Here is a 56,167-nt window from a genome sequence, read left to right on the forward strand (position 1 = left end):
TGAAGGAGGGGCGGGGGGCGCGGGGGCGCGGGAGGGGCGCGGGAGGGGTCAGCTCAGGCGTTCGAGGACCATTGCCATGCCCTGGCCGCCGCCGACGCACATGGTCTCCAGGCCGATCGACTTGTCGTGCCACTGCAGGGAGTTGATCAGCGTGCCGGTGATCCGGGCGCCGGTCATGCCGAACGGGTGGCCGACGGCGATGGCGCCCCCGTTGACGTTGAGCTTCTCCAGCGGGATGCCGAGCCGGCGGTACGACGGGATCACCTGGGCGGCGAAGGCCTCGTTGATCTCGACGAGGTCGAGGTCGTCGACGGTCATGCCGGCCCGCTTGAGCGCGCTGCGGGACGCCTCGACCGGGCCGATGCCCATGATCTCCGGCGACATGGCGGTCACGCCGGTCGAGACGATGCGGGCCAGCGGCGTGATGCCGAGCTCGCGCGCCTTCACGTCGCTCATGACGACCACGGCGGCGGCGCCGTCGTTGAGCGGGCAGCAGTTGCCGGCCGTGACCCGGCCGTCGGGGCGGAACACCGGCTTGAGCCCGGCGACGCCCTCCATCGTCACGCCCGGGCGGGGGCCGTCGTCGGCCGTGACCACGTCGCCGGACGGCGTCGTGACCGGCGTGATCTCGCGCGCCCAGAAGCCGCTCTTGATCGCTTCCTCGGCGAGGTTCTGCGAGCGGACGCCGAACTCGTCCATGTCCTCGCGGGTCACGCCCTCGACCTGGGCCAGGTTCTCCGCGGTCTGCCCCATCGCGATGTAGATGTCGGGCAGCAGCCCGTCCTCGCGCGGGTCGTGCCAGGTGACGCCGCCTTCGGCACTCTTGGTGGTGCGGGCGTAGGCCTCGGCGAAGACCGGGTTGTGCCAGGAGCCGCCGACGGCCGCCGCGGCGTCGGGCGGGAGGGCGTCGGAGTTGCCCCGCGCGTACCGCGAGACGCACTCGACGCCCGCCGAGATGAACACGTCGCCCTCGCCGGCCTTGATCGCGTGGAAGGCCTGGCGGGTGGTCTGCAGCGACGACGCGCAGTAGCGGGTGGTGGTGGCGCCCGGCAGGTGGTCGAACCCGAGCAGCGTGCTCACCACGCGGGCCATGTTGAAGCCCTGCTCGCCGCCGGGCAGGCCGCAGCCGAGGTACAGGTCTTCGATGTCCCGCGGGTCGAGCTGCGGGACCTTGTCGAGCGCGGCCCGGACGATGGTGGCGGTGAGGTCGTCGGGGCGGAGGTCGCGCAGCGATCCCTTGGCGGCACGGCCGATCGGGGACCGGGCGGTGGCGACGATGACAGCTTCCGGCATGCTCCGACGCTACCTTCGGGTAACGACACCGGGCGAGCAGGTGTGAGAAACCTGCACGCCGAGTGTGGCCTTGTCGTGCAGGCGACGTCCCGGGCGGCCGCCGCGCTCGGCGGCGGCTCAGGCCCGGACGGCGGCGGCCTCCTCGACGGCGGGGAGCAGCGCGTGGGCCCAGACCCGGTAGCCGTCGGCGGAGGGGTGGAAGCCGTCGTGGCACAGCGTGCCCGCGTCGGCCCGGAAGACGGCACCGGTGCGCGCGCCCAGGTCGACGACCACGGCCCCCGCCGCCGACGCCGACGCCGCCTGCATCCGGGCGATCCGGCGGCTGCGCACCCCGAGCAGCTGCCGCAGCGGCGGGGCGAACGCGCGGAGCGCGCCGAAGTCGGGGCAGGTGCCGACCACCACCGGGATGTCCGCGTCGCGCAGCCGGCGGCAGGCCGCGCCGAGGTGCTCGGCGGCGTCGCTGCCGGAGCCCAGATGGGTGACGTCGTTGGTGCCGACGAGCACCAGCGCCACGTCCGGCCGGGGCCCGACGAGCGCCCGCGCGACCTGGGTGGCCAGGTCGGACGAGCGCGAGCCGGCCACGGCCACGCTCGACAGCTCGACCCGGCGGCCGGCCGAGCCCTCGGCGAGCAGCGCCGCGAGCTGGCCGCCGACGGTGTCCGCCACCCGGTCGACGCCGACGCCGAGGGCCGTCGCGTCGCCGAGCAGCACCAGCCGCATCGGCGGCTTGCCGGTCGCGCCGATCGACGAACGCATCGCGAGGCGCATGTCGGGCTTGGCGTAGGGGCGGGTCCGCGCCGCGAGGGCCTGGGCGGCCAGCACGGCGGCGCCGCCGACGGTGCCGGCGACCAGGGTCACGGTGGCGAGGCGGGCGAGCCGCCGCACGACGCTCATGTCAGCTCCTCACTCCGCACGGCGCTCGGCTGCCGTGCGGCCTGCTGCGGCAGCCGGTGCCAGACGCGGTGGCGCAGCTGCGCCCACCGGCCGGCCGGGCCGCGGTCCTTGCCGGCGACCTGGGTCGCGCTGACCTCGGTGCCGGGACGGTGCGCCGCCTCGAACGCCGCCTGCGGCAGCGACCGGACACCCTCGCCGGAGACGAGGGCCGGCACCGCTGTCAGGGCGGGCTCGGTCAGCGCGGCCACCACCGTAGGCAACACCGCCTGGGCAGCGGCCAGGTAACCGGCACCGGACGGGTGGAACCGGTCGAAGCTGAACATCCGGTCGGGATCGGCGTAGAACAGCTCACCGAGGAGGTCTCCCAGGGAGACGGTACGCCCGCCGGCCTCGACGACCGCAATGGTCTGGGCGGTGGCCATCTGGCGACTCCAGCGCCGCGCCAGCCAGCGCAGCGGCGGCTGGATCGGCCGGATGGTGCCGAGGTCGGGGCAGGTCCCGACGACCACCTCGACGCCGGCCGCGCGCAGCGTGCGCACCGCGTCGACCAGGTGCCGCACCGCGGGGCCGACGCCGACCCGGTGGGTCACGTCGTTGCCGCCGATGGAGATCACCGCCACGTCGGGGCGGTGCCGCAGCGCCACCTCGACCTGCGGCGGGAGGCCCTTGGACTCGGCGCCGACGACCGCGAGGCAGCGCATCCAGACCGGCCGGCGCTGCTGCTCGGCCAGGCCCGCCGCGACGGCCGCGGCGAACGTCTCGCTCGGCTGCTCGGCGCCGTAGCCGGCGGCCGACGAGTCACCGAGCACCACCAGGCGGATCGGCTCGCCGTCGTACTGCGCGCCGTACGTGCCGTCGGCCCGCGGCGGCGGGCTGATCACCTGCGGAATCGTCTTCCGCGCCAGCAGTGCCTGACCCAGGATCAGCCCGTAGAACAACGCTCCGGCCCCCGCGATCCCCCCGCCACCGACCGCCGCCGCCGTGGCGATCCGCCGCACCTGCTCCGACTGAAACTTCAACGCCCCCGCCCTTCCCCCAAAGCCCCTGCGACCCCGAGGCTAGCCCCCGCTTCCCAAGTGTTCCTCGGCATTCGTCCGCTTTGCGATCGTCCTCATGCCGACCGGTGGACCCGTCAGGTTGCCCGGCCCGAACGATCGGCCAAACCTTTCCATTCTTACCGCTCGCCGCGCAGTGACGGTTGCCGCTGGATGGTGACGGGCACCATTACATTCGAGGGCCGGGACTTCGGGAGGACGGCGATCATGGCGGACGGCGCGCTCAAACGACACTTGGCGTGGACGGCGTTACTGCGGGTGTTCAAGCCCGGCACGCCGGGCATCGGGCGGCGGGTCGCCGCCATCCCACGGATGATCAAGGCAACCCTCAAGGGCCAGTACGACGGCGGCGCGCGCCTCGCCATGATCGCCGTCGCCGGGGCGTACATCGTGTCGCCGATCGACGCGGTGCCTGAGCTGTTCTTCCTCATCCTGGGCCTGGTCGACGACGTCGCCGTGGCCGGGTACTTCGCCGGCGCCCTCATGGACGAGCTGGAGCGCTTCCTGGAGTGGGAGAAACTGCGGGAGAGCGTCATTCCCGGACACGTCGTCGGGTGAGTTCGGGCCCGGCTATACGCTGGGCTCGTGCGCTACTACGACAACGTCGTCGAGTTGGTGGGCAACACCCCCCTCGTCCGGCTCCGCAACGTCACGTCCGGCATCCCCGGCACGGTCCTCGCCAAGGTCGAGTACCTGAACCCCGGCGGCAGCGTGAAGGACCGCATCGCGCTGCGCATGGTCGAGGAGGCCGAGCAGGCCGGGCTGCTCAAGCCCGGCGGCACGATCGTCGAGCCGACCTCCGGCAACACCGGCGTCGGGCTCGCCCTGGTGGCCCAGCTGCGGGGGTACCGCTGCGTCTTCGTCTGCCCCGACAAGGTGAGCGAGGACAAGCAGAACGTCCTGCGCGCCTACGGGGCCGAGGTCGTCGTGTGCCCGACCGCCGTCGCCCCCGAGGACCCCCGCTCCTACTACAACGTCTCCGACCGGCTGGCCCGCGAGATCCCCGGCGCGTGGAAGCCCGACCAGTACGCAAACCCGGCCAACCCCCGCTCCCACTACGAGACCACCGGCCCGGAGGTCTGGGAGCAGACCGAGGGCCGCGTCACGCACTTCGTCGCCGGCGTCGGCACCGGCGGCACCATCTCGGGCGTCGGGCGCTACCTCAAGGAGGTCTCCGGCGGCGCCGTCCGCATCGTCGGCGCCGACCCCGAGGGCTCGGTCTACTCCGGCGGCACCGGCCGGCCCTACCTGGTGGAGGGCGTGGGCGAGGACTTCTGGCCCACGACGTACGACCGGGAGATCTGCGACGAGATCGTGGAGGTCTCCGACAAGGAGAGCTTCGAGCTGACCCGGCGCCTGGCCCGCGAGGAGGGCCTCCTGGTCGGCGGCTCGTGCGGCATGGCGGTTGCGGCGGCCCTGCGCGTGGCGGCCACCGCCGGCCCGGACGCGGTCGTGGTCGTCCTGCTCCCGGACGGCGGCCGCGGGTACCTCTCGAAGATCTTCAACGACGACTGGATGGCCCGCTACGGCTTCCTGCGCACCGCCGCCGAGACCCCGACGGTCGCCGACGTGCTCATCGGCAAGGACGGCGGGATGCCCCAGATGGTGCACGTCCACCCCAGCGAGACGGTCCGCGACGCGATCGACTACATGCGCGAGTACGGCGTCTCCCAGCTGCCGGTCCTCAAGGCCGAGCCGCCGGTCGTCACGGGCGAGGTGGCGGGCTCGATCGCGGAGCGCGACCTGCTCGACGCGCTGTTCTCCGGCCACGCCCACCTGCACGACATCGTCGAGCGCCACATGGGCGACCCGCTGCCGATGATCGGCGGCGGCCAGCCGGTGAGCGAGGCGGTGGCGCTGCTGGAGAAGGCCGACGCGGCCGTCGTGCTCGTGGACGGCAAGCCGGCCGGCGTCATCACCCGCCAGGACCTGCTGGCCCACCTGACGTAGCACCGCGTTCCACTTCGCGGCGACGGCGACCGCTCGGCCGGCTCGGTATCGGCTCGGTATCGGCTCGATGTCGGCTCGGCTTCCTGCTCGCCGCGCGCCGCTCCCGCTTAGACGTTGGTCGATCTACCCTCAAGTCGATCTCGAAAACCGAGGGTAGATCGACCAACGTCTTTAGGGGGTCGGCGGCCGGCCGGGCACGACCACCACCGAGGCGCGACAGCCGAGCGCCCCCAGCGGGGCCGGGAGCCCGGCGGAGCAGCCACGGCGCACCGGATCAGAGCCCGACGCACCCGCACCGAGCGCAGAACACGCAAACAGCCCGCGCAGCACACGCACAGCGCGCGCACGCAGCGCACAGCACACGCACTGCCCGGGCATGCACAGCGCGCGCAGCACAGCGCGCGCAGCACAGCGCGCGCAGCACAGCACAGCACAGCACACGCAGCGCAGCACACAGAGCGAGTGCGCAGCCCGCGCAGCAGGGCGCTGGGTCAGGAGAGGTTGTGGCGGAGGGCGGCCAGCGCCTCGACGGCCGCGGGGACCGCCTCGGGCGCGTGGTGGCCGAGGTCGGTGGCCAGGACCCTCAGCTGGTCCGGGAGGGCCAGGTCGTTGTCCAGGCGCGGGACCGGGCGGCTCGGCGCCCCCTCGGCCGCCGCCGTGGCGTCCGCCAGGGTCTGCAGGGTCGCGTGGAACGCCTCGGCGCGGGAGCGGCCCGGAACGACACTGGACGCCGCCCAGCGGGACGGCGTCCAGTGTGCGACCTGGCCGACCAGCTTGCGCACGGCGGCGACCAGCTGATCGTCGGGGGTCATCGGCGCAGGTAGCTCAGCAGGCGCAGGATCTCGTAGTACAGGAAGATCAGGCCGACGAGGATGCCGAACGCGCAGTACCACGCGTACTTCTCCGGCAGGCCGTAGCGGATGCCCTGGTCGACGGCGTCGAAGTCGAGGATGAAGGTCAGCGCGCCGACCACCACGACGACGAGGCTGAAGACGATGGGCAGCCAGCCGACCTTGCCGCTGGTGCCGTAGTCGCGCAGGCCCAGGTTCACGTCGAAGAGGAAGAACAGGTAGTTGGCCAGGCTCAGGACCACCACGCCGATGAGCGCGCCGACCACCATCTTGGTGAAGCGCGGCGTGGCGCGGAGCACCTTGAACTTGTAGAGCACCGCCATGATCGCGAAGATCCCGAAGGTGCCGATGACCGCCTGGAGGGCGATGCCGGTGTAGCGGCTCTCGAACCAGCGGCTCACCAGGCCCAGCGCGACGCCCTGGAGGGCGGCGTAGGCCAGGATCACCGCGGGGTTGGTGACCCGCATGAACGAGATGACCAGGCCGAGCACGAGGCCGGCGATGACCGAGCCGATGGCGGCGATGGCCGTGATGGCGCTGCCGTCCGGCAGCAGGACCCAGGCGCCGGCACCGAAGATGCCGGTCACCGCGAGGAGCGCGACCGTGCGGACGACGACGTCGTCCATGGTCATCACGCGCGGCTGGGACGGTGCGTATCCGGTGCCGTAACCCGCCACCGTCGAGCGCTCTTGTCGCGCCGCCTCACCAAGGCGGGTGAGCACCGGGTTGGAACTCTGCACGATCGGCCTCCAGGGGCGTCGCATTCACAAGTACGACCAGCGTACCGCGAATGGGCACCGTACAGTGCAACGTGCCGGTGAGGGGTGCCCGGGGCGGGGTTCGAACCCGCACGCCTCGCGGCAGCCGCTTTTAAGGCGGCCGTGTCTGCCGTTCCACCACCCGGGCGTAGAAACGCGCTCTCACGGTAGCCCGTCCGACGAACCATCAACACCGACAAGGGGACGGCCGTTACTGTCGTCCGGGTGACCAGCGCCCCACAGACCGACGAGGCGGGGATGGCGCCGACAGCGTCGTCAACATCAACCGCTTCGCCGTTGCGCGAGCGGCGCCGATGGCCTATGGACGCCGGGGCGGTGCTGCTCTACTCGGTGGCTGCCGCCCTGCTGACCAGCGGCCTGTGGCCCGACCCGGCCCGGCGGGCGCTGGCGCTCAACCCGAACGACCAGGCGCTCGACGAGTGGTTCCTCGCCTACGCAACCCGAGCGTACCGCGGCGACTTCAGCCTGGTCACCGGGATGTTGAACGTCCCCGACGGGATCAACCTGCTGTGCAACGCGTCACTCGTCGGGCTGGGGCTGCTGTTCGGCCCGGTGACGCTCGCGTTCGGCCCGCAGTACACCTTCGTGATCGCCACGGCGGTGAACCTCGCGGCGACGGGGGCCGGCTGGTACCTGCTGTTCGCCCGGACCGCCGGCCTGCACCGGCTGGCGGCGCTGATCGGCGGGGCGTTCGCCGGGTTCGCGCCGGGGATGGTGGCGCAGTCCAACGGTCACCTGCACATGACCGCCGCCTGGCTGGTGCCGCCGATCGTGTGGTGCGTGGTGCGGCTGGCCACCGACCCGCTCGCCGGCGCCGGCCACACCATCCGCGGCGGGCTGCTGCTCGGCGGCCTGGTGACGGCCCAGTTCTTCGTCGGCGAGGAGGTGCTGTTCCTCACCGCGATCGGGCTCGCCCTGTTCTGCCTGACGTACTGGGCGATCCGCCGGCCCCCGGTGCGCCGCCTGGGAGCGGGCCTGGCCATCGCCGGCGGCCTCGCCGCGCTCCTGCTCGGCTACCCGCTGTGGCTGCAGTTCCACGGGCCGCAGTCGGCCGGCGGCGGCGTGTTCCTGCCCCGGTTCTACTCGGCCGACCTGCACGCGTTCACCGCCATCTCGCCGCTGTCGCTGGCCGGCGACGAGAGCGCCGCCCGGCTGGCGAGCGGACCGGCGGAGTACACCACCTTCTTCGGCTGGCCGGTCCTGCTGGTCGTGGCCGGCGGCACGGTCTGGCTCTGGCGCCGGCCCGCGGTCATGGCGTCGGCGGTGACGGCGCTGGCGCTGTGCCTGCTCGCGCTCGGGCCGCGGATCGTGGCCGGCCACGAGCAGACCGATCACTGGGGGCCGTTCGCGCTGCTGTCCGGCCTGCCGGTGGTCGAGTCGGCGCTGCCCACCCGGTTCGCGCTGGCGGCGATCCCGCTGCTCGCGTACCTGCTCGCCCGGGTCGTGGACGCCGCGCTCACCCAGACCGAGACGCTGCGCCTGCTCGTGCCGGTCGCGGTGGTGGCCGCCCTGGCGCCGCTGGTGCCGGGACCGCTGCCCACGCAGGAGCGGCCGGCGGTGCCGCGGTTCTTCACCGAGGGGTACTGGCGCAGCTTCGCCCCCGCCGACGGCACCATCGTGCCGGTGCCGCTGCCCGACTCGAAGGACCCGCAGGCGATGCGCTGGGCGGCCGCCACCGGCGTGGGCTTCGCCACCCCGCAGGGCTGGTTCATCGGGCCGTACGGCCGCGACGGCCGGGCCGCGGTCGGGATCTACCCACGACCGACGGCCCAGCTGCTCAAGCGGGTCGCCCAGACCGGCACCGCGCCGGAGCTCACCGACCGGGACCGGATCGCGCTGCGGCGGGACATCGCCTACTGGCGCGCGTCGTCGTTCGTGCTCGCCGACTGGCAGCCCGCCCACGCCGCCCTCAAGGCGACCCTGGACGGGCTGCTCGGACCGGGCGAACGGGTCGCCGGCGTGTGGGTCTGGCGGGCCCGCGGCGCCTGAGTCAGGCGGCCCGGCGTTCGGTGCCGGCCCCCGCCCGGACCGGGAGCGGGATCGGCTGGGTGACCTCGGTGAAGGCCTCCCGCGGCTCGTGCAGCGAGCCCAGCGCGACGACCTCGCGGCGCAGGACCAGCTGGAGCGTCCAGTCGACCAGCACCCGGATCTTCCGGTTCAGGGTCGGGATGCGGCTCAGGTGGTACGTGCGGTGCATGAACCACGCCGGGACGCCGCGCACCTTCACGCCGTAGACCCGCGCCGCGCCCTTGTAGAGGCCCAGGCCGGCGACCGAGCCGACGTGCCTGTGCTTGTAGTCGACCGGCGTGCGGCCGCGGACCACGGCGGCGATGTTGTCGGCCAGCCGCGACGCCTGACGGACCGCGTGCTGGGCGCTCGGGGAGCACAGCGCGGCCGGGTCCTCGGCGGTCAGGTCGGGCACCGCGGCGCAGTCGCCGGCGCTCCAGGCGCCCTCGACGACGGTGCTGTCCGGGTTGACGACCTGCAGCGTCGGCTTGCAGGTGATCGCGCCGCGCGAGTTGCGCGGCAGGTCGGTGTCCTCCAGCATCGGGTGCGGCTTGACGCCGGCGGTCCAGACGATGGTGTCGGCCTCGAACCGGTCGCCGTCGGAGAGCTCGACGACGCCGTCGACGCACGACTCCAGCCGCGTGCCGAGCCGGATGTCGATGTTGCGCTTCGTGAGCTGGACGACCGTGTAGGCACCCATCTCGGCGCCGACCTCGGGCAGGATGCGGTTGGCCGCCTCGACGAGGACGAAGTGGACCTCGTCGGCCGGGATCTCCGGGTAGTACCGCAGGGCGCCGCGGACCATGTCCTCCATCTCGGCGAGCGCCTCGATGCCGGCGTAGCCGCCGCCGACGAACACGAACGTCAGCGCGCGCCGGCGGGTCGCCGGGTCGGAGGTGGTGGCCGCCACGTCGAGCCGGTCGAGGACGCTGTTGCGCAGGAAGATGGCCTCGCCGATGGTCTTGAAGCCGACCGCCTGCTCGCGCAGGCCGGGGATCGGCAGCGTGCGGGACACCGAGCCGGGGGCGACGACGATGTGGTCGTACGGCACCTCGCGGGCCGGGCCGATGATCGGCTGGACGATCGCGACCTTCCGGGCGTGCTCGATGCTGGTGACCGTGCCGGACAGCACGTGGCAGCGCTTGAGCTCGCGGCGCAGCGGCACGACGGTGTGCCGCGGGGAGATGTTGCCGGCCGCCGACTCGGGCAGGAACGGCTGGTAGGTCATGTGCGGCTGGGGGTCGACGACGGTGACCTCAGCCTCGTGGAGGTGGAGCTTCTTCGACAGGCGCAGGGCGGCGTACAGGCCGACGTGCCCTGCGCCGACGATCAGGATTCGCTTCGCAGCCACGCGACCAACGCTAGCCACATCGATGGCCCGGAGGCAGTCGGGCCACAGACATGTAACGGGCGTTACCAGGGCTGTTACCGCGACCACACAGGCCGGACTCCTAGGCGCTGCGGCGCGCGATCAGCCACACGAGGAGCCCGACGGCGACCACGCCGACGAGCGACGCGACGAGGAACGCCGGGCCGACGACCAGCTTCACCGCCGCCAGCATCAGCACGCTCACGATTGCGCTCGCGGCCACGACGCCGGCGGCCCGGAGCAGCCAGCCGGCGAGCACGCCGGGCGAGAGCACCGCGTCGTACGGCAGGACGGCGGCCAGGGCGGCCAGGGAGTGCATGAGGTACAGCGTGGTCGACAGGGCGATGAGCCGGGTGACGCCGACGGGCTGGTCGTAGACGATCGTGCCGATCAGCCAGCCGAACGCGCAGAGGAAGACGGCCAGGCCGACCAGGCGCGTGCGCGGGAGGAACGCCGGCAGCACGGCGACCACGCCCGCGACGGCGATCCCGGCCAGGTTGCCGGTGACCTGGCTGGGGAAGGCCAGCACCATCGACAGCGCGGCGAAGACGGCGACGGCCAGCCGGATGAGCACCGGCCCGGCGGAGGCCCGCTCGATCACGTCCCGGGCCCGGTTGACCCGCCCCTGGAAGTACTCCGTCAACTCCTCGATCATGCGGTCACCTCCGCTTCGCTCCGGCGCCGCACGATCTCCCATCTGAGCCCATGATGAACGGCCCCTCCGCTTCGCTCCGGACCGCTCATGCGGTGATCGTCCTCCCGACGGCCACCCGGGCCACGCCGCGCAGGACCTCGTCGAGGCTGCCCGCGCCGCCCCACGCGACCACCGGCACGCCGTGCTCGCGCAGCTGGGCGATGATGTTCTGCCGCTCCAGGACCCACAGCCGCTGCGGGATGTCGGCCCACTTGGCGGCCGAGCGCTTCGGCAGCACCGGGTTGCCCAGCGTGTCGACGGCGACGACGAACCGGCCGGCCCGGGCCAGGTTGGCGAGCATCGCCGCCGAGCGGATGTCCAGCAGCGGGGTGAGGACCATGACCAGCGCGTTGCCCTGGACCATGTGCGGGCCGAACGACGACGGCGGCGGCTCGTCGGCGTTGCCCGCGGGGGCCACGTCGAGCAGCCACTCCAGGGTCGTCATGTAGTGGCGGCGGCCGCTCGCGGCGCGCAGGTGCCGGACGGTCCCGCCGTACTGCAGCAGCGCCACCCGGTCGCCCCGGTGCAGGTAGTGCTCGGCGATGCCGGCGGCGGCCCGCACGGTCGTGTCGAGCACCGACGCACGGCCCTCGATGCCGCCGGAGCGGCCGGCCTCGTGCAGGGCGTCGAGGAGCACGACGACCTCGGCGTCGCGGTCGGACAGCGTGCTGACCACGTGGATCTCGCGGGTGCGCAGCGAGACCCGCCAGTCGATGCGGCGCAACCGGTCACCGGGGCCGAAGCGGCGCACGCCGGCCAGCTCGCCGCCCTCGCCCGTGCGGCGGGAGCGGTGCCCGCCGACGTGGCCGGCGGCCCGCGGCATGGCCTCGGCGGCGTCGAAGTGCTCGATCGCCGGATACGCCTTCAGCGGCAGCTCGGGCGCGCGCACCGGCCGGCTGATGAGCAGCCCGTCGGCGGCGACCGCGTGGGCGGCGACCGGGCCGAGCGGGTGGCGGCCCCAGCGCAGCACCCGGCCCTCCAGGTCGACGCCGGCGATGGTGCCGCCCTGGACGTCGACCGCGTAGGGCCGGTCGGAGTGCTTGAGGCGGACCCACTGCGGCACCAGCAGGCGGACCACGACCAGGTCGAACCCGATCGGGTTGGGGTTGCCGACGTCGACGCGCACCTCGAGGTCGCCGCCCTCGACCAGGAACGGCTCGGCCGCGGTCACCGCGACCGTCGGGGCGCGGCCCGGGCGGCGCACCAGCGAGACGGCGGTGCCGATCGCGAACGGCGCCGCCAGGATCACCAGGTCGAAGCGGCCGGTGAGCACGGCGACGAGCACGAGCACGCCGCTGACCAGCACGGCCCGGCCCAGCGCCCGGGTCGGCTCGAAGGCCCGCGCGTGGGACCGGGGTGCGGACGCGTCAGCCACGCCTTCCGCCGTAGGTGGGCATCGCGCCGCTGGCCGGCGACGGCGTCTGGGCCAGCACCTCCGACACCACCGAGCGCGGGTCGATGCGCTTGAGCCACATCTCGGGCCGCAGCGTGATCCGGTGCGCCAGCGCCGGGATCGCGACCGCCTTCACGTCCTCGGGCACCACGTAGTCGCGGCCGCTGAGCGCGGCGGCGGCCCGGGCGAGCAGCAGCAGCGCGAGCGAGCCACGGGGCGAGGCGCCCACGAGGACCTGCGGGTGGACGCGGGTCGCCGAGGTGAGGGAGACGATGTACCGCCCGATGGAGTCCTCCACGGCGACGTCCTCGAGCGCCCCCTGCATCGCCAGCAGCGTCTCGGCGTCGACGACCGGCTCCAGGTTGGCCTCCTCCTGCCGGCGGGACATGCGCCGGCGCAGGACGTCCCACTCCTCGTCGGCCTCCGGGTAGCCGAACGAGACGCGCAGCAGGAACCGGTCGAGCTGGGCCTCGGGCAGCGGGTAGGTGCCCTCGTACTCGATCGGGTTGGCGGTGGCGAGCACGTGGAACGGGGCGTCCAGCCGGTAGGTGGCGCCCTCGACCGACACCTGCCGCTCCTGCATGGCCTCCAGCAGCGCCGACTGCGTCTTCGGCGGCGTGCGGTTGATCTCGTCGGCGAGCAGCAGGTTGGTGAACACCGGGCCGGCCCGGAACGTGAACTCGTGGGCCCGCTGGTCGTAGAGGAACGAGCCGGTGACGTCGGCCGGCAGCAGGTCGGGGGTGAACTGCAGCCGGCGGAACCCGATGCCGAGCGCCTGGGCGAACGACCGGGCGGTCAGCGTCTTGCCGAGGCCGGGCAGGTCCTCCAGCAGCACGTGGCCGCCGGCCAGCACGCCGGCCAGGACCAGCTCGAGGGCGTCGCGCTTGCCGACGACCACCGTGCCGACCTGGTCCAGGACCACCTTGGCGATCCGGCCCACCTCGGCCGGTGCGAGCGTCTTCATAGCGCCTCCACCTTCGCGACGATCGATGCTACGTCCTGCGGGCTCGGCACGCGGGACGGTGTGTAGTGCAGCAGTTGCCAGAGCTCCTCGCCGACGATCTCGCGAGCCTGCTCGGGGGCGCTGCTCAGGGTGATGCCGTGCTGCTGGCGCAGGCGACCGTTGACGAGGTCGGTCACCCGCGGTACCACGAGGGCGGCGAACCGGCCGGCATCGCGCTCGCCCCAGATCAGCCGGTCGTCCCACTTGCCGACGGCCAGCCGGATCCCGTCGGCGGGCGGCACCGCGTCGCGCAGCCGGGGCCGGTCGCCCTGCTGCTGCGGCGCCCGGGCGGGCTCCAGGCCCTTGCCGGTGACCTCGGCCGGCAGCTCGTCGGCGCGCACCTGCTGCAGCACCTCCCGCAGCACCTGGATCGCCACGATGGTGAGCAGGACCAGCGGGTACGAGATCGAGTAGCGGGCCACCCAGAGCACGCCCCAGCCGACCGTGGTCAGGGCGACGGCGACGAACAGCCGCCGGATCCACCAGCGGCTGTCGAACGGGCGGGACGGGCGGCGCACCGGGCGCGGGTCGGCCCGCACGGTCGCCCGGCCGGCGTCGAACAGCTCGTCGAGGCCGACCATCTCGTCGCGGTCACGTGCCATGCGCCACCCCCGACAGTTCCGCGCGCAGCTGGCTGAGGGCGCCGACGGCGGCCTGGCGGGACCGTTCGTCGACCGGGTGGGTGGCGTAGCGGGCCTCGCGGTACACCTCGGCGAGGCCTTCGAGGGTCGGCCGGGTCACCCGATGGCCCGCCAGCAGCCGGGTGACCAGCTCGGTCGGGCTGTCGCCGACCAGCCGCGGCGTGCCGGCCGCGGCGGCGGCCCGCTCCAGGCGGACCCAGCAGGCGATCACCGCCCGGCGCGGGTCGCCGTCGGTGTCGGCCAGCTCGGCCAGGCCGGCGTCGACCGCGGCCACGACCTCCTCGCCGGTGTCGACCTGCATCGGCGCGGGCGCCTCGGGCTCGACGAACAGGCGGGGCTTGGCCTTCGGGCCGGCGTTGCGCAGGAACATGTACACCAGGCCGGCGACCAGTGCGATCACCACGACCGCGCAGAGGCCGGTGACCCCGTAGAGGATCCAGTCGGGCAGCGCGAAGCCCGGGTCGCCGTCGCCAGGCGGCATGGTCGGTCGCAGGCTCGGCTCGGCGGTCGGCAGGCCCGTCGGCGCGGCGGTCGGGTCCAGCTCGGGCACCGGCAGGCTGGTGACCTCCGGCGAGGACAGGGCCGCCGCCACGATCGCGATGCCGAGCACGGCGACCACGGCCAGCACCGGCAACCAGCGGCTGATGGTGCGGTCCATGACATCCCGTCGCTCAGTTCGCCCCGGCCAACGCCTTGGCCCGGGCGAGGATTTCGTCCAGCATTCCTGGCGTGAGCCGACCGGTAAAGGTGTTCTGCTGGCTCACGTGGTAACAACCGAGCAACGCGGGGGCACCCTCGGCCGGTTCTTCGGACTGCCACAGCACGCCGTGACCGAACGGCACCTTCCGCGCCGGAGCTACACCGTAGACGGCCCGCAGCGCGGGCCAGAACGCGGCCCAGGCGAAGCCACCCAGCGCGATGACGACGCGCAGGTGGGGACGGATGAGGCGCATCTCGCGATGCAGGAACGGGGCGCAGGTGTCGCGCTCCTGCGGGGTGGGCTTGTTGTCGGGCGGCGCGCACCGGACCGCGGCGAAGATCCGGGTATCGGTGAGCGTGAGGCCGTCGTCACGATCGGTGCTGGTCGGCTGGTTGGCCAGGCCGGCGCGGTGCAGGGCGGCGAACAGCACGTCGCCGGAGCGGTCGCCGGTGAAGATGCGGCCGGTGCGGTTGCCGCCGTGGGCGGCCGGGGCGAGGCCGAGGATCGCGATCCGGGCGTCGTGCGGGCCGAAGCCGGGGACGGGGCGGCCCCAGTAGGTCTGGTCCCGGAACGCGGCGCGCTTGGTCGCCGCGACCTCCTCGCGCCAGGCCACCAGGCGGGGGCACAGGCGGCAGCGGGAGATCTCGGCGTCGAGCCGGTCGAGCGCGTCCACGGGGCACACGCTAACCGAGACGCGCCGGGGTCATGCCGACGTTGGTCGATCCACCCGCCTTTCTCGGCGGGGTGGATCGACCAACGTCCGTGCAAGCGGGCCGGGCCGGCCGCCGACTCCCCCGGGGCCGGCCCGGCCCGCTCCCCCGAGTCAGCCCGACGGCGACACGGGCGGCTGGACGGACGGCTGGACGGACGGCTGGACGGACGGCTGGACGGAGGCAGACGGCTGGGCGGACCCGGACGGCTGGGCCGACACCGACGCCGACGGCACGGGCGACCCCGACGCCGACGGGACGCCCGACGGGGACGGGAGCTGCGGGCCGCGGCACAGCGGGTAGCTCGCCGGCTGCCCCTCCGTGCCGCTCGCGCAGCGCCAGTAGTCGCCGAGCTGGATCGGGTTGCCGTCCTGGTCGTAGAGGGTCACGTCGCGCAGCGGCCGGCCGCTGCCGTCCACCGGGTAGACGTCCGTGACGTACGACCAGCGGTCGTAGTAGTTCGTGCTGCTGTAGCTGCGGGAGATCCCGGACCAGTCGGCCAGCACGACCAGCGCGCCGATCACGGCGACCGCCGTGCCCGCCCAGCCGAGCCAGCGGGGGATGCGGGGGCGGCCGGTCGCGCCGATCCGCACCGAGATCACGATCGCCACCGCGAGGACCAGCCAGCCGATCGGGTCGTCGAGGCGGTCGGTGGGGATGATGTCGGCGGCGAAGACCAGCACGACGACGCAGACGGCGCGGGCGATCCACCACGCCGGGCGGAGCAGCACCAGGAAGTCCCACGCCCGCGGGTAGCCGATCAGCCGGCCCACCCGGCGGTCGGCGACGGCCAGCCACCGACCGGCCCGGGTCACGAGCGGCGCCAGCCGGTCGAGCGGGCCGCCCTTCGCCGCGGTGGCGCCGGTCGGCTCCAGGCCGGCGGCGGCGCGCAGCTCGGCCGCGTAGGCGGCGGGCGGGCCCAGCCGGTCGACGAGCGATCCGCCCTGCTCGGCCAGTACCTCCGAGAAATGGGCCGGCAGGTCCTCCAGGAGGTCGTCGCGCACCTCGGCCGGCAGGTCGGCCAGGGCCGCGGAGACCCGCTCGAGGTAGTAGTCGATCTCCAGGTTGCTGGGCGCCGCGGACTCGGTCATGCCCTCTCCCCGATCAGCTGGTCCATGGTCTGCGCGAACCCCCGCCAGACCTTGCTCGATGCGCCGAGCTGCGTGCGGCCGGCGGCGTTGAGCGCGTAGTACTTGCGGTGGGGCCCCTCCTCGCTGGGCACCACGTACGTCGTGAGCATCCCGGCCTGGAACAGCCGGCGGAGCGTGCCGTAGACCGAGGCGTCGCCGACGTCGCCGAGGCCGGCCGAGCGCAGCCGGCGGAGGATGTCGTAGCCGTAGCCGTCCTCGTCGCGCAGCACGGCGAGCACAGCCAGGTCGAGCACACCCTTGAGCAACTGGGTTGTGTCCACGCCGTGCAGAGTAGTGCGCAATGCACAGTAGTATCAAGTGCAGAGGACAGGGACACGCAAAAGGCGGCCCGCCCCACGCGGACCGCCAATGCGGTGAAACTCGTCTTGCCCGGCGCCGAGCGGCGCCGCTACCCGACGCCGCTGGCTACTTGGCGTCGGTGAGGCAGAGGGCGTCGCCGCTGCTGATGTCGGTGCCCTGCCACAGCACGTAGCTGGCCTCGGTGAACTCGTCGCACACGGTCGGCTGCTGCTTGAGCGCCTCAGACTGCGGGACGCCCCCCTTGATGCCGACGACCTTGTAGCGGGCCTCGCTGGCGTCACACTTCACGATCTTGACGCTGACGCTCTTGCTGCCCGTCTCGGTGATCTCGTCGCCGGCCAGGCAGTCGCCGACCTTCGCGTTGGCCGCGCTGCTGTTGACGATGTCGTTCCAGGTGTCCTTCGCGAAGAAGAAGATGCCGCCGCAGCAGACGAGGGCGAGCACCAGGATGACGCCGAGCACGATCAGAATGATCTTGCCGGCGCTGCTCTTCTTCGGCGGGGGCGGCGGGGCACCGAACGGCGCGCCACCGGGCGGCGGCGGGGCGTACGGGGCACCCGAGGACGGGTCGCTGTACGGCGCGCCGGACGACGGCGGACCGTAGGGGCCACCCGACGACGGCGGACCGTAGGGACCACCCGACGACGGCGGGCCGTAGGGACCGCCGGACGAAGGCTGCCCGTACGGGTCGTTACCGCCGGGCGGCGGGTAACCGCCACCGCCGCCGGGGGGCGGGTAACTGCCGGGCGGCGGGTACTGATCAGACATGAGCTTCCTTCCGGGGTATGCCGCAAAGATCACCCTAACGGGCGGAATGATGGTTGAGCTTGGCAAACCGGCCACACGCCCGCAGGAGACGGCTCACGATAGCGGTAGCGGGCCAATATGCGCAGCATCGTGCGCTGTCGTATTACGGTGTGCGCCGTGACCGATCTCTTGAAGCGCCTCGCCGCCGCTCCCGGTGTCTATCGCGGGCGCGGCGACGGACTGGAGTCCGGGCCGTTCGTCGCCCGGATCAAGGTGACCTCGGTGGTGCGCGGAAACGCCATCACGCTGGACTACGAGGCGGTCAGCGACAGCAAGGGACTGCAGCACGTCGAGCACACGATCCTCACCGCGAGCGAGGCCGGGCGCCTGGAACTGCACGTCACATGCCTTGAGCTGCCCGGCGTGACCCGTTTCGTGGAGAGCCAGCCGGGCGTCTTCAACGCCTACGAGGGCCCGATGCCCGCGAAGATCATCATGACCATGCCGAGTGACGGCGTGCTCACGTACGGCTGGTGGTGGTCGCGCGACGAGGCCGACCCCCGCGAGCAGTCGCGGGCCGAGGTCCGACGGACGGGCTGACCAGCGCTGACGCAAATCCGACAGTGCTACGTGCGGGTTTTGTGCGGTCCGTTATGCAAGCGAATATGCGATTCCGTCCAGGATGTCCGACTCTGAGGCGATCACCGAGTCGGCGCCCGAACGGTCCACGATCGTGCGCAGGATCAACGCGCCCGCGCCAATGACGTCCGCCCGGCCCGGGTGCATGACCGGGGTGGCGAGGCGCTGCTCGGCCGTCTTGCCCAGCAGGTCCGCGGTCACCTTGGCCACGTCGGCGGCCGAGATGCGGGCCCGGTGGATGCGGGCCGGGTCGTACTCCGGCAGGTCCAGGGCCAGCGCCGTCACCGTCGTCACCGAGCCGGCCAGGCCGACCAGCGTCCTGGCCCGCCGGCCGTCGACGGCCGCCAGCGCGCGGTCGACCGCCGCGGTGACGTCGGCCTCGGCCGCGGCGATCTGGTCCGGGGTCGGCGGGTCACCGTGCAGGTGGCGCTCGGTCATCCGCACGCAGCCGATGTCGACGCTGATCGCCGCGTCGACGCCGGTGGTGCCGACGACGAACTCGGTCGAGCCGCCGCCGATGTCGACGACCAGATACGGCGGCTCGGCGGTCAGGCCCCGCACGGCCCCCGTGAACGACAGGCGGGCCTCCTCGTCGCCCGTGATGACCTCCGGGTCGAAGCCGAGGACCTGGCGGACCATTGCCTGGAAGTCGGCGGCGTTGGCGGCGTCGCGGGAGGCGCTCGTCGCGACCATCCGGGCGGCCCCGACGCCGGACCGGGCGATGTCCGCCGCGTAGTCGACGAGGGCGACCCGGGTGCGCTCGATGGCCGCGGGCGACAGCCGGCCGGTCTTGTCGACGCCCTCACCCAGCCGGACGATCCGCATCTGCCGGGTGACGTCGGTCAGGCCGTCGCCGGAGACGTCGGCGATCAGCAGGCGGACGGAGTTGGTCCCGCAGTCGATGGCAGCCACGCGCTTCACGCTCGAAAGCCTACAAATGCAGCAGCATCCGGGTGTTGCCGAGGGTGTTGGGCTTGACCCGCTCCAGGTCCAGGAACTCGGCGACGCCCTCGTCGTAGGAGCGCAGCAGCTCCTCGTAGACCTGGTGGGTGACCGGCGTGCCGTCGATCGGCACGAAGCCGAACGAGCCGAAGAAGCGGGTCTCGAAGGTCAGCACGAACACCCTGCGCACGCCGATCTCGCGGGCCGCGCCGAGCAGCTCGGTGACGATGCGGTGGCCGATCTTGTGGCCGCGGGTGAGCGGGTCGACGGCCACGGTGCGGACCTCGGCGAGGTCCTCCCACATCACGTGCAGCGCGCCGCAGCCGACGATCGTGCCGTCGGTGTCGCGCTCGGCCACCCAGAATTCCTGCACTGTTTCGTACAACGTCACCGTGGGTTTGGACAGCAGGCGCCGGTCCGCGACGTACATCGCGACCAGCCGCCGAATCCCCCGCACGTCGGCGGTCCGCGCCCGCCGAACGGTTACCTCCATGGCGGTAAGGGTAGTGGCGCGCGGATGTGGCATCTGACACGCGACCGGGTGCTCATGCTCACCACGGCGGTAATGGTGGTGGCGGCCGGCACGATGACGGTTCTGTACCTGACGAAGGACGGCGCGGCACCACCGACGTCGGCGGCCCGCACCTCGGATCCCACGCCGACGGCGAGCGCCCCACCGTCGGCGGCGCCGGCCAAGGCCGGCTCGATGAAGGCGGGCTACGCCGTGCGCAGCAAGTGGAAGGACGGCTTCAATGCGGAGGTGACGGTGACGAACCTCGGTTCGCAGCCGATCCAGGGCTGGACGGTACAGCTCAAGCTCCCGAAGGACGTGGACGTCACGTCCACGTGGGGCGCCAAGGCCGAGCACAAGACCGGGGAGCTCATCCTGCAGTCGCAGGCATGGAACACGTACCTCGAGGCCGGCGGCTCGATCCGGATGGGGTTCGAGGCCAAGGGCGACGCGGCGCAGCCGACGAGCTGCACCGTGAACGGGTCACCCTGCTGACAGTTCGTTGAACGCCCGGCCGCCGGGCCCCACATTGACCCCATGAAACGGATCCTGACGTTGGGCGCCGCGGCGGTCCTCGGCGCGGGCGTGCTCGGCTGCGGCGTCGTCAACCAGGTCAAGCAGGCCGTCGACAACGTCTCGGCCATCAGCGACCTCGCCGACCGGATGGGCAAGTCCGCGCAGCTGACCTTCACGGCCGAGTACAAGACCGACGACGGCTCGACGACGACCGTGGTCCAGCAGCCGCCGAAGGCCGCCTACCTCGGCAAGGACGGCCGCTTCATCCTCACCGAGGACGCCATGTACTCGTGCACGGGCCCGGCGAACAAGGTCGTGTGCCAGAAGAGCCCCGTGCAGACCGGCAACCTGTCGGCGGCCGACCAGTCCGCCTACCTGTCGGCCGTGGCCGGCGGCGGCTTCATCAGCACCGAGATGGCCCTCGGGCTGATGACGGCCGCCGCGGTCGTGCCCGGCGTGAAAATCGCCCAGAACACCGCCACCATCGCCGGTCAGAAAAGCGACTGTCTGGACGTGACCGGAATCCCGCAGGACAACAACCCCAACGCGGTCACCGCGAAGGAGTTCCATGTCTGCGTGGCCGAGAACGGCCTGCTCACCCGGTTCAAGGGGGTTGGGACGGACGAGAAGGCGCTGGGCGTCGAGCTCACGAAGTTCAGCTCCGACGTCGACGCGAAGGCGTTCGTACCGCCGAAGGGCGCGAAGATCGTCGAAGCCTCCGCCCCGCCTGGGACGGGTAACTGACGTACCTTGTCGGGGTGCTGACACCACCCCGGGAGCTCCCAGATGACGCGCTCGCGTCACTGCTCGTCCACGAGTGGGGACTCACGGTCAAGTCGCTCACCTACCGGCCGGTCGGCTTCGGCAGCCACCACTGGGAGCTCGTCGACACGTCGGGCTCCCGGTGGTTCGTCACCGTCGACGAGCCGGCCGACCCGGCCCGGCTGCGCGCGTCGCTCGCCGTCGCCGCCGACCTGCACGTGACCGGCCACACCTTCGCGGTCGCCCCGGTGCCGACGCTGCGCAGCGAGACGATGCTGACGAGCGGGCCGTTCGCGATCGCCGTCTATCCGTTCGTCGACGGCACCAGCTTCGAGTGGAACGCGTTCGCCGGGCCCGAGCACCGGCAGGCCACCCTCGACATGATCATCCAGCTGCACACCGCCCCGCCGGTGGTGCGCCGGCACGCGCGGGTCGACGACTTCGCGGTCCCGCACCGCGACGAGGTCGAGCAGGCGCTCAAGCGGCCCGGGCCGGACTGCGGGCCCTATGCGGCGGCCGCGGCCGACCTGCTGGCCGCGCACCGGGAGCCGCTGCGGCGGTTGCTCGCGCGGTACGACGAGCTCGTCCTGGAGAGCCGCGCCGAACCGGTGCGCGCCGTCCTCACCCACGGCGAGCCGCACTCGGGCAACACCATGCGGACGCCGACCGGCTGGCGGCTGATCGACTGGGACACCGTGCTGATCTCGCCGCCGGAGCGCGACCTGTGGCTGATCGAGCCGGGCGACGGATCGATCTTCACGGCGTACGCCGAGGCGACCGGCGTCCTGGTCCGCCCCTCGACGATCATGCTCTTCCAGCTGCGCTGGGCCCTCGCCGACATCGCGGTCGAGGTGCGCCGCTTCCGCCGGCCGCACACCGGCACCTCGGACGACGCCGACGGCTGGGAGATCCTGTGCTCAGTCCTCGCCCGGATCGAGTGACACGCACGGGCCCGCGGCCCACCACTCGCCGGCCTGCTCACGCGTCTCGTCGCCGAACGGGTTGACCCCCGGCCCGGCCGCGAGCGCGTGGCCGAGGTGGACGTGCAGGCACTTCACCCGGGTCGGCATGCCGCCCGCGGACACCCCGGCGATCTCCTGGACGTGCCCGATCTCCTCGCGCCTGCGGAGGTACTGCTGGTGCGCCCGCTCGTAGGCCGCGGCCAGCTCCGGGTCCTCGGCGAGGCGGGCGTTCATCGTCTTCATGAGCCCGGCCGACTCCAGCCGGCTGCACTCATGGACCGCCCGGGGACAGGTCAGGTAGTACAGCGTGGGAAACGGCGTGCCGTCGGGCAGCCTCGGCGTCGTCTCCACCACGTCGGGCAGCCCGCAGGGGCACCGGTGCGCGACGGCCCGCGTCCCCCGCGGCGCGCGGCCGAGCTGCGCCGCGACCACCGCCAGATCCTGCTCGGTGGCCTTCTCGGGTTCGCTCACTGCTTGTCCGCCGCCTCGACGCTCGACCACAACTTGCCATACCACGGCCGGGGTGCCTTCTCCGTGCCCGGCACGTCGGCCGGGTCGGTCGCCTGCGCCCGGCTCGGGTCGACCACCACATACGGCTTCTCGCCCGGCAGCACCATGTGCAGCCGCTGCCGGGCCTGACTGATCACATACTCCGGGTCGTCCCACTTCTTGGCGCGGGCGGCCATGTCCGCCACCTTCGCCGCCTGGAGCTCCTGGCTCTGCTCGTAGGCGGCGATCTCCGCCTCCTGAGCGAGGTACACCCGGACCGGATAGGCATAGGCGAGCAGCAGGACCAGCAGGACCAGGCTCAGGACCACGGCCCGGCTGGTGAACCGCCGCGGCTGCGGCGCCCGGGTGCGCAGGGCGGCGCCGCCGGTCGACACCGCGCGGCGGGCAACCGTGGGGCGGGCGTTCGGGCGGGTCGCGCCGCGCGTGCGAGGGGCCTCCCGGCCGCGCCCGCCCGGCCTGGTCCGCTGCTGCATGCCCTCCCCCTGTTCCATGCCGGCGCCCGCCTTGTGGGGCGGGCGCCGGAAATTCCCACTAACGGTAACGCGGGAACGCGCCGCGGCCGGCGTAGCGCGCCGCGTCGTCGAGCTCGTCCTCGATGCGCAGCAGCTGGTTGTACTTCGCGACCCGCTCGGAACGGGCCGGCGCGCCGGTCTTGATCTGGCCGCTGCCCACGGCCACCGCCAGGTCGGCGATGGTGGTGTCCTCGGTCTCACCCGAGCGGTGGCTCATCATCGTGCGGAAGCCGGCGCGGTGCGCCAGGTCCACGGCGTCGAGCGTCTCGGTGAGCGAGCCGATCTGGTTCACCTTCACCAGCACCGCGTTGGCGGTGCCGGTGGCGATGCCCCGGGCGATACGCTGCGGGTTGGTGACGAACAGGTCGTCGCCGACGATCTGGATGCGGCCGCCGAGCGCGTCGGTCATCGCCTTCCAGCCGTCCCAGTCCTCCTCGGACAGCGGGTCCTCGATGGACACGATCGGGTACGCGTCGACGAGCTGCGTGTAGTACGCGATCATCTCGTCGGCCGACTTCCCGGCGCCCTCGAACTGGTAGCCGCCGTCCTTGTAGAACTCGGTGGCCGCCACGTCGAGCGCGAGCACGACGTCGCTGCCGAGCGAGTAGCCGGCCTTCTCCACCGCCTCGGCGATCAGGTCGAGCGCGGCCGCGTTGGTCGGCAGGCTGGGGGCGAACCCGCCCTCGTCGCCGAGCCCGGTGGCCAGGCCCTTCTTCTTCAGCACCGACTTGAGCGTGTGGTACACCTCGGCGCCGGTCCGCAGCGCCTCCCGGAACGTCGGCGCGCCGATCGGCGCGATCATGAACTCCTGGATGTCGACGTTGGAGTCCGCGTGCGCGCCGCCGTTGAGGATGTTCATCATCGGCACCGGCAGCAGGTGCGCGTTGGGCCCGCCGAGGTACCGGTACAGGCTGAGGCCGGCCGAGTCGGCGGCCGCCTTGGCCACGGCGAGCGAGACGCCGAGAATGGCGTTGGCGCCGAGCTCCGACTTCTCCGGCGTGCCGTCGAGGTCGAGCATGGCCTGGTCGACGAGCCGCTGCTCGGTGGCGTCGATGCCGAGCACGGCCTCGGCGATACGCTCGTTGACGTTCTCGACGGCCTTCTCGACACCCTTGCCGAGGTAGCGCTTGCTGTCGCCGTCACGCAGCTCGTTGGCCTCGAACGCGCCGGTCGAGGCGCCGGAGGGAACGGCCGCACGCGCGAGCGTGCCGTCGTCGAGCGCGACCTCGACCTCGACGGTCGGGTTGCCGCGCGAGTCCAGGATCTCCCGGGCGCCGATAGCTTCAATAGTGGCCACTGTCGTGGAACCCCCTACGTTGGAACGGTGTCTCCGACCGCCACGGTGCGGCAACCTGAGCCTATCGTTCGGCCGGATCCAGCAACGCCACCCTCCCCGGACTGCCTCCGTTCCGCCCGTTGCGCCACACCGCCCCACCCCCGCGCTGGCCCGCCGCGCTGGCCGCCGCCGCGCTCCTCCACCGCCGCGCTGGCCCGCCGCGCTGGCCGCCGCCGCGCTCCTCCACCGCCGCGCTGGCCCGCCGCACTGGCCCACCGCCGCGCTCCTCCACCGCCGCGCTGGCCCGCCGCACTGGCCCACCGCCGCGCTCCTCCACCGCCACGCTCGCCCGCCACGCTCGCCCTTCTCCACCGCCGCGATCTTGGAGTTGTGGTCCCCATTTTGTCCCCCATGTCGGACAAATCCCGGACACAAGTCCAAGATCGCGGGGCAGATCGCGGCGCGGCACGGGGCAGATCGCGGCGCAGGGCAGGGCAGGGCGCGGGCGCGGGGCCCGGCGCGGGGCAGGGCAGGACGCGGGGCGGGGCAGGACAGAGCGCGGCGCAGGGCGCGACGGGGCAGCGCGGGGCGGGAGAGCGCCGGGCTACAGGCCGAGCAGCGTGTGCAGGTGGCGCGGGGGTGGGGAGCCGTGGGCCAGCATCCGGTCGTGCCAGTCGCGCTGCGCGACGTCCGCCGGGCGGGCGTGCGCCACCTCGCTCACCTCCGTGTAGCCGACGAAGTACGTCGAGAGCTGGGTCGAGCTCAGCAGCGCCCGGCGCCACTTGCCGGCCGCCTCGCCCTCCTCCTGGAACCCGGCGTCCATCATCAGCGACATCGCCTCCTCCTCCGGCATGCCGTCGCAGTGGATGCGCTGGTCGATGACGGCGTTGATGGTCATGCGCAGCTGCATCTTCAGCTGCTGCAGACGCACCGGCAGGCCGCCGAAGCCGTGGGCCGCCATCAGCTCCTCGGCGTACACCGCCCAGCCCTCGACGAACGGGCCGGACCAGCCGATCGCGCGGGCCCGGGTGCGGCCGCGGTAGCGGCGGGCGTGGGCCAGCTGCAGGAAGTGGCCCGGGATCGCCTCGTGGACGGTGAGGTCGCGCAGCATGTGGGCGTTGTACTCGCGGTAGAACGACTCGACCCGCGCGGCGGACCAGTCCGACGGCGTCGGGGAGATGCAGAAGAACGTCGGCAGGTCGGCCGGCTCCAGCATGCCGGGCGGGTCGCAGTACGCCACCGCGACGCCCCGCGCGAACTCCGGCATCTCCATGATGACCAGCGGGTCGTCGGCGAGGGAGACCAGGTCGTGGGCGCGGACGAACTCGGTCGCCTCGTCGAGGGAGACCTTCGCCAGCTCCACGATCGTGTCGTTGTCGGGGACGTCGGCGGCCAGGCGGGCGAACGCCTCGCGGACGGTGTCGTCCGTCTCCGGGCCGCCGGTCAGCTCGGCCGCGGCGGCGCGCAGCTCGGCGCCGACCCGGGCGACGTTCGCCTCGGCGCGGGCGAGGACCGTCGCCGCGGACAGCTCGGTGTCCAGCGTGTGCCAGAGGCGGGCCTCCCACAGGCGGCGGCCCAGGCGGGGGTCGCGCTCGGCGGTGTCGAGCCGGTCGCGCAGCCACTCGGAGAACGCGTCGAGCTCGGCAGCCGCCCGCTCCTGCAGCGGCCGGACCACCTCGGTCAGCCCGGGGGCCTCCTTGAGCAGCTCGCCCAGCTCGTCGCGGACCAGCCGGGCCGTGCCCGCGAACTGCCCGATCGCCGTCTCCACGTGCACCCGCGGCGAGTCCCGCAGGACCTCTCTCGCCGTTGCCAGCGCATCCGGTACCGCGGAAAGCCGCGCCGCCAGCGACACCAGGCGCTCGTCGGCCGGCGCGAACGGGCGCGCGATCAGCCCGTGCAGCAGGGCGCCGGGGTTGTACGCCAGCGGGTTCCACTCGTGCTCGCGCACCTCGGTCCGCTCGAAGAGCATCCGCTCCACGCGGGCCAGCAGGACGGCGTGGTCGACGGACTCCTGCACGTCGAGCGTGTCGGCGTCGATCTGGCTGAGCGCGGCGGAGGCGTCGCGCAGCATCTCCACGTCGTCGGCCACCGCCGAGGCGGAGAAGTCGGGCAGCCGGTCGTCGAACCGGTGGTCGCCGGCCGCCGCCGCGAGCCGCGGGTCGGCCTCCAGCAGCGCGTCGGCGATGTGCTCGGCGAGAGGCACGAAGTCATGCGGCATCCCGAAACCGTATCCCCTAGACGAGCGTCGCGAGGGTGCGCACGGCCCGGGCGAGCTCGTGCGGGGTGTGCGCGGCGTACCCGAGGACCAGCCCGGCCGGCCCCCGCTTGCGCATCCGCAGCGCCGACAGGGCGAGCGGGCCGAGGCCCGCGGCGGCGGCCCGCTCGACGATGGCGACGTCGTCGGTGCCGGGCGGCAGCTCGACGACGAGGTGCAGGCCGGCCGCGATGCCGCCGATGCGGGCCTTCGGCAGGTGCCGGCGCAGCGCGGCGACGATCGCGTCGCGCCGCTCGCGGTGCAGGCGGCGGGCGCGGCGCAGGTGCCGGTCGTAGCCGCCGCCGGCCAGGAACTCGGCGAACGCGAGCTGCTGCAGGGCGGGGCCGCCGTTGTCTGCGTCGGCCTTCGCCGCGCACAGCCCGGGCAGCCAGGCCGGCGGCGCGACCAGCCAGCCGAGCCGCAGGCCGGGCGCGAGCACCTTGCTGACCGAGCCGACCAGGGCGACCCGGTCCGGTGCCAGGCCCTGCAGGCAGGCGACCGGCTCGCGGTCGTAGCGGTACTCGGCGTCGTAGTCGTCCTCGACGATCAGCCCGTCGACCCGCCGCGCCCAGCCGACCAGCTCGGCGCGCCGCCGGGGGGCGAGCACCACCCCGGTCGGGAACTGGTGGGCCGGGGTGAGCAGCACCGCCTTCGCCCGCGTGCGGCTCAGCGCGCGCACGTCGAGGCCCTCCTCGTCGACCGGGACCGGCACCACCTCCAGCCCGAGCCGGGCCACGTGGTCGCGCAGGGCCGCCGAGCCGGGGTCCTCGAACGCGATCCGCCGGACCCCGCGGGCCAGCAGCGCGTGGGCCACGAGGGCGAGGCCCTGGGTGACGCCGGCGGTGACGATGAGGCCCTCGGGCGCCACCAGCGCGGCCCGCACCCGGCCGAGGTAGCCGGCCAGCTCCTGGCGCAGCCGGGGCACGCCCACCGCGTCCCCGTAGTCGAAGTCGGCGTCGAGCGCCCCGGTCAGGGCCGTCTCGTAGGCGCGCCGCCACGCCGTGCGGGGGAACATGCCGAGGTCGGGCACGCCCGGGCGCAGCGGGGCCACCGCCGTCGCGCGCTCGGGCAGGCCTTCCCGTTGCCGCGGTACCGCGGTCGCGACGGCCGCCACCACCGTGCCCGAGCCGCGCCGGGTGACCAGCCGCCCCTCGGCGGTGAGCTGCTCGTAGGCGCCGACGACCAGCCCGCGGGACACCCCGAGGTCGGCCGCCAGATCGCGGGTGGAGGGCAGCCGGGTGCCCGGCGCCAGCCGGCCCCGGGTGATCGCGTCGCGCAGCGCGCCGACCAGCTGGTCGCCGACCCGGGGCCGGGTGCGGTCGAGCTCGACGAGCGCCTCCCACACCGACAATTGGTCCTCCAAAAGCAGGGTTCGGTGGCACTGTAGCGTGGACCACTCGCCGCCGTAGGTTCGGCCGTATGACCCGCCGGCACATCGCGTACTGCGTCCTGACCTGCGCACTTCTCGGCAGCTCGTTCACCGTCAGCCGGTCCATCGGCAGCTTTCCGGTGCTCACCGGGCAGGCGCTGCGGTACACCCTGGCCGCGCTCGCACTGTTCGCGTTGCTGGCTACCTCGCAGCGCCGGCTGCCGACCCTGCGTGAGCTCGTGCGGCTGGGCGCGGTCGCGGCGACCGGCCTCGTGCTGTTCAACGTCCTGCTGCTCGCCGCGCTCCGCCACGCGGACCCGGCGGTGATCGGCACGATCGTCGGGGTGAGCCCGCTGGTGCTGGCGCTGCTCGGGCCGCTGCAGGAGGGCCGGCGGCCGTCGCGGCGGCTGCTGCTCGCGGGCGGCGTCGTGGTGCTGGGCGCGGCCCTGGTGGAGGGCTTCGGCCACACCGACCCGGCCGGGCTGTGGGCGGCGGTGGGCGTGCTGGGCTGCGAGGCGGCGTTCTCGCTGCTCGCCGCGCCGCTGCTGCCGCGGCTCGGGCCGGTGCGGGTGTCGGCGTGGAGCACGCTGCTCGCGGTACCGATCCTGCTGCTGCTCGTGCCGGTCACCGGTGAACGCCCGCGGCTGCCCACCCGGGAGGAGGCCGCCGCCATCGCGTTCCTCGGGCTGGTGCTGACGGTCGTCGCGTTCGTGTGCTGGTACGCCGCGGTGGCCGGGCTCGGCGTCGACCGGGCCGGGCTGTTCGTCGGCCTCGTGCCGGTGTTCGCCCTGCTCACCGTGTCCATCGTGGACGGCGTGCGGCCCGGCCTGCCGCGGGTGGCCGGGGTCCTGCTGGTCGGCTCCGGCCTCGTCCTGGCCGCCCGGAACGTCGGGCAGCGTGTTAAGCAGGATGCATGGCAAGCACCGCGCTCGTCCTCGGCGCCGGCGGCATCACCGGCGTCGCATGGCAACTCGGAGTCCTCATCGGCCTGCACGACCGGGGCGTCGACCTCGGCGGCGCCGACCTGATCGTCGGCACCTCGGCCGGCGCGATGACCGGCGCCCTCATCGGCGCCTTCCGCGACCCCCGCACGGCGGCCGCCATCGAGGCGCCGCTCGGCCCCGGCGACCCGCCGCTGCACGCCGACTGGAGCCGCGGCGCCGTCGCCTTCGGCCTGCTCCAGGACGAGTCGCTCAGCCCGGCCGAGATGCGCCGGCAGATCGGGACGATCGCGCTGGAGGCCGAGGTGGGCCCGCCCGACCCGTGGCTGGCGGCGTTCGCCCGCCGGCTGCCGATCACCGAGTGGCCGGCCCACCTGCTGGTGACGGCCGTCGACGTCCACACCGGCGAGCCGGTGCGCTGGACGGCCGCCTCGGACGTGCCGCTCGCGGCCGCGGTCGCCGCCAGCTGCGCGGTGCCGTGCATCTTCCCGCCGATCCCGGTGAACGGCAGCCGCTACATGGACGGCGGCGTCCGCTCCCGCACGAACGCGGACCTGGCGGCCGGCCACGACACGGTGTACGTCCTGGCGCCGCGCATGCCGATGCTGCAGCGCGAGGCCGTCGACCCGTCGTTCGTGCTCATCGAGCCGTCGGCGGAGGCGACGGAGGCCATCGGCGGCAACGTCTTCGACGCCACCCGCTGGACGGCGACCCTGCGGGCCGGCGAGGCCCAGGCCCACACCCTGGACCTGACCTGACGCCGAAATAATATCGGCATTCTGCTAGGATAATTTTATGCTCTACGCAGTCCCGACGCTCCAGGCCGACGACGAGCGGGTGCTCGAAGACATCGACCGGATGCGGGAGAGCCTGCGATACCAGGTGGCCACCCCGCACCGGTGGACCGGTCAGCTTCGCCGCCAACTCGTCGCCCACGGCATCAAGGGATCAAACTCGATCGAGGGTTACCAGGTGTCGGTGGACGACGCCGTCGCCGCCGCCGGCGGCGACGAACCCCTCGACACCGCGCCCGAGGTGTGGGCCGAGATCACCGGATACCGGGACGCACTCACGTTCGTGCAACAACTCGCCAACGCCGCCGAGTTCCGTTTCGGATACATGCTGCTCAACAGCCTGCACTTCATGATGCTCAAGCATCATCCGGAGAGGTGGCCCGGCCGGTTCCGGCCGAGCGGCATCTGGATCACCGACCACTCGACCGGCGAGGTCGTCTACACCGGCCCGGACGCCGGCGATCTGGCCCCGCTGATGGGCGAACTCGCCGACTGGCTGCAGGACGGTGATCTTGCGGCCCCACTGTTCGTACGAGCGGCGGTCGCCCACCTCAACCTGGTCCGCATCCATCCGTGGCGAGACGGGAACGGACGGATGTCGCGGTGCCTGCACACCCTCGTGCTGGCCCGCGATGCCGTTCTCGCCCCGGAGTTCTCGTCGATCGAGGAGTGGCTCGGAACCGGGCGGAACACCTTCGACTACTACGACGCACTGCGGGAAACCGGAGGCGAGCGCTGGCAGCCGCACGCCGACACGCTGCCGTGGGTGCGGTTCTGCCTCCGAGCGCACCACATGCAGATGCAACGGGTCCAGCAACGGCTCGACCGCGCAGCGCGGTTGTGGGAGACGCTCGAAGGTCTCGGACTGCCGGCCCGGACGACCTCGGCACTGTATGCGGCGGCGTCCGGGGGGCGCGTGCGGCGCACCACCTACCAGCGCGACGAGCAACTGACCGCCGACCAGGCCACCCGCGACCTGCGGATGCTCCTGGAGCACGGACTGCTGGAGCAGCGCGGCCAGACCCGGGGGCGGCACTACGTCGGCGCGTCGTCACTGATGCGGATCAGCGAGGCGTTGGGCCGCCCGGAGCCGCTTGCCGACCCCTACGACCGCTCCACGCGGCGGACCGCGTCCAGGTAGGACAGCGCGGCCGCGCGCAGGGCGGCCTCGGCGTCGCCGTCCTCGGACTGGGCGCGGGCGACCAGTGCGAACAGCGCCCCGCCCAGGTCGGTCGGCGGCGGCAGCGGGACGTCCAGGCCCGCGCGGGCGACCCGCTGCAGCAGCTTGGCCGCCAGGGCCAGGGCCGGCTGGGAGAGGGCCACGCCGTCGACCGCGGAGGCGCGGGACTTCTCGGCCTTCTTGATCTGCTCCCAGTTGGCGATGATGTCGTCGATGCCGCCGACCTCGGTGTCCGCGAACACGTGCGGGTTGCGGCGGATCAGCTTGGCGACCAGGTCGCCGGCCACGTCGTCGATGGTGAAGCCGGCCGTCTCCTCGCCCAGCCGGGCGTGCAGGACGACCTGGAGCAGGACGTCGCCGAGCTCCTCGCGCACGGCCTCCGCGTCGTCGTCGCGGATGGCGTCGTAGAGCTCGTACGCCTCTTCCAGCAGGAACGGCGCCAGGCTGTGGTGGGTCTGCGCCCGCTTCCACGGGTCGCCCTCGGCGGGGTGCATGAGGCGGTCCATGACGGTGACCGCGTCGAGGAGCCGCGCGCCGGGCGGGTCCCAGGAGCCGTAGAGCAGCTCCAGCTCGGCCAGGCCGGGCTCGCGGGCCAGCCGCAGGCCCAGCTCGCGGGCCAGCTGCTCGTCGCCGTCGGGCGCGGCGAGCCACACGATCGTCCCGTGCTCGGCCAGCGCCGTCAGCAGCGTTTCGACGTGGGCGGGCACGACCGAGACCGTGGCGCCGGCCGCCCGCAGCGCGTCGAGCTGCTCGGACGAGGCGCCCGCATACACCGGGTGGGCGCGCACCAGGTCCCACGCCTGCGCGGTCAGCACCCCGGCCGGCAGCCGGGGCGACGTCACCAGCAACACCACCCTGCCGGACACGGACCTCAGGCCTCCTCCACGGGCACCTTCCCGTCGTCGGGGAAGGCGATGTCAATCGGGACCAGGCCGCTCGGCAGGCTCAGAATCGCCGGCAGCACCAGCCCACCGTATCGCGGGTTGATCGTGACCCCGGACGCGGCCGCGGCGAGCGTCTGCTGTGCGCTCGCGGCCGCCCCGAAGGCCGGGTACCGCTTGAGATCCGCGATCATCTCGTCGTGCCCGACCCCGTCCGGCACCTGGCCCGCGTCGACCAGCGCGTCGAGGAACCGGCCGGCCTCCTCGTCCGTCGGCGGCCGCTCGGGATGTGCGGCGACGATCGGCTGGACCACCTGCCAGTAGTCGAGCCACAGCCGCAGGTAGGGGTCCGACGGCGGCAGGCCGAAGATCGCCGCGAACACGTCGGACGACCGGGGCGCGGCGGGCAGGCCGCGCTCGGTGAGCAGCCGCTCGCCCACGTGCCGCAGCACGATGAGCGACACCACCTCGGCCGCGGTCGTGTGGACCAACGGCGGCTGGGGACCCGGGCCGCCGGCCCGGCGGGCGGCCCAGCGCTCGTCGCCGACCGCGTTCACCGCGCGGACGACCTCGTCGACCTCGGCGACGGTGATCGCGCGGTCGCCCAGGTAGGCCGCGACCGCCGGGCTGGAGCGACACCCCGCGAGCGCGGCCAGCAACGCGAGCACGGCAAGCGGGGCGAGACGGTGAGCACGCATGGTGCCCACCATCGCACGCTCAGTGTTTGTCACCGAGGACGGTCGTGAGGAGTTCACCCGCCCAGTCGAGCAGCTGGGTGTCCCGCATCGGCTCGCCGCCGACCCGCCGGGTGGACGGGCGGGGCAGCGAGACCGTGTCGGCCGCCGCCTTGTAGACCGCCTCCGGGTAGAGCCGCTTGAGCCGCAGCTGCTTCGAGTCGGGCAGCTGCAGCGGCGCGAACCGGACGTGCTTGCCCTGCAGGGACACGTCGGTCAGCCCGTAGGAGCGGGCCAGGAAGCGGAACCGCGCGACCGCCAGCAGGTTGGCCACCGGCTCCGGCGGCTCGCCGTAGCGGTCGCGCATCTCGGCGACGATCTCGTCGAGCGCGGCGGCGTCCTTCGCTCCGGCGATCTTGCGGTAGATCTCCAGGCGCAGGCGCTCGGCGCCGATGTACTCCAGCGGCAGGTGCGCGTCGACCGGCAGGTCGATCTTGACGTCGGGCTCCTCCTCTTCCGGCCGCTCGCCCTTGAACTGCTGGACCGCCTCGCCGACCATCCGCACGTAGAGGTCGAAGCCCACGCCCTCGATGTGCCCGGACTGCTCGCCGCCGAGCAGGTTGCCCGCGCCGCGGATCTCCAGGTCCTTCATCGCGACGTACATGCCGGCGCCCAGCTCGGTGTGCTGCGCGATGGTGGCCAGCCGCTCGTGGGCGTGCTCGGTGAGCGGCTTGTCCGGCGGATACAGGAAGTAGGCGTAGGCCCGCTCGCGGCCCCGGCCGACCCGGCCGCGGATCTGGTGCAGCTGGGCCAGGCCGAGCAGGTCGGCCCGCTCGACGATCAGGGTGTTGGCGTTGGGGATGTCGATGCCGCTCTCGACGATCGTGGTGCAGACGAGGACGTCGTACTCCTTCTCCCAGAAGCCGACCATGATCTTCTCCAGGGCCTCCTCGCCCATCTGGCCGTGGGCGACCGCGACCCGCGCCTCGGGGACCAGCTCGCGCAGCCGGCGCGCGGCCCGCTCGATCGACTCGACCCGGTTGTGCAGGTAGAAGACCTGGCCGTCGCGCAGCAGCTCGCGGTGGATCGAGGCGGCGACCTGCTTGTCGTCCTGCGCGCCGACGAACGTGAGCACCGGGTGGCGCTCCTCCGGCGGGGTGGCGATCGTCGACATCTCGCGGATGCCGGTGATCGCCATCTCCAGCGTGCGCGGGATCGGCGTGGCCGACATCGTCAGCACGTCGACCGAGGCGCGCAGCTGCTTGAGGAACTCCTTGTGCTCGACGCCGAAGCGCTGCTCCTCGTCGACGATCACCAGCCCGAGCTGCTTGAACCGGGTCGCCGACTGCAGCAGCCGGTGGGTGCCGATCACGATGTCGACGGTGCCGTCGGTGACCTTCTCCATGGTCAGCTTCGTCTCGGTCGGCGTCTGGAACCGCGACAGCTGGCGGACCTCCACCGGGAACTGGGCGACCCGGTCGGAGAACGTGTTGAAGTGCTGCTGGGCGAGCAGCGTGGTCGGCACGAGCACGGCGACCTGCTTGCCGTCCTGCACCGCCTTGAACGCCGCCCGCACGGCGATCTCGGTCTTGCCGTAGCCGACGTCGCCGCAGATCAGCCGGTCCATCGGGACCGCCTTCTCCATGTCGCCCTTGACCTCCTCGATCGCGGCGAGCTGGTCGGGGGTCTCGTGGTAGGGGAAGGCGTCCTCGAGCTCGCGCTGCCAGGGCGTGTCCGGCCCGAAGGCGTGGCCCTGCGAGTTCTGCCGCACGGCATACAGCTGGATCAGCTGCGCGGCGATCTCCCGCACGGCCTTGCGGGCGCGGGACTTCGCCTTCTGCCACTCCGAGCCGCCCATCTTGTGCAGGGTCGGCGTCTCGCCCCCGACGTAGCGGGAGAGCTGGTCGAGCTGGTCGGTCGGCACGAACAGCCGGTCACCCGGCTGGCCGCGCTTCGACGCCGCATACTCGATCACGAGATACTCCCGGTCGGCGCCGTTGACCGTGCGCTGGACCATCTCGACGTAGCGCCCGATGCCGTGCTGCTCGTGCACCACGAAGTCGCCGGTGCGCAGCTCCAGCGGGTCGATCTGGTTGCGCCGGCGGCTCGGCATCTTGCGCATGTCCTTGGTGGACGCGCCGCGGCCGCCGGAGATGTCGGTGCCGGTGATGACGGCGAGGCGGGCGCTCTCGTCGAGGAAGCCGTTGCCGAGCGAGCCGGTGGTGATCGTGACGACGCCGCCCGCCGGCTCGTCCGCCAGCGTGTCGACCAGCGAGACGCCGAGGTCGGCGTCGCGGAGCACCTCGGCCGCCCGCTGGGCCGGGCCGGTGCCCTCGAAGACCAGGGTGATCCGCCAGCCCTCGCCGGCGATCCGCTTGAGGTCGTCGACGACCCGGGCGGTCTCCCCGTGGTACAGCGGAACCGGCTGCGCGGACAGGGTGATCGCGACGGCGTCGTCGGACACCGTCACCACGGTGTCCTCCTCGCCGAGCCGCCACGGCTCGACCTCGCGCACGGCGCTGTCCTCGGCGGCGGCGAACGGGCTCAGCGACCACCAGGGCTGCCCGAGCGACGCCGCCGCCGCGCGCACGTCGCCGAGGTGGCGGAACGCGGCCGCGCCCAGGTCGATCGGCGCCTTGCCGCCGACCGCGGCCGCGGCCCAGCTGGCCTCCAGGAACTCGTCGCTGGTGCGCACCAGGTCGTGGGCCCGGGTGCGGATGCGCTCCGGGTCGCACAGCAGCACGTGGGTGCCGGCCGGCATGGTGTGCAGCACCAGCTCCAGCGAGTCGGTGCCGCCGAGCAGCGCCGGCGCGAGCGACTCCATGCCCTCGACCGGGATGCCGGCGGCCAGCTTGTCGAGCATCTCGGCGAGCTGCGGGTGGTCGGTCGACAGCGCCGCCGCCCGGGCCCGCACCTCGCCGGTGAGCAGCAGCTCCCGGCACGGCGGGGCCCACAGCCGGTCGACCTTCTCGATCGTGCGCTGGTCGGCGACCGCGAACGAGCGGATCTCCTCGACCTCGTCGCCCCAGAACTCGACCCGCAACGGGTGCTCCTCGGTCGGCGGGAACACGTCGAGGATGCCGCCCCGGACCGCGAACTCACCCCGCTTGGTGACCAGGTCGACCCGCGCGTAGGCGAGGTCGGCCAGCCGGGCCACCAGCGCGTCGAGGTCGGCCGAGCCGCCGGGGCGCAGCTCGATCGGCTCCAGGTCGCCGAGGCCCTTGAGCTGCGGCTGGAGGACCGAGCGGACCGGCGCCACGACGACCCGCGGGCGGGGCGCGGCCTCGGTCGGGTGGGCCAGCCGGCGCAGCACCGCGAGCCGCTTGCCGACCGTGTCGGAGCGCGGGGACAGTCGCTCGTGGGGCAGCGTCTCCCACGCCGGGTAGACGGCGACGTCGTCCGGGTCGAGCAGGCACCCGAGGGCGGCGGCCAGATCCTCGGCCTCCCGCCCGGTGGCGGTGACCGCGAGCACCGGCCGCTCGGAGGCGACGGCGGCGACGAGGAACGCGCGCAGCGACGGCGGCCCGGTCAGGTCGACCTGGTCGGAGTGCCCGGCGCGGGCGAGGTCACGGGCCCGGGCGAGGCCCGGGTCGGCGAGGGCGGCGGAGGTGAGACCGGCGAGCTTCATGGCGGTGTGCGACCCAATCTGCACGGCAAACAACCCCGCGCCCGGAACGGACGGGGGTGGTCGATGCGGTTACCAGAGTATCCGCCCGGTCTGACACTTCGCCGCCGTCGGCGAACCCGCCGCCGTCGAGGCCGCCGTCATCACCCTGCGTGAGAGGCTGGTTAGAGACATCACTCACCGACCGCGCCCGGGGCGGCGCCGTAGCCGATACGATGCCGGTGAAATCGGACAGCGCCGTCCCCCCAAGCCGAGCCGACCACACCGCTAGGGGGACGTTTCCAATGTCCGCAGAAGCTCCTGCGTCGAGCGCAACCGACGCCGCGCTGCGCGCCGACATCCGACGCCTGGGATCCCTGCTCGGCCAGAGCCTGGTCCGGCAGGACGGCCAGCACCTGCTCGACCTCGTCGAGGAGGTGCGTGCCCTGGTGCGCTCCGACCCGGAGGCCGCCGCCGAGCGTCTGCACGGGCTCGACGTGGTCACGGGCACCCAGCTGGCCCGGGCCTTCTCGACGTACTTCCACCTCGCCAACATCACCGAGCAGGTCCACCGCGCCCGGGAGCTGCGCCGCATCCGGGTCCGCGAGGGCGGCTGGCTGGAGCGGGCCGCGAAGCTGATCGCCGACCGCGGGGTCGGCGTGCGCGAGATCGGCTCGATCGCGTCGAAGCTCGGCGTGCGCCCGGTCTTCACCGCCCACCCGACCGAGGCGGCCCGCCGCTCGATCCTCACCAAGCTGCGCGCCGTCGCCGACGAGCTCGACGCCGAGGCCGTGGCCACCGCGCTCGACGGCTCGCTGGAGCCCGACAAGACCCGCTCGGCGCGCACCGACCGGCGCCTGGCCGAGCTGCTCGACCTGCTGTGGCAGACCGACGAGCTGCGCCTGGAGCGCCCGGAGCCGTCCGACGAGGCCCGCAACGCCGTGTACTACCTCGCCGACCTGGCCGAGGGCGCCGCGCCGCAGGTCCTCGACGACCTCTACGAGACGCTCAAGGACCTCGGGGTGCAGCTGCCGCCCACCGCCCGCCCGCTCACCTTCGGCTCGTGGATCGGTGGCGACCGCGACGGCAACCCGTTCGTCACCCCGGCGGTGACGCGTGACGTGCTGCTCATCCAGCACGAGTACGGCATCCGGATGGCCGAGGGCGTGATCGACACGCTGATCGACGAGCTGTCCGTGTCCAAGCGGCTGCGCGGAGTGTCGCTCGACCTGTCCGCGAGCCTCGCCGCCGACCTGGACAACCTGCCGGAGCTGCCGGCCCGCTACCGCCGGGTCAACCTGGAGGAGTCCTACCGGCTCAAGCTGCGCTGCATCCGGCTCAAGCTGCAGCACACCCGCAGCCGCCTGGCCACCGGGACGCCGCACAAGCCGGGGCGCGACTACCTCGGCACCGCCGAGCTCATCGCGGACCTTGAGCTGATGCGCGCGTCGCTGGCCCGCAACGGCGGCCAGCTGGCCGCGACCGGCCGGCTCGCCTCGGCGATCCGCACGCTCTCCGCGTTCGGCCTGCAGCTGGCCACGCTCGACGTGCGCGAGCACGCCGACCAGCACCACGAGGTGCTCGCCCAGCTGTACCGCCGGGTCGGCGAGATCGACTACCCGGCGCTCGACCGCGACTCCCGCCGCCAGCTGCTCATCGACGAGCTCACCGGCCGCCGCCCGCTGGCCACCCGCGACACGTCGCTGAGCGACTCGGCCCGCAAGACGTTCGACGTGTTCTCGGCGATCCGCGAGGTCCAGGACCGGTTCGGCCCGGAGGTGATCGAGACCTACATCATCTCGATGACCCAGGGCATCGACGACGTCCTCGCCGCCGTGGTGCTGGCCCGCGAGTGGGGCCTCGTCGAGGTCAGCGCCGGCGCCGGGTTCGGCGGCGCGTCGATGGAGTCGGCCCGCGCCCGGATCGGGTTCGTCCCGCTGCTGGAGCAGGCCCGGGAGCTCGAGATGGCCGGCGAGCTGCTCGACGACCTGCTCTCGATCCCGGTGTACCGCGCGATCGTCCGCGCCCGCGGGGACGTCCAGGAGGTCATGCTCGGCTACTCGGACTCCAACAAGGACGCCGGCATCACCACCTCGCAGTGGATGATCCACAAGGCCCAGCGGCAGCTGCGCGACGTCGCCGCCCGCCACGGGGTGCGCCTGCGGCTGTTCCACGGCCGGGGCGGCACCGTCGGCCGCGGCGGCGGCCCCACGCACGAGGCCATCCTGGCCCAGCCCTGGGGCACGCTCGACGGCGCGATCAAGGTCACCGAGCAGGGCGAGGTCATCTCCGACAAGTACACGCTGCCGGCCCTCGCCCGGGAGAACCTGGAGCTCACCCTGGCCGCCGTGCTGCAGTCGGCGCTGCTGCACACCGAGCCGCGGCAGCCGGCCGAGTCGCTGGCCCGCTGGGACTCGGCGATGGAGACGGTCTCGACGGCCGCGTTCGCGAACTACCGGGCGCTCGTCGAGAACCCGGACCTTCCGGCGTACTTCTGGGCCGCCACCCCGACCGAGCTCCTCGGCGCGCTGAACATCGGCTCGCGCCCGGCCAAGCGGCCCAACGCCGACGCCGGCCTGTCCGGCCTGCGGGCGATCCCGTGGGTGTTCGGCTGGACCCAGTCCCGCCAGATCGTGCCGGGCTGGTTCGGCGTGGGCAGCGGGCTGAAGGCGGCCCGGGAGGCGGGGCTTTCCGAGGTACTGCGGGAAATGCACGAAAAGTGGCACTTCTTCGGCACCTTCCTGTCCAACGTCGAGATGATGCTGGCCAAGACCGACCTGGAGATCGCCTCCCGCTACGTCGACACCCTGGTGCCGGACCACCTGCACCCGATCTTCGACGTCATCCGGGAGGAGTACCAGCGCACGGTCGAGGAGGTCCTGGCGATCACCGGCGAGACGGCGCTGCTGGACCGCCAGCCGGTGCTGCACCGCACGCTGGGCGTCCGGGACAGCTACCTGCAGCCGCTGCACCACCTGCAGGTCACGCTGCTCGACCAGTACCGGGCGAGCAAGGCGGCCGACAGCGGCGCCTGGACCGGCGGGCGGAAGGCCTCGCCCGACCCGGCGCTCGAACGGGCGCTCCTGACCACGATCAACGGCATCGCGGCGGGCATGCGGAACACCGGTTGACCGCTTTGGCAGACTGTCGGTCGTGGCTGTGAACGGTTGGGCTGTCGATGGCTGGGCGTTGCCGGACGAGGTGCTGCGAGACGCGCCGACCTATACCCCGAAGCCGTCGGAGCTGGCCGACCTGGAGCTGCTGCTCTCCGACGCGTATGCCCCGCTGACCGGGTTCCTCGGCTCGACCGACCTCATCGCGCTGCGGCGCACGGGGCGGCTGGCCGACGGCACGGCGTGGCCGGTGCCGGTCACCCTGGAGGTGCCGCGCAACCTCGCCGACCAGCTCGACGTCAGCAACCCGCTGCGCCGGGTGCTGGTGCTCGCCGACCTGGAGGGCGCGCCGATCGCGGCGCTGGACACGACCGAGATCTATCCGGCCCGCAAGACCACGGCCGGGGTCGCGGGCCGGGTCCGGCGCCTCGGCGACGGCGGCCACGGCGCGTTCCGCCGCATGCGGCGCACCCCGGCCGAGGTCCGCGAGACGCTGCCGACCGGCCGCATCCTGGGCGTGATCGCCGACCGGCCGCTGCACCGCCCGCAGCTGGCCCAGATCGCCCGGGCCGCGCGCACGCTCGCCGCGCACCTGCTCGTCCTGGTGCCGGTCGACAGCCCCGGCCCCGACGGCCTCGCGCCCGAGGCGCTGGTGCGCTGCGTGCTCGCGGCCCGCGACCGCATGCCGTCGTCGACGATCGTGGCCCTCCCGCTGCCGCACCACGACGGCGACGACATCCGCGACGCGATGCTGCGCACGCGCGTCGCCGCCGCGTACGGTGTGACCCACCTCCTGGCCTCCAGCGAGTCCATGCTCTCCGGCGGCGGCCTGCGCGTGCTGGTCCCCCGCGAGCTGGCCTACGACGGCCGCGACGGCCAGTGGCGCTCCCTCGACGACATCCCGCCGCGGCACCGCCGGCTCCCGCTGACGACGGCCGAGATCGAGGACCATCTCGACCGGGGCACGATCCTGCCCGAGTGGCACACCCCGCCCGCGGTGGCCCGCGAGCTGGCCCGCGCCCGCCCGCCCCGCCGCCAGCGCGGCCTGGTCGTGTTCTTCACCGGCCTGTCCGGCTCGGGCAAGTCCACGATGGCCACCGGCCTCGCCGACGCGCTGCAGGAGACGGGCGAGCGCACGATCACCCTGCTCGACGGCGACATCGTGCGCCGGCACCTGTCGGCCGGCCTGGGCTTCTCGGCCGAGGACCGGGACACCAACATCCGCCGCATCGGCTGGGTCGCGGCCGAGATCGGCCGCCACGGCGGCGTGGCCGTCTGCTGCCCCATCGCCCCCTACCGCGACGCCCGCGCCGCGGCCCGCAACTTCGCCCGCAACGCCGGCGCCGGCTTCGTGCTGGTCCACGTCTCGACCCCGCTGGAGGAGTGCGAGCGCCGCGACCGCAAGGGCTTGTACGCGAAGGCCCGCGCGGGCCTGATCAAGGGCATGACGGGCATCGACGACCCGTACGAGGTCCCGCTGGACGCCGAGCTGACGATCGACACCACGGACCTCTCGCACGGCGAGGCGGTGACGACGGTGCTGCGCTACCTGGGCAGCAACGGCTGGATCGACCCGCGCCCGATCCCCTGACCGGCCCGGGCTGACAGGCATCCGATCCGGGCGGCATTCCAGTCAGGACCCACCCTCCGCCCGCCCGCTCCGCGGGCCCACTCTCCCGCGCGCACCTCCCGCGCGGGTCGCGTCCGCGCGGCCACCCTGATGCGCGGCCACCCTCCGCGCGCCCGCCCTCCCGCGTGCCCGCCCTGCGCGCGGCTCTCTGCGCGGCTCTCTGCGCGCGGCCACCCTCCCGGCGCGCCTCCCGCGCAGCCACCCTGCGCGCAGCCACCTCTCCCGCGATCTTGGAGTTGTGGTCCCGGATTTGCCGGATATAAGCGATATTTCAGAGACCACAGCTCCAAGATCGCGGAAGTCAGGGCCACGCTGGCGCGGGCTGGCGGGGTGGGGCTGGCGCGGGGCGGGCGCGGCGCGGGGCGGGCGCGGGGCGGGCGCGGCGCGGGGCGGTGGGACGGCGGCGGGAGGTGGGGTCCGGAGAACGCCGGTCGGCCGACGGACGCGCCCGGCGCAGCGCCGTCGCCGGAATCGGCACGCCTTCGCCGCATGACGGTGCGCCGGCGGGGCATCATGCCCCCCGATCATGCTGGGTGAGAAGCGCGCCGGGGGAGCTCATGTCACAGCTGCTCGTCACGTCGTACGGCGATCCGCGCAAGTCCGTCTCGCTGGCGCGGACTCCCAGCCCGCCGCTGGGGACCGACGACATCCTGGTCGAGATGGAGGCCGCGCCGGTCAACCCGTCCGACTTCCTGCTCGTCCAGGGTGGCTACGGGGTGCGGCCGCAGCTGCCCAGCCCGCTCGGCGGCGAAGGAGTCGGGCGGGTGGTCGACGCCGGCGGGGGCGCGGGCACGCCGCTGGTCGGGCGGAGGGTCGTCATCCTGCCCACCTACGAGCAAGGCACCTGGGCCGACAAGGTGGCGACCTCGTACCGCAATGTCGTCGCGATACGAGACGACGGCGACCCGCTACAGCTTGCCATGCTGCCGATCAATCCCGCGACCGCATACCTGCTGCTGCGCAAGTTCACCAAGCTGGCCGCCGGCGACTGGGTCGGCCTGAACGCCGCCAACTCCGCCATCGGCCTCTGCATCGTCGCCCTCGCCCGGCTGCAGGGCGTCAAGACCCTCAACATCGTGCGGCGCGAGGCCGCGGCCCAGACCGTGCGTGACGCCGGCGGAGACCGCGTGATCGTCGCCGGTGACGACCTGCCCGCTCAGATCGCCGACGCCCTGGACGGTGCGGAGCTCGGCCTGGCCCTGGACGCCACGGCCGGCCCGGTCGTCGCCGACCTCGCCGCGGCGCTCCGATACCGGGGCGTGATCGTCAGCTACGCCTTCGCGACCGACGCACCCCCGGCCGTCCGAGCCCACGATCTCATCTTCAACGAGGTGACACACACCGGATTCTGGCTGGTCAACTGGCTGCGCCACGCCCCGCGCACCGAGATCGAACAGACCTACCACCTGCTCAACGACCTCGTCGCCACCGGCGAACTGACCGTCCCGGTCGATGCGACCTACCGCCTGGACGACTACCACGAGGCGATCGAACACGCGATGACACCGGGACGCAGCGGCAAGGTCCTGTTCACGTTCGCCTGAGACCCGACACCCACCTGGAGCCGCTGGCGATACCGGCGTCATTCCGCGAGCAGGAGGGCCCGCAGCGACGAGGACAGCCATGCCTCGGCGCGGTCGAAGGACCAGCCGTGGTCGGTGGTCAGCTGCACCCAGGTGTCGAGCCAGAGGAACGCGGAGAGCGCGACCGCCGCGGTGTCGACGTCGGTCCCGGGGCGCAGCGCGCCGAGCTCGGCGAGCCGCTCAGCGCCGCGCCGGGCGCCGGCGATGTGGCGAGCATGGCCGTCCGCGTACGCCGCCGCGATGGCCTGGTCGACCTGCGCCGCGGATCGCAGCCCCACCAGGATCTCCTGGCAGCGTTCATTGAGCTGCCTGGTCAGCCGCGTCTGGAGGTCGATGACGTGGCCTGCGTCTGTTGAGCGGATCAATTCGGCGGCGAGCGGCGGGATGCCGGCGATGGTGTCCACCTCGTCGAGCATCGCGGTGACGAGCCGCGCCTTGGACCCGACGCTGGAGTAGATGGTCTGCACCGCGACGCCGGCCTCCCGGGCAATGTCGGTCACCGACGTGTGTGCGTATCCCTGGCGGGTGAACAGTCTGGTCGCGGCCAGGATGATGTCGCGGCGGGTCTGCGCCGCCTGCAACTGTCGTCGATTGGTCCGTGCGCCGCCTTGTTCGTCCGCGACTTTCATCTTAACATCATTCCAGTCAATAGATTGACGTTCTATATTGGAGGTAGAGGTGTCCGGAAGAACGATATCGGTGGGGGCCGTGGCCCTGGCCGGGACGATCGCCGCCCTCGCGCTCGGCCGCGTGATCTGGCCCGATCCGGCCGGTGCGCCCACCCCGCCACGGGACCTGGTGCCGCTCTTCGTCGTCCTGTCCGTGCTCGAGGCGCTGGCCTTCGGCGCCGGCCTGGCGTTCGTGTGCTTCGGGCTGGCTCCGCTGCGGCGGCTCGGCGCCGGAGCCGCCCTGACCTGGGCGGCATACGCGAGCATCTCGTTCATGCTGCTCAGCTGGTGGCCGCACGACAACCTGCACCGGGTGCTCGGCCACGCCGACTTCGCCGGACTGGCCCGGATCGAGTACCTCTTCCACGTGCCGCTCATGGCGGGCGCCGTCGTCGTCGCGGTGTTCGTCCTGCGGACCAGGCGGGCAGGCGACCGTGTCCCAGCGTGAGCAGCTCATCCGTGGTATCTACCGGACCATGTTCGAGACCGGCGACGTCACCCTCGCCGACCGGATCGTCACGCCCGGGTTCGTCGACCACGCCGCACCTCCGGCGCCCGTTCCAGCCGGACCCGACCAGCTGCGGGCGGTCGTGACCTACCTGCACTCGGTGCTGACCGACATCCGGTACGAGATCGAAGACGTTCTCCACGACGGCGACCGGCTCGCGTACCGGACCACCATGTCCGCCACCCAGACCGGCGAGCTCTTCGGCTTCCCGCCGAACGGTCGCGGCTTCTGCACCACGCAGATCCACATCGTGCGGTTCGACGGCGACCGCATCGCCGAGCACTGGGCCTGCCGCGACGACCTCGGCGCCCTGCGCCAGCTCGGCCACATCGCGTGACCGCGCTCGATCAGGCTTCTGATCGTTCTCGGAAGGGTGACGGGGCGACGGTCACACGCGCAGCCCCGTCACGTCGAACGTCCCGAACTTCCCGGCAGCCACCCGGCCGCGCATGCGGTCGCCCTCGACCGTGACCGTGAACGTCGCCGTCACCCGCACCTTCACCACCACGGTGATCGCCTTCACGACCTTCCAACTGGCGACGTCACCGTCGACCACCCCGTCGACGACCTCCAGGCTCGCCTTGTCGTGGTCGAGCGACCCGGTCAGCCGATCCCCGTCACGACGCAGCACGAGCCTGGCCTCCTGCTCGCCGACCGGCGAGTCGACCGACAACTTCCAGGTTCCTTCGACGGTCACCGGACGACCTCCATATCCAGCGGTGCGGCCGGACACCGGATGACCCCTCAATCATCCGCCGGCCACCGGCGCTCCGGGTGCCGCACCGTCCGCCGCCACGGTTGTTCACCCCGGGCGGGTCAGGGCGTGAGGTGCTTGCCCAGGGAGACGCCGCCGTCCTCGAAGCCGTGGCGCCCCGCGGGGTCGGAGCCGCGCGCCGGGGCGGATCAGCATGCCCCGCCGGCTACTTGCGGGGCTGGCGGTGCGGGGCCGGGCGGGCCTTCGTCATCGGGGTGTAGTGCGGGTCCTGGGCGATCTCGGCGCGGAACGTGGCCAGCAGGACCGGGTTGTCGGACAGCTGGAACTGCTGCGTCGGGCCCTTGTTGTCGGTGGGGTCGCTCTCGAAGTACACGACCGCCCGGATCTGCGGGTTCGCCTTGAACGTCGCCGAGGCGTCGCGCAGCCAGGCCGCGCGCTGCTCGGTGCCCCACGTGCGGGCCACGCCGAACTCGCCGATCATCACCGGCTTGGCCGGGTGGGCCGCGCAGAACTCCAGGAAGGGCCGCATCAGCTGGCCGATGGTGGCGTACTTCGAGCCGGCGTAGACGTCGACGCAGGTCCAGTCGACGGCATCGTCCCCGGGGTAGAACTCGGGTGCGTAGCCGCCCGTGAAGCCCTCGGCCGTCGGGCACCAGACCCAGGACGCGTTCGTCGCGCCCTCCTCGGTGAAGATGCGGCGGACGTGGCGCCAGGCGGCGACGTAGTCCGCGCCGGACCACATCTGTGCCCGCAGGTTCGGCCGGTCCATCTCCCAGCGGTACCGCAGGAGCACCGGACGCCCGAAGGACCTGAGCTCACGGGCCCGTTCCCGGATGAGCTCGTCGTAGCGGCCCATCGTGACCAGTCGGGTGTCCCCGCCGGCCCACGACAGCATGAGCGTCGTCCCGCGGCCGGCGAACTCGCGGTCGGAGTTGTTGAAGAAGTTCTCGTCGAAGCGGCGGTACGTGTTGACGATCGCCATCGGCCGGCCCAGCGCCTCCTCCCACGTCGTCATCGCGGCCAGGCGGCCCGACTCGGTGAGGCTGGCCGGGCGCACCCACGCGCCGAGGTACGAGCCGGACGCCGGGGGCGCTACCGGGCCGGCCTGGAACGGGCCGGTGGAGGTGGCGATGGCCGGCGGCCGTCCGTCCGGCGTGGACGACGGCAGCGCGGCCGGGCCGCCGCCGTCGTCGTCGTCGGATGACGTCGACAGCACGCTCAGGGTGACCGCCGTGGCGGCCGCGACGACGGCGGCCACCACGGCGAGGGTCAGCACGATCCGTTTCACAACGCTCCTACCCTGGGACTACTTCGGGATGCGTCGCGCCACGTAGAGCACGTCGGTGGCGACCGCGGACAGCCGGGCGGACCGGGTGGCGAGGTCGTCGGCGCGGCGGGCCATGGGGCGCAGCCACTCGCGGCGGTACGCGCCCGCCGGGAGGACCGCGAACCCGCGCCGGTCGATCACCTCGAACCCGTGCCGGGCCAGCAGCTGCTCGACCTCGGCGTGGTGCAGCTCGGCGAACCAGGCGTTGTCGCGGTTGCGGCGGTGGCGCAGGTGCCGCAGGGACGAGCGGTTGCCGTGGTTCTCCACGACCAGCAGCCCGGACTCGGCCTCCGGCAGGATCCGGGCGGCGAACGCGATCGCCCGGTCCCGCACGTCCTTGGGCGCGTTGAGCAGCAGGCGGAACACCGTCACCAGGGCCGGCCCGTCGACGGTGGCCGGCTCCGGCACCGGCCCGTCGGCGTCGACCTGGTGCAGCCGGGCGTAGACGCCCGCCTCCCGGGCCTTCGCCAGCATCTGCGCCGACACGTCGTAGCCGTGCGCGGCCCGCACGACCCCGTGCAGCAGCTTGATCGCCCGCCCGGTGCCGCAGGCGAAGTCGTGCTGGACCGGGCGCCGGGCGGTGAACTCCCGCCGCACCAGCCGGCGCAGGAACGCCCGCTGCCGCACGCTCACCGCGGTCGAGTACGTCTCCGGCGCGTAGACCACCCGCTCGTACTTGTCGACCGCCGCGTCCGACTGGAAGACCTCCGCGTAGTCCGTTCTCATCGTCCCCCCTGCATCAACACTGTTCTGAACCGCACCGCCGCACCTGCGTACGCGACGGCGCCCGCCACCGTGGCGGCGATCTTGAGAGTCAAGCTGTGGACCGGCAGCAGGAGCAGCTGCGGTACCGCGAAACAGCCCGCCGCCAGCGCGCAGGCGAGCAGCGTCGCCCGGCCGAACGGGTGCAGCCCCAGCCCGAGCACCACCTGCATGAGTGGGACGAGGTTGTTCACCAGCACGGCGGCGGACAGCCCGATCGCCGCGCCGAGCGCGCCGCTGCGGGGGATGAGCAGCGCGTCGACGCCGAGCATCACGAGCAGGGCCACGGCGACGTTGGCGAGGTTCCACCACGTGCGCCCGCCCATGGCGAGGACCATGTCGACCATCCCGCAGGCGGTCGCGACCATCATCGTGGCCGCGAGCACCCGGACGATGCCGACGCCGTCCGCGTAGTGCTCGCCGAACAGCCGCAGGTAGAGCGGCGCGTAGGTGAACACGAGCAGGTACAGCGGCCAGGCGGCCAGCACGACCCAGGCGGTGGCCTGCTGGTAGAGCAGGTTGGCGCCGGCGGTGTCGCGCACGGCGAGCCGCTCGGCCAGCCGCGGCTGCGCCGACTGGGACACGCCCTGGTTGACGAACTGGCCGAGGATCACGAACCGGCCGGCGACGGCGTACATCGCGGCCGGGGCCAGGCCGGCGAACGCGGCGACGAGCAGCACGTCGATGCGCTGCAGGGCCATCTGGGCGAAGCTGGCGACGGCCCGGGGCGCGGTGAAGACCCAGAACCGCCGGGGCGTGAAGTCGGCGACGTCCGTCTGCTCCAGGACGACCCGCGCCCGGACCCGGCCGAGCCACAGGCCCGCCAGCAGCGCGACCGGGAGGTACGGGAGCGCCCACAGCGCGGCGAAGACATCCGGCCCGAGGCCCGCCGCCCAGACCAGCGCCAGCAGCACCAGCTGGGTCGCCGGGCGCAGCACCCGGTCCAGCAGCACCGTGGGGCGCATCGCGCGCAGGCCGCGGCTCGCGGCGAGCAGCGCGTCGCTGAGCGCCGCCGCCGGCAGGAACACCGCGAGGGCCCGCACCAGGTCGGCCCGGCCGGGCAGCAGGTCGGCGGCGAACCACAGGCCGGCCGCGATGACGAGCGCCGCCGCCGCGATGGGGGCCAGCGCGACCCGCAGGCACTCGGCGAGGCGGGTCAGGTCGCCGGTGGCCCGCATCCGGGCCGGCCAGTAGACGAGCGAGGTCTGCGTGCCGAGCTTGGCCACGGTGACGCCGAGCCCGAAGGTCGCGGTCGCGGCGAAGAACGCGCCGGCGGTGTGCGGGTCGAGGGCGCGGGCCGCCAGCCAGGTGACCCCGACCCCGGCGAGGCCGGTGCAGACCGTGCCGGCGAGGCTGGCGATCCCGCCGCGGACGGCCCCGCGGAGCATGCCCTTCGGCGACTCCAGCGCGGGCCGTTCGAGGGTGGCGGTCACATCCACGAGGGCCGGTAGCCGAGCCACGCCGCGAGGCGCTCGTCGTACGGCCGGTAGTGCTCGGCGAGCTTCGAGGCGATCGAGTCGTCGAGCCGGTTGCGGGGGCGGGCGTTGTGCCGCTCGAACGGCGGGTAGGAGCCGGTCCGGGGCAGCCCGAGGAAGTCCACGACGGCGTCGTAGACGGGCTCGGGCCGGGTGAAGAACAGGCTGCTGTCGACGACGTGGACCCGGTCGCGGCCGAGCAGCTCGGCCATCGGCTCGAGGTACTCGATGTACTCGCCGCGGGCCCGGTAGGCGTGGTGCTGGTGGGCGAAGCTGTAGGAGAACGGGTCGGCCAGCAGCCGCTCGCGCTCGCCGGCGAGCCGCTCCCGCTCCAGGTCGAGCGCGCGGGCGAAGTCGACCTCGGGCTCGAAGCCGCGGGCGACCTCGTGGGCGTGCTGCGAGTAGGCCCGCTCGACCGGGTCGCGGACGAGCACGACGAGCCGGACACCGGGCAGGTCGCGGGCGATCCGGCCGAGGGCGTGCGGGTGGTACATGTAGTACGGGCTCGACTCGAAGGTCTGGGCGGGCACGCCGAACTCGGTGCGCACCCGCTCGGCGCGGCGGCGCAGCGGGAAGTGGCCGCGATACCAGCGCAGCCCGTGGTGGTAGCCGACGTCGAAGTAGTGGACGCCCTTGTGCAGCACCGCCTTGATGACCGCCGGGTGGGCGGCGAGGGCGCGGTAGAGCGACGTGGTCCCGCAGCGCTGGCCGCCGCAGATCAGGAACGACGGCAGGATCCGCCGGGCGGCGGTGAGCTGGCCGTAGTTGCGGGATCCGAAGTGGACGATCCGCTTCATCGTGTCGGGTACCTGCACGGGCATGGTTACAGCGCCTCCACTCGCGCGACGAGGACGGGCAGGAGCCAGCTGCCGAGCACGCCCAGCCGGGCGCCGGCCTCCGCCTGCCGGTCGGTGACGTACCGGGTGGCCAGGTCGACGAGGTACAGCAGGGTGGTCACCTCGACCGCCTGCCCCTGCGGCACGCCGAAGGGCCGCAGCAGCCCCGGCGCCGCACCGACCAGCTCGTTGACGGCGTCGCCGGCCGACGGCGCCCGGGCGATGCCGACCTGCAACGCGTGGTGCAGCGCGTCGAAGCCGATCGGCACGCCGGGCGTGAACCGCTCCCAGTCCCAGACCAGGAGGGTGTCGGCGAGGCTCGCCATGTTCCACGGCGACCAGTCCCCGTGCCAGGAGCCGTAGGTGAGATCGGTGCGCCCGGCGGTGCGGGCGAGGCGTTCGGCGGAGGCGCGCAGCACGGCGCCCTCGGCGTGGCCGGCGATCGCGGCCAGCCGGGCCCGCAGCCGGGTCCAGTAGCCGCTGCCGTCGAGGGTGCCGTGGCTGGTACCGCAGCAGACCGCGACCTCCCGCATCGCGGCGGTGAGCCGCGGTGCGGCCAGCGGCGCCCGCGGCCGCCAGACCGGCAGCGCCGACTGGACGAGCACCTCGTGGTCGCCCCAGCGCCCGGCGTGCAGGACCTCCGGGACCCGCAACGCGGTCAGCGGCGCGGTGCCGACGGCGTTCAGCGCGTTGCCCTCGGCCCGCACCAGCGTGCGGGTCAGCGCCGAGGTGCCCAGCTTGGCGAAGGCGACGGTGTGCCCGTCGGGGGCGAGCAGCTGCAGCACCGGCTTGCGGTTGGCCCGGGCCGGTCCGATGTGGACGCTCAGCCGCAGGTCGGCGCCGAGCGCGGTGCGCAGGTAGGCGTCGATGGTGTCGGCGGCCGGGCGCAGCCGCAGCCGGTCGCGCAGCAGCAGCCGGGACAGGCCGGTGCGCAGCGCGGTGACCACGGCGTCGCGCTTGAGCCGGGCCAGCCGGGACTGCGGCTCGGCGTAGCGGCGCACCGCGGCGGCGGCCAGGCGCCGGTCGTCGGCCGGCACCAGCAGGCGCGGCTTGCGGGCGCTGGGGATGACGAGGTACTCCACCGGCGCGCCGCCGCTGCCGGGGTACAGCAGGCCGAGGACCTCCTCGACGTACTGCGCCCGCAGCCGCTCGTCGTCGGCCCGCAGCGCGGCCGGGGCGGTCTTCAGTGGACTCATCGCGGGAATCCCCTCTGCTGGTTGCGCCACAGGACGACGTACGCCAGGAACGTCAGCGCCAGCGGGGTGACCAGCGCGTTGTACCAGAACATCGCCGCCAGGCTGGACACGATCGCGGCCGCCGCGGCGAGCCCGGCGGGCGAGTGGTCGCGCCGGAACCGCCACAGCGCGGCGGCGAAGAACCCCAGGTAGGTGACGGTGCCGACGAGGCCGTGGGCGTAGAGCAGCTGCCACAGCTGGCCGTTGCCGCCGACGGTGAAGTTGCCGCAGCGCTCGCAGCCGGCGCTCTCGCCGACGGCGATCGAGTTGCGCCCGCCGAGCGTGGTGCGGGTCGAGCCGAAGCCGATGAGCGGCGACTCCAGCATCCCGCCGACGGCCTTCTCGGTGGTGTACATCCGCACGCCGTTGGACTTGCCGTGCTCCAGCCGGGCGGTGACGACGTCGCCGAGCGGCGTGGTGACCATGGCGACGACCACCGCCGCGCCCGCGACCCCGATGAGGCCGAGGGCGGCGAACCGGCCGCGCAGCGCCAGGCGGACCGCCGCGTAGAGGGCCATCACGGCCAGGCCGATCCACAGGCCGCGGTTCAGCGAGTACACGATCGGGACCACGGCGACGACCAGGGTCACCGCCGTGAACACCTTCGTGCGGCGCTTGCGGGTGAGGCAGAAGCCGGCGACGAGCAGCCAGCCGACGAGGAGGCACACGTTGTTGCCCCAGGTGTTGGTGTACCCCCACGGCGCGCCCGGCCGGGGCGTCTCCCCGCCGAGCAGGTTCATGATCTGCGCCGCCGTCGGGTGGACCAGGGACTGCACGAAGCCGTCGGCCCGCACGTGCCCGGGCAGGAGCAGCTCCATCGGCGAGGTGAACTCGAAGCGGGGCGCCACCATGCCGAGCAGCCCGCCGGCGACGGTGACGACGAACAGCCAGGCGAGCAGCCGCACGAGCCGCTCCTGGGTCAGCTCCCGGCGGTCGACGTTCCCGGCGTACACCAGCAGCACGGTCAGCGCCGCGTAGCCGCCGAGGCGGAACCCGTACGACACCAGGCGGCTGGCCGCGGTCCCGGGGACGGTGCCCACCGGGTCGGTGCCCAGGGTGAACAGTCCGAAGAGGACGGTCGCCAGGAACAGCAGCCAGAGCAGGAACGCCGGCGGCAGCTTGACCAGCTGCCCGCAGGCGCGGTGCCGGAGCAGCGCGACGAGCATCGGCACCGCGGCGACGAAGAAGATGAGCACGCCGAGGCCGAGCGCCCACCACAGCGGGTAGAGCAGCAGGACGGCGGTGAGCGGCCAGGCGCGCAGCCGGTGGGCCGGCCGCGGGCGGGGCCGGGCCGGCACGGCGTCGGCGGCGGAGGGGTGCGTGGTGAGGGTCATCGCCGCTTGTCGGCGCCGTTCTCGCTGGGCGCCTCGGCCGGGATGCGGGTGACCGTGATCGTGCGGGTCTGCCGCTTCGGCGGCGTCGGCACCGCGGGCGCCGGCGTCGTCCGGATGCGCTTGGGCGGCTCGTCCTCCTTGCCGGCCGGCTTGCCGGCCGGAACCTTGGCGGGCAGCTTCTCCAGGACGGTGGTCATGTCGTCGGCGATCGCCGGGGTCTGCGGCTCGGCGGCCTCGCGCTCGTCGCCGCCGCGCGGCGGGGACAGGCGGGGCAGCACGACCGCGCCGAGCAGCGGCGTGCCGACCCGGCGCAGCTGGTCGGCGGCGTCGGCGACCTCGGTGTGACGGGTGCGGCGCAGCTCGACGGCGACGATGGCGGCGTCGGCCAGGCTGGCCAGGCTCTGCGCGTCGGCGCTGGTGGCCGTGGACGGCGCCTCCACGACGACGTAGGCGGCGCGTTCCCGCAGCGTCGCGAGCGTGTCGCGGAGCGCCTGCGACTGCAGCAGCCCGCCGGCGCTGGCGGTGCCGCCGGTGGTGACAATGCTGAGGTTGGGGTGCCGCGGGGCGCGCTGGGTGGCGCTGCTCAGCGAGAAGCGGCCGGCGAGCACGTCGGACAGCCCGGGCACGGCCCGCACGCCGAGCATCCGGTGCACCGACGCGGTGTCGACGAGGCTGTCCGGCAGGTGCGCGCAGACGAGCACGGTTTCGGCGCCGGTACGGGCGAAGGCCGCCGCCAGGTTCGCCGCGACCACGGTCGACGCCGCGCCGCGGCTCGCCCCGGCGACGACGACCACCTGGCCGGCGAGCGCGACCCGGGCGTCACCCCCGACCGGCGCCGGGATGCTGGCGAGGACCTCGTTGCGGAGCCGGTTGAAGATCCGGCCGCCCGCGCCGAACGGCGCGAACACGTCGTCGAGGCGCGGCTTCACCCGGCCGGGGACGCCGGCCAGGACGGCCACGTCGACCCGGCGGGGCAGGTCGCCCGGGCGGCGGACCCGCTGGTCGAGCCGCTCGCGCAGCATGGCCGCGCCGACCCCGAGCAGCAGGCCGATCATCGCGCCGCTGGCCAGGTTGAGCAGCCGGTTCGGCTTGACCGGCCGCCCCGGCAGGTCGGCGTCGCGGGTGATCTTGCCGGCGCTGACCGTGGTGGTGAGCAGCTGGTTGAGCTGGCCCGCGAGGGTGTTGATCTGCGACGTGACCGTGGTGCGCTGGCTCTCCAGGTTGGGCCGGTTGGGGTCGCCGGCGCGCAGGGCGGCCAGCCTGTTGTTGATCTGGGTCAGGCTGGTGTTGAGCTGGGTGATCTTGTCGTTGAGGATCGCGATGCGCCCGGCGACGTCGGCCTTGGCGGACTCCTCGCGGTTGCGCAGGTACGCCTCGGCGAACGCGTGCGACCCGGCCTGGGCGGTCGGCGCGTCCGGTGCCGAGAACGTGATCACGAGGAAGGTGGTGTTCGGCGGTACCTCCACCCGCACGCTCCCGGCCAGGGTGTCCGGCGCGACGGTGGAGCGCATGAGCGCCGCGGCGTCGGTCGCGACCGTCGTGGAGGTGACGAGCTGCGCCTCGTTGTCGAGGTTGATGTCGCCCTTGGTGCGCCCGCTGGTGGAGTTCGCGTCCTGGCCGTTGCCGATCGGCGAGACGAGCACCGACGTCGCCGACTCGTACACCTTCGTCTGCACCGACGTGAACTGCGCCGCGGCCGCGAGGCCGGCGACCACCGCGATGACCACGAGCCACCAGTGGCGCCGAGCCATGCCGAGCAGGTCGACGCCGGGGCTGTCGGTTTCGGCGGAGTACGGGCGGTTGGCGTCCATGAAGCGGCGACCCCTTCGGCGTCTGGTTCTCCAGGGGCTAACGCCGTTGCTGCTGCGGCGTGATGGCCTGTTTGTGGTGATTTACGCGCGATGGGCGGGCTTGCGGGTCAGCCGATGGTGGAGCGAGCGGGCCAGCAGCGCGGCCGCGAAGGGCGCGTCCTCACGCAGATAACGGCGGGCGAGGCGGCGGGGTTCCCGGGCCAGCCGATCGAGCCACTCCAGGCCGGCCTTCTGCAGGACGGGCCGGGCGCGCTGGACGTCTCCGGCGACGAAGTTGACGGCGGCGCCGCATCCGAGAAACCACGCTCGCGGGTGCTCGCTTCTGAGCGTGGCGATGAGGCGTTCCTGTCTGGGGAAGCCGAGGCCGACGTACATCATGTCGGGGTCTGCAGCTCTGACGACCTGCCCGATTGCTCGGATTTTTGCGGGCGATCGGTCGAAGCCGTACGCCGGGCTCAGCGCGCCGGCGATCCGCAGGCCCTCGAACGACTCGGCCAGCTTGGCCGCGGCCCGGGCGGCACCGTCCGTCGCGGGGTCGCCGCCCAGCACGAAGATGCTGCGCCCCGCCGCCGCGAGGCCCTGCGACAGCGACCAGACGAGATCCGAGCCGGCGACCCTGGCCGGCAGCGAGCGGCCGGCCAGGCGGGCCGCCCACACCAGCGGGGCGCCGTCGGCGACGGCCAGGTCGGCCCGGCTGAGCTCCTGCCGCAGCGCCGGGTCGCGGGCGACCTGCCGCAGGATGTCGACGTTCGGGGTGACGATCCAGCCGCCCCGGCCCTCGTCGAGCGCCCGCAGCACGTGGGCGACGACCTGGGGCTCGGTCAGCGGGTCGATGGCCAGGCCGCCGACGGGGACGCGCCGGATGTAGCTGCGCAGCATCGTGAGTCCGCATTTCCTCGTTAGAGCCAATGCCAGCAGATCTGGCATATCTACCAAAACGACCAAGGAGGACGCTTGGTACGCGTTCTGTTCCTCGGCGGACTCGGCCGCAGCGGCACCACGCTGCTCGAACGCCTCCTGGGTGAGCTGCCCGGCGTGTGTCCGCTGGGCGAGGTCGTGCACCTGTGGGAACGCGACATCGCTGGCGACGAGCGGTGCGGGTGCGGCAGCCACTTCTCGGACTGCGAGTTCTGGCGGGCCGTGGGCGAGAAGGCGTTCGGCGGGTGGCACCACGTCGACGTGTGGCGGGTCCTGGCGCTGCGGCAGGCGGTCGAGCGCACGCGGTACATCCCGCGGCTGGCCAGCGTGCGGATGACCGCCGCGCAGCGGCTCCTCGTCGAGGAGTACGCCGACTGGTACGCCCGGCTCTACGAGGCGGCCGCCGTGGTCTCCGGCGCGTCGGTCCTGGTCGACTCCTCGAAGCACGCCGCGCTCGCCTACTGCCTGCGGTACGCGCCGTCCGTCGACCTGCGGGTCGTGCACATGGTCCGGGACAGCCGGGGCGTGGCGTACTCGTGGACGAAGAAGGTCAGCCGGCCGGAGACGGACGGGGCGCAGGAGATGACGCGGTACTCCCCCAGCCGTTCGGCGCTGCTGTGGAACGCGCACAACACCGCGTTCTCGGTGCTGCACCGCTGCGGGGTGCCGGTGCAGCGGGTGCGGTACGAGGAGCTTCTGGAGTCTCCATCCTCCACGTTGGGTGCCATCGCCTCGTTCGCCGGGCTGACCCCGCCGGATGTCTCCTTCGTCAAGAACGGCACCGCGGAGCTGGGGCCGTGCCACAGCGCCGCCGGCAACCCGATGCGCTTCACGGTCGGCCCGGTACCGCTGCGCCGCGACGACGCCTGGCGGACCGCGCTGCCGGGGCGCCAGCGGCGCGTGGTGAGCGCGCTGACCGCCCCGCTGCTCGGCGTGTACGGCTACCGGGGTGCCCGATGAGCACCGCGGCGCACTGGCCGAGCGTCGGCGTCGTCGTGCCCACCCGCAACCGCCCCCGGCTGCTGGCGCGCGCCGTCGAGGGGATCGTCGCCCAGGACTACCCGGGCCCGGTCCGCACCATCGTGGTCTTCGACCAGCACCCGCCGGACGCGGCGCTGTGCCGCGGCGGCGAGCGCCCGCTCGACGTGCTGCCCAACCTGCGCAGGCCCGGCCTGGCCGGGGCGCGCAACACCGGGATCGTGGCGCTCGACACCGACCTGGTGGCGTTCTGCGACGACGACGACGTGTGGGCGCCGGCGAAGCTGCGCCGGCAGGTCCACGCGCTGCAGCAGCGCCCGCAGGCCGAGTTCTGCACGGCGGCGATCGAGGTCGAGTTCGGCGACCGGCTCACCACCCGCCTCGCCGGCGCCTCGCTCGTCGGGCTCGACGACCTGGTCCGCTCCCGGATGGCCATGCTGCACTCGTCGACGTTCCTGGTCCGCCGCGCCGCGTTCGCCCGCGACGAGCTGGGCCTCGTCGCCGAAGACGCGCCGGGCAGCCAGAACGAGGACTGGGACCTGCTGCTGCGCGCCGCCAAGCGTGGCGAGATCGTCCACGTCGACGAACCGCTGGTCCGCGTCCTGTGGGGCCGCTCGTCGATGTTCGCCTACGAGTACGCGACGAAGATGGCGTCGCTGCGCTGGATGATGGCCCGCCACCCGGAGATCGCCGGCTCGGGCACCGGCGCCGGGCGCGTCTACGGCCAGCTGGCCTGCTGGTCCGCCGCCACCGGCAACCGCCGCGACGCCTGGCGCTGGACCAGGGCGGCGATGCGCTCGAACTGGCGCGAGCCGCGCGCCGCCATCGCGCTGGCCGCCGTCACGGGCGTGGTCAAGGTCGAAAGCGTGCTCGGGGCCCTCCACCGGAGGGGCCACGGCATCTAGAGTCGCCTCTATGAGGGTGCGCGTGGGGGAAGGCGTCTCGCTCAACGTCCGGGTGTTCGGCGCCGACGCTCGCGGGACGCCGTTCCTGCTGGTCCACGGCCTGTCGTCGAACGCCCGCCTGTGGGACGGGGTGGCTCCGGCACTGGCCGGCCACCCGGTGTACGCGGTCGACCTGCGCTCGCACGGCGAGTCGGACGCCCCGCCGACCGGCTACGACACCGCGACGGCCGCCGCCGACCTGTCCGCGGTCTGCTCGTATCTGGGCCTGCCGGCCGCGATCGTCGCCGGCCAGTCCTGGGGCGGCAACGTCGTGGTCCAGCTGGCCGCCCGCTTCCCCTCCCAGGTCGCCGCGCTGGCCCTCGTCGACGGCGGCTGGATCGACCTGGCGTCCCGCTTCCCGTCGTGGGAGGCGTGCGCGGCCCGGCTCCGGCCGCCGGACGTCAGCGCGATCAGCGCCACCGCCCTGCGCGCCTCGCTGCGGGCCACCCACCCGGACTGGGCGCCG

The 56,167-nt window shown here is 73.4% G+C and carries 53 protein-coding genes and 1 tRNA gene (1 of these 54 running past the window's edge); 18 read left to right on the forward strand and 36 right to left on the reverse strand.

The window, feature by feature from the left end:
• Positions 1-48: 48 nt before the first annotated feature.
• The 3 genes from IEZ31_RS08685 to IEZ31_RS08695 all read right to left on the reverse strand — a co-directional run bounded on the left by IEZ31_RS08685 (position 49) and on the right by IEZ31_RS08695 (position 3,206).
• Positions 49-1,293 (reverse strand): acetyl-CoA C-acetyltransferase, encoded by a 1,245-nt coding sequence (locus IEZ31_RS08685; protein ID WP_190249248.1) that lies wholly within the window; start codon positions 1,291-1,293, stop codon positions 49-51.
• A 117-nt stretch (positions 1,294-1,410) separates the two neighbouring features.
• Positions 1,411-2,187, reverse strand: a complete 777-nt coding sequence (locus tag IEZ31_RS08690) for an SGNH/GDSL hydrolase family protein (RefSeq protein ID WP_190249249.1) — start codon at positions 2,185-2,187, stop codon at positions 1,411-1,413.
• Positions 2,184-3,206: an SGNH/GDSL hydrolase family protein gene (locus IEZ31_RS08695; protein WP_190249250.1), complete on the reverse strand. Its 1,023-nt coding sequence runs from the start codon at positions 3,204-3,206 to the stop codon at positions 2,184-2,186. The genes IEZ31_RS08690 and IEZ31_RS08695 overlap by 4 nt, the downstream gene beginning before the upstream one ends.
• 189 nt (positions 3,207-3,395) lie before the next feature.
• Between IEZ31_RS08695 and IEZ31_RS08700 the strand changes: the two genes are divergently transcribed.
• Both IEZ31_RS08700 and IEZ31_RS08705 read left to right on the forward strand, forming a co-directional pair.
• The gene (locus IEZ31_RS08700; RefSeq protein ID WP_229834489.1) at positions 3,396-3,800 is read left to right on the forward strand and encodes a YkvA family protein; all 405 of its coding nucleotides are present in this window, start codon (positions 3,396-3,398) and stop codon (positions 3,798-3,800) included.
• A gap of 27 nt (positions 3,801-3,827) precedes the next feature.
• On the forward strand, positions 3,828-5,192 hold the full coding sequence (locus IEZ31_RS08705) for a cystathionine beta-synthase (RefSeq protein WP_190249251.1): 1,365 nt from the start codon (positions 3,828-3,830) through the stop codon (positions 5,190-5,192).
• Between the two features lie 491 nt (positions 5,193-5,683).
• On the opposite strand, the gene IEZ31_RS08710 is transcribed toward IEZ31_RS08705, so the two are convergent.
• From IEZ31_RS08710 to IEZ31_RS08720, 3 genes are all read right to left on the reverse strand, one after another.
• Positions 5,684-6,004 carry a hypothetical protein gene (locus IEZ31_RS08710; RefSeq protein WP_229834492.1) on the reverse strand — a complete coding sequence of 107 codons (321 nt, stop codon included), beginning with the start codon at positions 6,002-6,004 and terminating at the stop codon, positions 5,684-5,686.
• A complete protein-coding gene (locus tag IEZ31_RS08715; RefSeq protein WP_190249252.1) occupies positions 6,001-6,783 on the reverse strand; it encodes a Bax inhibitor-1/YccA family protein in 783 nt (260 codons plus the stop codon). Before IEZ31_RS08715 ends, IEZ31_RS08710 begins: the two co-directional genes overlap by 4 nt.
• Before the next feature lie 85 nt (positions 6,784-6,868).
• Positions 6,869-6,949 (reverse strand) — tRNA-Leu (locus tag IEZ31_RS08720).
• Between the two features lie 173 nt (positions 6,950-7,122).
• Here IEZ31_RS08720 and IEZ31_RS08725 point away from each other — a divergent pair.
• Entirely contained in the window at positions 7,123-8,811 is a 1,689-nt protein-coding gene (locus IEZ31_RS08725; RefSeq protein WP_190249253.1) for a hypothetical protein, read from the forward strand.
• Position 8,812: 1 nt separating this feature from the next.
• Here IEZ31_RS08725 and IEZ31_RS08730 read toward each other — a convergent pair whose 3' ends face one another.
• The 10 genes from IEZ31_RS08730 to IEZ31_RS08775 form a co-directional block, all read right to left on the reverse strand.
• On the reverse strand, positions 8,813-10,180 hold the full coding sequence (locus IEZ31_RS08730; RefSeq protein ID WP_190249254.1) for an NAD(P)/FAD-dependent oxidoreductase: 1,368 nt from the start codon (positions 10,178-10,180) through the stop codon (positions 8,813-8,815).
• A 100-nt stretch (positions 10,181-10,280) separates the two neighbouring features.
• Complete coding sequence (locus IEZ31_RS08735) at positions 10,281-10,853, reverse strand: hypothetical protein (RefSeq protein WP_190249255.1); 573 nt, start codon at positions 10,851-10,853, stop codon at positions 10,281-10,283.
• Positions 10,854-10,938: 85 nt separating this feature from the next.
• Positions 10,939-12,267 (reverse strand): DUF58 domain-containing protein, encoded by a 1,329-nt coding sequence (locus IEZ31_RS08740; RefSeq protein WP_190249256.1) that lies wholly within the window; start codon positions 12,265-12,267, stop codon positions 10,939-10,941.
• Positions 12,260-13,249 carry an AAA family ATPase gene (locus IEZ31_RS08745; protein WP_190249257.1) on the reverse strand — a complete coding sequence of 330 codons (990 nt, stop codon included), beginning with the start codon at positions 13,247-13,249 and terminating at the stop codon, positions 12,260-12,262. Before IEZ31_RS08745 ends, IEZ31_RS08740 begins: the two co-directional genes overlap by 8 nt.
• Complete coding sequence (locus tag IEZ31_RS08750) at positions 13,246-13,890, reverse strand: hypothetical protein (protein ID WP_190249258.1); 645 nt, start codon at positions 13,888-13,890, stop codon at positions 13,246-13,248. The genes IEZ31_RS08745 and IEZ31_RS08750 overlap by 4 nt, the downstream gene beginning before the upstream one ends.
• A complete protein-coding gene (locus IEZ31_RS08755) occupies positions 13,880-14,587 on the reverse strand; it encodes a DUF4129 domain-containing protein (protein ID WP_190249259.1) in 708 nt (235 codons plus the stop codon). The genes IEZ31_RS08750 and IEZ31_RS08755 overlap by 11 nt, the downstream gene beginning before the upstream one ends.
• A gap of 13 nt (positions 14,588-14,600) precedes the next feature.
• On the reverse strand, positions 14,601-15,302 hold the full coding sequence (locus IEZ31_RS08760) for a uracil-DNA glycosylase (RefSeq protein ID WP_229834495.1): 702 nt from the start codon (positions 15,300-15,302) through the stop codon (positions 14,601-14,603).
• A 150-nt stretch (positions 15,303-15,452) separates the two neighbouring features.
• On the reverse strand, positions 15,453-16,430 hold the full coding sequence (locus IEZ31_RS08765) for an HAAS signaling domain-containing protein (RefSeq protein WP_190249261.1): 978 nt from the start codon (positions 16,428-16,430) through the stop codon (positions 15,453-15,455).
• On the reverse strand, positions 16,427-16,750 hold the full coding sequence (locus IEZ31_RS08770) for a PadR family transcriptional regulator (protein WP_190249262.1): 324 nt from the start codon (positions 16,748-16,750) through the stop codon (positions 16,427-16,429). The genes IEZ31_RS08765 and IEZ31_RS08770 overlap by 4 nt, the downstream gene beginning before the upstream one ends.
• A gap of 145 nt (positions 16,751-16,895) precedes the next feature.
• Positions 16,896-17,558: an LppU/SCO3897 family protein gene (locus IEZ31_RS08775; protein WP_190249263.1), complete on the reverse strand. Its 663-nt coding sequence runs from the start codon at positions 17,556-17,558 to the stop codon at positions 16,896-16,898.
• A gap of 156 nt (positions 17,559-17,714) precedes the next feature.
• On the opposite strand from IEZ31_RS08775, the gene IEZ31_RS08780 reads away from it, so the two are divergent.
• Positions 17,715-18,137, forward strand: a complete 423-nt coding sequence (locus tag IEZ31_RS08780) for a hypothetical protein (protein WP_190249264.1) — start codon at positions 17,715-17,717, stop codon at positions 18,135-18,137.
• 51 nt (positions 18,138-18,188) lie between these two features.
• Here the strand turns inward: IEZ31_RS08780 and IEZ31_RS08785 are convergent, their stop codons facing one another.
• Both IEZ31_RS08785 and IEZ31_RS08790 read right to left on the reverse strand, forming a co-directional pair.
• Positions 18,189-19,088, reverse strand: coding sequence for a Ppx/GppA phosphatase family protein (locus tag IEZ31_RS08785; RefSeq protein WP_190249446.1), 900 nt, complete (start codon positions 19,086-19,088; stop codon positions 18,189-18,191).
• Positions 19,089-19,107: 19 nt separating this feature from the next.
• Positions 19,108-19,611, reverse strand: a complete 504-nt coding sequence (locus tag IEZ31_RS08790) for an amino-acid N-acetyltransferase (RefSeq protein ID WP_229834497.1) — start codon at positions 19,609-19,611, stop codon at positions 19,108-19,110.
• Positions 19,612-19,635: 24 nt separating this feature from the next.
• Between IEZ31_RS08790 and IEZ31_RS08795 the strand changes: the two genes are divergently transcribed.
• The 3 genes from IEZ31_RS08795 to IEZ31_RS08805 are packed head-to-tail and all read left to right on the forward strand — an operon-like array spanning position 19,636 to position 21,848.
• Positions 19,636-20,124, forward strand: coding sequence for a cellulose binding domain-containing protein (locus IEZ31_RS08795; protein ID WP_190249266.1), 489 nt, complete (start codon positions 19,636-19,638; stop codon positions 20,122-20,124).
• 42 nt (positions 20,125-20,166) lie between these two features.
• A complete protein-coding gene (locus IEZ31_RS08800) occupies positions 20,167-20,889 on the forward strand; it encodes a hypothetical protein (RefSeq protein WP_190249267.1) in 723 nt (240 codons plus the stop codon).
• A gap of 14 nt (positions 20,890-20,903) precedes the next feature.
• On the forward strand, positions 20,904-21,848 hold the full coding sequence (locus IEZ31_RS08805) for a phosphotransferase (RefSeq protein WP_190249268.1): 945 nt from the start codon (positions 20,904-20,906) through the stop codon (positions 21,846-21,848).
• On the opposite strand, the gene IEZ31_RS08810 is transcribed toward IEZ31_RS08805, so the two are convergent.
• The 5 genes from IEZ31_RS08810 to pdxR form a co-directional block, all read right to left on the reverse strand.
• The gene (locus tag IEZ31_RS08810; RefSeq protein ID WP_229834500.1) at positions 21,825-22,340 is read right to left on the reverse strand and encodes a DUF501 domain-containing protein; all 516 of its coding nucleotides are present in this window, start codon (positions 22,338-22,340) and stop codon (positions 21,825-21,827) included. The two genes, IEZ31_RS08805 and IEZ31_RS08810, sit on opposite strands and share 24 nt — an antisense overlap.
• Positions 22,337-22,870: an FtsB family cell division protein gene (locus IEZ31_RS08815; RefSeq protein ID WP_229834502.1), complete on the reverse strand. Its 534-nt coding sequence runs from the start codon at positions 22,868-22,870 to the stop codon at positions 22,337-22,339. The genes IEZ31_RS08810 and IEZ31_RS08815 overlap by 4 nt, the downstream gene beginning before the upstream one ends.
• Positions 22,871-22,910: 40 nt before the next feature.
• Positions 22,911-24,188 (reverse strand): phosphopyruvate hydratase, encoded by a 1,278-nt coding sequence (eno, locus tag IEZ31_RS08820; protein WP_190249270.1) that lies wholly within the window; start codon positions 24,186-24,188, stop codon positions 22,911-22,913.
• A 583-nt stretch (positions 24,189-24,771) separates the two neighbouring features.
• Positions 24,772-26,385, reverse strand: a complete 1,614-nt coding sequence (locus tag IEZ31_RS08825) for a DUF885 domain-containing protein (RefSeq protein ID WP_190249271.1) — start codon at positions 26,383-26,385, stop codon at positions 24,772-24,774.
• Between the two features lie 16 nt (positions 26,386-26,401).
• Entirely contained in the window at positions 26,402-27,766 is a 1,365-nt protein-coding gene (gene pdxR, locus IEZ31_RS08830) for a MocR-like pyridoxine biosynthesis transcription factor PdxR (RefSeq protein ID WP_190249448.1), read from the reverse strand.
• A gap of 74 nt (positions 27,767-27,840) precedes the next feature.
• Here pdxR and IEZ31_RS08835 point away from each other — a divergent pair, with 74 nt between their 5' ends.
• Genes IEZ31_RS08835 through IEZ31_RS08845 form a run of 3 tightly spaced genes read left to right on the forward strand, consistent with a single transcriptional unit; the run spans position 27,841 to position 30,666 of the window.
• The gene (locus IEZ31_RS08835) at positions 27,841-28,818 is read left to right on the forward strand and encodes a DMT family transporter (RefSeq protein ID WP_190249272.1); all 978 of its coding nucleotides are present in this window, start codon (positions 27,841-27,843) and stop codon (positions 28,816-28,818) included.
• Positions 28,704-29,489, forward strand: coding sequence for a patatin-like phospholipase family protein (locus IEZ31_RS08840; protein ID WP_190249273.1), 786 nt, complete (start codon positions 28,704-28,706; stop codon positions 29,487-29,489). The genes IEZ31_RS08835 and IEZ31_RS08840 overlap by 115 nt, the downstream gene beginning before the upstream one ends.
• Before the next feature lie 37 nt (positions 29,490-29,526).
• Positions 29,527-30,666: a Fic family protein gene (locus IEZ31_RS08845; RefSeq protein WP_229834507.1), complete on the forward strand. Its 1,140-nt coding sequence runs from the start codon at positions 29,527-29,529 to the stop codon at positions 30,664-30,666.
• Here the strand turns inward: IEZ31_RS08845 and IEZ31_RS08850 are convergent.
• Genes IEZ31_RS08850 through mfd form a run of 3 tightly spaced genes read right to left on the reverse strand, consistent with a single transcriptional unit; the run spans position 30,630 to position 35,888 of the window.
• Positions 30,630-31,571, reverse strand: a complete 942-nt coding sequence (locus IEZ31_RS08850) for a nucleoside triphosphate pyrophosphohydrolase (RefSeq protein ID WP_190249274.1) — start codon at positions 31,569-31,571, stop codon at positions 30,630-30,632. The two genes, IEZ31_RS08845 and IEZ31_RS08850, sit on opposite strands and share 37 nt — an antisense overlap.
• A 5-nt stretch (positions 31,572-31,576) precedes the next feature.
• Positions 31,577-32,284, reverse strand: a complete 708-nt coding sequence (locus IEZ31_RS08855) for a hypothetical protein (RefSeq protein ID WP_190249275.1) — start codon at positions 32,282-32,284, stop codon at positions 31,577-31,579.
• Between the two features lie 19 nt (positions 32,285-32,303).
• Positions 32,304-35,888 carry a transcription-repair coupling factor gene (gene mfd, locus IEZ31_RS08860; RefSeq protein WP_190249450.1) on the reverse strand — a complete coding sequence of 1,195 codons (3,585 nt, stop codon included), beginning with the start codon at positions 35,886-35,888 and terminating at the stop codon, positions 32,304-32,306.
• 281 nt (positions 35,889-36,169) lie between these two features.
• On the opposite strand from mfd, the gene ppc reads away from it, so the two are divergent.
• The 3 genes from ppc to IEZ31_RS08875 all read left to right on the forward strand — a co-directional run bounded on the left by ppc (position 36,170) and on the right by IEZ31_RS08875 (position 42,151).
• The gene (gene ppc, locus IEZ31_RS08865; RefSeq protein ID WP_190249276.1) at positions 36,170-38,995 is read left to right on the forward strand and encodes a phosphoenolpyruvate carboxylase; all 2,826 of its coding nucleotides are present in this window, start codon (positions 36,170-36,172) and stop codon (positions 38,993-38,995) included.
• A 28-nt stretch (positions 38,996-39,023) separates the two neighbouring features.
• Positions 39,024-40,568, forward strand: coding sequence for an adenylyl-sulfate kinase (gene cysC / locus IEZ31_RS08870; RefSeq protein WP_190249451.1), 1,545 nt, complete (start codon positions 39,024-39,026; stop codon positions 40,566-40,568).
• A gap of 596 nt (positions 40,569-41,164) precedes the next feature.
• Positions 41,165-42,151, forward strand: a complete 987-nt coding sequence (locus IEZ31_RS08875; protein ID WP_190249277.1) for a zinc-dependent alcohol dehydrogenase family protein — start codon at positions 41,165-41,167, stop codon at positions 42,149-42,151.
• Positions 42,152-42,189: 38 nt separating this feature from the next.
• Here the strand turns inward: IEZ31_RS08875 and IEZ31_RS08880 are convergent, their stop codons facing one another.
• Entirely contained in the window at positions 42,190-42,819 is a 630-nt protein-coding gene (locus tag IEZ31_RS08880) for a TetR/AcrR family transcriptional regulator (RefSeq protein ID WP_190249278.1), read from the reverse strand.
• 49 nt (positions 42,820-42,868) lie between these two features.
• Here IEZ31_RS08880 and IEZ31_RS08885 point away from each other — a divergent pair, with 49 nt between their 5' ends.
• Positions 42,869-43,306, forward strand: a complete 438-nt coding sequence (locus tag IEZ31_RS08885; RefSeq protein WP_229834510.1) for a hypothetical protein — start codon at positions 42,869-42,871, stop codon at positions 43,304-43,306.
• Complete coding sequence (locus IEZ31_RS08890) at positions 43,293-43,703, forward strand: ester cyclase (RefSeq protein WP_190249280.1); 411 nt, start codon at positions 43,293-43,295, stop codon at positions 43,701-43,703. Before IEZ31_RS08885 ends, IEZ31_RS08890 begins: the two co-directional genes overlap by 14 nt.
• A 51-nt stretch (positions 43,704-43,754) precedes the next feature.
• On the opposite strand, the gene IEZ31_RS08895 is transcribed toward IEZ31_RS08890, so the two are convergent.
• The 9 genes from IEZ31_RS08895 to IEZ31_RS08935 all read right to left on the reverse strand — a co-directional run bounded on the left by IEZ31_RS08895 (position 43,755) and on the right by IEZ31_RS08935 (position 53,740).
• Complete coding sequence (locus IEZ31_RS08895; protein ID WP_190249281.1) at positions 43,755-44,063, reverse strand: hypothetical protein; 309 nt, start codon at positions 44,061-44,063, stop codon at positions 43,755-43,757.
• Between the two features lie 223 nt (positions 44,064-44,286).
• Positions 44,287-45,369, reverse strand: coding sequence for a glycoside hydrolase family 26 protein (locus IEZ31_RS08900; protein ID WP_190249282.1), 1,083 nt, complete (start codon positions 45,367-45,369; stop codon positions 44,287-44,289).
• Between the two features lie 18 nt (positions 45,370-45,387).
• Positions 45,388-46,134 carry a methyltransferase domain-containing protein gene (locus tag IEZ31_RS08905; protein ID WP_190249283.1) on the reverse strand — a complete coding sequence of 249 codons (747 nt, stop codon included), beginning with the start codon at positions 46,132-46,134 and terminating at the stop codon, positions 45,388-45,390.
• Positions 46,131-47,603, reverse strand: coding sequence for a lipopolysaccharide biosynthesis protein (locus IEZ31_RS08910; protein ID WP_190249284.1), 1,473 nt, complete (start codon positions 47,601-47,603; stop codon positions 46,131-46,133). The genes IEZ31_RS08905 and IEZ31_RS08910 overlap by 4 nt, the downstream gene beginning before the upstream one ends.
• Positions 47,600-48,466 carry a sulfotransferase domain-containing protein gene (locus IEZ31_RS08915; RefSeq protein WP_190249285.1) on the reverse strand — a complete coding sequence of 289 codons (867 nt, stop codon included), beginning with the start codon at positions 48,464-48,466 and terminating at the stop codon, positions 47,600-47,602. Before IEZ31_RS08915 ends, IEZ31_RS08910 begins: the two co-directional genes overlap by 4 nt.
• 2 nt (positions 48,467-48,468) lie before the next feature.
• Positions 48,469-49,677 (reverse strand): hypothetical protein, encoded by a 1,209-nt coding sequence (locus tag IEZ31_RS08920; RefSeq protein ID WP_190249286.1) that lies wholly within the window; start codon positions 49,675-49,677, stop codon positions 48,469-48,471.
• Positions 49,674-51,050 (reverse strand): O-antigen ligase family protein, encoded by a 1,377-nt coding sequence (locus IEZ31_RS08925; RefSeq protein WP_190249287.1) that lies wholly within the window; start codon positions 51,048-51,050, stop codon positions 49,674-49,676. The genes IEZ31_RS08920 and IEZ31_RS08925 overlap by 4 nt, the downstream gene beginning before the upstream one ends.
• The gene (locus IEZ31_RS08930) at positions 51,047-52,861 is read right to left on the reverse strand and encodes a Wzz/FepE/Etk N-terminal domain-containing protein (protein WP_190249288.1); all 1,815 of its coding nucleotides are present in this window, start codon (positions 52,859-52,861) and stop codon (positions 51,047-51,049) included. Before IEZ31_RS08930 ends, IEZ31_RS08925 begins: the two co-directional genes overlap by 4 nt.
• Before the next feature lie 81 nt (positions 52,862-52,942).
• Positions 52,943-53,740 (reverse strand): WecB/TagA/CpsF family glycosyltransferase, encoded by a 798-nt coding sequence (locus IEZ31_RS08935; RefSeq protein ID WP_190249289.1) that lies wholly within the window; start codon positions 53,738-53,740, stop codon positions 52,943-52,945.
• A gap of 75 nt (positions 53,741-53,815) precedes the next feature.
• Between IEZ31_RS08935 and IEZ31_RS08940 the strand changes: the two genes are divergently transcribed.
• The 3 genes in view from IEZ31_RS08940 to IEZ31_RS08950 are tightly spaced (at most 10 nt apart) and all read left to right on the forward strand, a layout consistent with a single transcriptional unit that may run on beyond the window.
• Positions 53,816-54,739 carry a sulfotransferase gene (locus IEZ31_RS08940; protein ID WP_190249290.1) on the forward strand — a complete coding sequence of 308 codons (924 nt, stop codon included), beginning with the start codon at positions 53,816-53,818 and terminating at the stop codon, positions 54,737-54,739.
• A complete protein-coding gene (locus tag IEZ31_RS08945) occupies positions 54,736-55,662 on the forward strand; it encodes a glycosyltransferase family 2 protein (protein ID WP_190249291.1) in 927 nt (308 codons plus the stop codon). The genes IEZ31_RS08940 and IEZ31_RS08945 overlap by 4 nt, the downstream gene beginning before the upstream one ends.
• Positions 55,663-55,672: 10 nt before the next feature.
• Positions 55,673-56,167, forward strand: partial view of an alpha/beta fold hydrolase gene (locus IEZ31_RS08950; RefSeq protein WP_190249292.1) — the 5' portion only. The gene runs 294 nt beyond the window's last position; the window shows 495 of its 789 coding nt (coding positions 1-495); it begins with the start codon at positions 55,673-55,675; its stop codon lies off the right edge, out of view.

It is taken from the genome of Dactylosporangium sucinum (assembly GCF_014647515.1).
In the GTDB taxonomy this organism is placed as follows: domain Bacteria; phylum Actinomycetota; class Actinomycetes; order Mycobacteriales; family Micromonosporaceae; genus Dactylosporangium; species Dactylosporangium sucinum.

What these genes read in the sequence shown, in the direction of transcription:
- IEZ31_RS08905 (WP_190249283.1), bottom strand. Translation starts at nt 46,134, where the DNA reads ATGAGAACGGACTACGCGGAGGTCTTCCAGTCGGACGCGGCGGTCGAC.
- IEZ31_RS08880 (WP_190249278.1), bottom strand. Translation starts at nt 42,819, where the DNA reads ATGAAAGTCGCGGACGAACAAGGCGGCGCACGGACCAATCGACGACAG.
- IEZ31_RS08825 (WP_190249271.1), bottom strand. Translation starts at nt 26,385, where the DNA reads ATGCCGCATGACTTCGTGCCTCTCGCCGAGCACATCGCCGACGCGCTG.
- IEZ31_RS08840 (WP_190249273.1), top strand. Translation starts at nt 28,704, where the DNA reads ATGGCAAGCACCGCGCTCGTCCTCGGCGCCGGCGGCATCACCGGCGTC.
- IEZ31_RS08935 (WP_190249289.1), bottom strand. Translation starts at nt 53,740, where the DNA reads ATGCTGCGCAGCTACATCCGGCGCGTCCCCGTCGGCGGCCTGGCCATC.
- IEZ31_RS08915 (WP_190249285.1), bottom strand. Translation starts at nt 48,466, where the DNA reads ATGCCCGTGCAGGTACCCGACACGATGAAGCGGATCGTCCACTTCGGA.
- IEZ31_RS08685 (WP_190249248.1), bottom strand. Translation starts at nt 1,293, where the DNA reads ATGCCGGAAGCTGTCATCGTCGCCACCGCCCGGTCCCCGATCGGCCGT.
- IEZ31_RS08735 (WP_190249255.1), bottom strand. Translation starts at nt 10,853, where the DNA reads ATGATCGAGGAGTTGACGGAGTACTTCCAGGGGCGGGTCAACCGGGCC.
- IEZ31_RS08725 (WP_190249253.1), top strand. Translation starts at nt 7,123, where the DNA reads ATGGACGCCGGGGCGGTGCTGCTCTACTCGGTGGCTGCCGCCCTGCTG.
- IEZ31_RS08745 (WP_190249257.1), bottom strand. Translation starts at nt 13,249, where the DNA reads ATGAAGACGCTCGCACCGGCCGAGGTGGGCCGGATCGCCAAGGTGGTC.
- IEZ31_RS08765 (WP_190249261.1), bottom strand. Translation starts at nt 16,430, where the DNA reads ATGACCGAGTCCGCGGCGCCCAGCAACCTGGAGATCGACTACTACCTC.
- IEZ31_RS08790 (WP_229834497.1), bottom strand. Translation starts at nt 19,611, where the DNA reads ATGGAGGTAACCGTTCGGCGGGCGCGGACCGCCGACGTGCGGGGGATT.
- IEZ31_RS08710 (WP_229834492.1), bottom strand. Translation starts at nt 6,004, where the DNA reads ATGACCCCCGACGATCAGCTGGTCGCCGCCGTGCGCAAGCTGGTCGGC.
- ppc (WP_190249276.1), top strand. Translation starts at nt 36,170, where the DNA reads ATGTCCGCAGAAGCTCCTGCGTCGAGCGCAACCGACGCCGCGCTGCGC.
- IEZ31_RS08815 (WP_229834502.1), bottom strand. Translation starts at nt 22,870, where the DNA reads ATGGAACAGGGGGAGGGCATGCAGCAGCGGACCAGGCCGGGCGGGCGC.
- mfd (WP_190249450.1), bottom strand. Translation starts at nt 35,888, where the DNA reads ATGAAGCTCGCCGGTCTCACCTCCGCCGCCCTCGCCGACCCGGGCCTC.
- IEZ31_RS08925 (WP_190249287.1), bottom strand. Translation starts at nt 51,050, where the DNA reads ATGACCCTCACCACGCACCCCTCCGCCGCCGACGCCGTGCCGGCCCGG.
- IEZ31_RS08875 (WP_190249277.1), top strand. Translation starts at nt 41,165, where the DNA reads ATGTCACAGCTGCTCGTCACGTCGTACGGCGATCCGCGCAAGTCCGTC.
- IEZ31_RS08835 (WP_190249272.1), top strand. Translation starts at nt 27,841, where the DNA reads ATGACCCGCCGGCACATCGCGTACTGCGTCCTGACCTGCGCACTTCTC.
- IEZ31_RS08750 (WP_190249258.1), bottom strand. Translation starts at nt 13,890, where the DNA reads ATGGCACGTGACCGCGACGAGATGGTCGGCCTCGACGAGCTGTTCGAC.
- IEZ31_RS08775 (WP_190249263.1), bottom strand. Translation starts at nt 17,558, where the DNA reads ATGTCTGATCAGTACCCGCCGCCCGGCAGTTACCCGCCCCCCGGCGGC.
- IEZ31_RS08690 (WP_190249249.1), bottom strand. Translation starts at nt 2,187, where the DNA reads ATGAGCGTCGTGCGGCGGCTCGCCCGCCTCGCCACCGTGACCCTGGTC.
- IEZ31_RS08920 (WP_190249286.1), bottom strand. Translation starts at nt 49,677, where the DNA reads ATGAGTCCACTGAAGACCGCCCCGGCCGCGCTGCGGGCCGACGACGAG.
- IEZ31_RS08800 (WP_190249267.1), top strand. Translation starts at nt 20,167, where the DNA reads ATGAAACGGATCCTGACGTTGGGCGCCGCGGCGGTCCTCGGCGCGGGC.
- IEZ31_RS08795 (WP_190249266.1), top strand. Translation starts at nt 19,636, where the DNA reads ATGTGGCATCTGACACGCGACCGGGTGCTCATGCTCACCACGGCGGTA.
- IEZ31_RS08945 (WP_190249291.1), top strand. Translation starts at nt 54,736, where the DNA reads ATGAGCACCGCGGCGCACTGGCCGAGCGTCGGCGTCGTCGTGCCCACC.
- IEZ31_RS08855 (WP_190249275.1), bottom strand. Translation starts at nt 32,284, where the DNA reads ATGCGTGCTCACCGTCTCGCCCCGCTTGCCGTGCTCGCGTTGCTGGCC.
- IEZ31_RS08755 (WP_190249259.1), bottom strand. Translation starts at nt 14,587, where the DNA reads ATGGACCGCACCATCAGCCGCTGGTTGCCGGTGCTGGCCGTGGTCGCC.
- IEZ31_RS08700 (WP_229834489.1), top strand. Translation starts at nt 3,396, where the DNA reads ATGGTGACGGGCACCATTACATTCGAGGGCCGGGACTTCGGGAGGACG.
- IEZ31_RS08845 (WP_229834507.1), top strand. Translation starts at nt 29,527, where the DNA reads ATGCTCTACGCAGTCCCGACGCTCCAGGCCGACGACGAGCGGGTGCTC.
- IEZ31_RS08930 (WP_190249288.1), bottom strand. Translation starts at nt 52,861, where the DNA reads ATGGACGCCAACCGCCCGTACTCCGCCGAAACCGACAGCCCCGGCGTC.